Here is a 57,671-nt window from a genome sequence, read left to right as displayed (position 1 = left end):
CACCTTGTTATAGAATGATTTCGATCTTTCGATGTCGTTGCTGCCGATCATGACGTGATTGATCATGCCTGTTTCTCCTTAGTTGCGCTTTGCAACCTATGACCGGCAGAGGCTCACCACAAGCGACTTGGTAGTGTACGGTTCACTTTCGCTGTTATAACCCGCAACCATGAGCCTGTTTCTCGCCGCCACCCTCGGCCTCGCCCCGCTCGCCGCGCAAGCGGCCGCTCCCGTTGGTCCGCCAGCGCAGGCGCCCAGCCTGTCGCAGGAAAACAGTGCCTTGCTGCGCTGTTCGGCCGCCTTTGCGCTGGTCTCCTACGGGCAAGCCAATGGCGATGAGGCGGCGCGCAAATGGCCTGCGATCGATCCGCGCGGGCGCGAATTCTTCGTACGCACGCTGGCCAAGCTTATGGATGACACCGGGATGGATCGCGACCGGGTTTCGGCGCTCGCCTCGGCCGAGGCGCAACGTTTGCTTGACCAGGGCCAGGTCGATGCCGTGATGCCCGCCTGCCTGCTGATGCTGGAAACCTCCGGCGTCTGATCGGCGTTCAGGGTCAAGAAAGATGGCCTGAATTAGGATGCGCGCACCTCACAACCGGAAGGCTTGCCCATGCGCAAAACTCTCGTTGCCCTCGCTCTGACCACGGCCATCGTTGCACCGCAGGCTGCGTTCGCGAGCGCGCCCGAGGCCGATCGCAGCATGACGGAACTGGCCGAGCGCCTGGGTGATCCGGCAGAGCAGGATCGGGTTGCCGCAACCGTCCATGTCCTGGGCGAAGTCTTGCTGGGCCTGCCGGTGGGGCAGATGGCCAATGCTGTGGCCGAAGCTGCCGGTGATGAGGATTTCCAGGCCGATCCGCGCGCCACGCTGGGCGAACTCGCAGGGCCGGGATCGCGCCAGGTGCCCGCCAAGGTGGCCGAACGCGTGCCGCAGATGATGGGCATGCTGGCGGGGTTGGTCGAAGGAATGGAAGCCATGCGGCCCGCACTTGCTGACTTGAGCAAGACGCTGCGCGAACGCGCCAATTTGCCGGACAGCAACCGACTGGCCAGGTGATCCCGGTTCGCGGGGCAAAAACCACATTTCCCGGCGCATCAGGCACGGTCGAATCTGGACGCCGCGCGGCGCATGCGGCATGAGCGTTCCAGCATGTGGCGCCTCTATCAATTTCCGCTTTGTCCGTTCAGCCGCAAGATCCGCCTGCTGCTGAGCGAGAAGAACGTCGCCTATGAACTGGTGCGCGAGGACCCGTGGTCGGCGAGCGACTATTTCTGGAACCTCAACCCCGCCGGGCGGACCCCGGTAATGGTCCATCAGGAACGCGACACCGTGCTGTGCGACAGCCGCGCGATCGCCGAATATTTCGAGGAAACCGTCGACAAGGCGCCGATGATCAACGGCACTGCCGCCAACCGCGCGGAAATCCGCCGGCTGGTCGCGCTGTTTGACGAGAATTTCTACAATGATGTCACCGCGCCGCTGCTCAACGAGCGGATGAAGAAGCGGCTCGTGCTCAACCAGCCGCCGGATTCGCGCATGCTGCGCGAAGCGATGAAGCTGGCGCACGGGCACCTCGATTACATGGATTGGCTGATCGACAATCGTCCGTGGCTGGCCGGATCGACCATGAGCCTTGCAGACCTGGCCGCAGCCGCCCAGATATCGGTGGCGGATTACCTGGGCGGGATCGACTGGGCCGGGCACGAGCAGACCCGCGGCTGGTATGCGGTGTTCAAGAGCCGGCCGAGCTTCCGCCCGCTGCTGACCGAGCGGATGGGCGTGATCCAGCCGCCCGCGCACTATGCCAAGCTCGATATGTGAGGACCAAAGCATGAGCGACAAAGTCGAACTGACCGAGCAGGAGTGGCGCGAACGCCTCTCGCCCGAGCAATACCATGTGCTGCGCGAAGCCGGGACCGAACGCGCTTTCACTGGCAAGTATGACAAGCATTTCGACGAAGGCGAATATATGTGCGCGGGTTGCGGCACGAAGCTGTTCGCCAGCGATGCGAAATACAATTCGGGCTGTGGCTGGCCCGCTTTCACCCGGCCGGCCGAAGACGACACGATCGAGGAACGGCGCGACACATCCTACGGCATGATCCGCACCGAAGTGCTGTGCGCGAAATGCGGCGGGCACCTGGGCCATGTCTTCCCTGACGGCCCACCGGAAGAAGGCGGCCTGCGCTATTGCATCAATTCGGCCTCGCTCGATTTCGAGCCCGACAATTGATCGCGTCGCCGCAGATTCGCTGCAGTGCCGTTCACGCGGCGTTACAACTCGCCTATGCAGGGCGCAGCTTCGGTTATTGAGGCGGGGTCGGACCTTCATTCCCTATGTCGAAACGCGGCGATCGCATGGTGAATTCGAACAAGCGTGGCAGCCGCCGCGCTGCCGCTGCGCGTAACCAGAACGCCACTCCGCCCAGCCGCAAGCGCAAGCCGCCACCGGCCACCGGCGCGAAGCTGTGGTTAAAGCGGATCGTAATCGGCTCGCTCGCCGCGGCGCTGCTGGGGGTGATCGCGCTGGCGGTAGCGGTCGGCTTCGCGGCGCAATCGCTGCCCAGCTATTACCAGCTCAAGGCCACGCAGACTGCGCAAACCATCGTGGTGCGCGCGCGCGACGGGAGAGAGATTGTCGAGCTTGGGCCGAGCTTTGGCGAATGGCTCGACTATGACGAGATCCCGCAAGTCATGAAGGACGCGATGGTGGCGGTCGAGGACCGCCGCTTTTACGGCCATTTCGGGGTCGATCCGATCCGCCTGACCGGGGCGGTGCTCGAAGCCTTCGGTGCCGACAAGCGGATCGGCGGCACCTCTACCATCACCCAGCAGCTGGCGCGCAATCTGTTCCTCAACAACAACCGTTCGCTTGACCGCAAGCTGCGCGAGGCGATCCTGGCGCTGGCGCTGGAATGGAAGTTCTCCAAGGAACAGATCCTCGAGCTCTATCTCAACAAGGTCTATTTCGGCGGCGGCGCCTATGGCATCGACAGCGCCAGCCGCAATTTCTTCAGCCATCCGGCGACGCAGCTGAGCACCGGTGAAGCGGCGATCATCGCCGGGCTGGTGAAGGCACCCTCGCGTTATTCGCCCACCGCCGATGTCGACAAGGCGGTGGCGCGCGCGGCCACCGTGCTGCGGCTGATGCGCGAACAGGGCTATATCAGCGCCGGCGAAGCCTCGGTCGATGTCGATGCGGTCAATCTGAAGCTGCGCGAAACCGAAAATTCGGTGCGCTATTTTACCGATTACGTGCTGCCGCAGCTCGACCTGCTGCTGCCTGAAACTTTCGAGCCGATCGAAGTGTGGACCACGCTGGATGTCGAGATGCAGGAAGCGGCGACGGCGGCGATCAGCGCCAATACGCCCAAGGGCGCTCAAGGCGCGCTGGTCAGCCTCGATCGTGACGGGGCAATCCTCGCCATGGTGGGCGGCACCGATTACGTCGAAAGCAATTACAACCGCGCCACCAGCGCGCAGCGCCAGCCGGGTTCGGCCTGGAAGCTGTTCGTCTATCTCGCAGCGCTGGAAGCGGGCTATACGCCTGATGATCCGGTGGTCGACACGCCGGTGACGATCGACGGGTGGACCCCGCGCAATTCGAACGGAAAGTTCGTGGGCGAAATCGATGTCCGCACTGCCTTTGCCTATTCGATCAACACCGTCGCGGCCAGCCTGGGGCAGGATGTCGGCTTCAGCAGTGTGGCCTCGATGGCGCGGCGCTTCGGCATTTCCTCGCCGATTTCGACCTATCCGTCGATGGTGCTGGGCACCAGCGAGGTGCGCCTCATCGACATGACCCGCGCCTTTGCCGCGATTTCGGAGAAAGGGACCTCGGTCGAGCCCTACGGCATCACCAGGGTGACGACAGCCAGCGGCGAGGAAATCTACCGCCATGAACGCGGCCGGGCGAGCCAGCTGGTGCCCGCCTATGTCGCGGCCGGGATCACAGACTTGCTGCAGACTGCGGTCAACACCGGCACGGGCCGCGCCGCCCAGATCGGGCGCCCGGTCGCCGGCAAGACCGGCACGACCAGTTCGAACAAGGACGGCTATTTCGTCGGCTTCTCGTCCGGCATCACCACCGGCGTGTGGATGGGGCGCGACGATGCCAAGGCGGTGGGCGGGCTGCAGGGCGGGCGGGCGCCGGCACAAGCCTTCTCTGCCTACATGCGCGAAGCGGTGAAGGGCCGACCAATCGAACAATTCGACACAGAGGTAAAGCTGCCGGGCTGGATGCTCGAACCCGATGACGAATATCTCTACGGCGATCCGGGCGATTACTATTTCATCGACGAGCAGGGCAATCTGGTCGAGCCGTCACGCGGCGAAGGCGGGCAGCCGTTCGGCGTGGATGGGGAACAGGTGCCGCGTCCGCAAATCCCCGTTGCACCGGGCGAAGCAGGGCAGGCTGCGAGCGACGATTTCCTGGAGCGCGCGACGGGGCAACGCCAGCCACCCGAACCGCCCATGCCGCGCACGATCCGCCCCAGCGATGCCGCGCGCGAACGGGCCGGGCAGCAATAGGCTTCTGACAATCGTCATGAAAAAGGGCGCTGCAGTTTGCCTCGCAGCGCCCCCTTTTGTCTGGCGTTGAGCGCGGTTAGCGCAGGCGTACCGCGATGTAGTTGGGCGCGCCGCCACGACGTTGCACCCGCAGCAGCACGGCTTCGCGACCGGCCTTCTGGGCTTCCGCGACGATCGCTTCGAGATCGGCGGAACTGCGCACTTCGCGATAATTGGCGGTCAGGATGATGTCGCCGCGCCGCAGGCCCTTGGCGGCGGCATCGGCATTCGGGTCAACCGCGCCGATCACCAGACCGGCGGTGTCCTCGCCCGCACCCAGCTGGCGCGCGATCTGCGGGGTCAGCTCGAGCACTTGCAGGCCCAGCTTTTCCTCGATCGTGCCGCTGGAATCGCCGGGCGCCTGTTCGGGTTCGGCATCGGGATCGAACGACTGCTGGCGGCGCAGTTCCTCCTCGCTCGGGCGCTTGCCGACGGTGGCGGTAACACGCAGTGTCTTGCCATCGCGCAGCAGGTCGATCGGGATGCGTGTGCCGGGCTTGATATTGGCAACCAGGAACGACAGCGTCTGTTCGTTGGTCACCGGCTTGCTGTCGATCGCAGTGACTACGTCCCCGGCCTTGATACCGGCGCGATCAGCGGCCCCATCGGCCTGCACCGACTGCACGAATTCGCCGCGATTGCGCGGCAGACCCAGCGAATCCGCCAGGTCGGCATTGACCGGCTGGATGCTCACGCCCAGGAAGCCGCGTTCGATTTCCTGGCCGCTGCGCAGCTGCGCAACAATCGGCGCGGCAGTGTCGGCCGGGATCGCAAAGCCGATCCCCACGCTTCCGCCGGTCGGCGAGAAGATCGCGTTGTTGATGCCGATCACATTGCCCTGCATGTCGAACAGCGGGCCGCCCGAATTGCCGCGATTGATGCTGGCATCGGTCTGGATGTAGCGGTCATAGGCACCGCCGCCGGCATTGCGCAGCACGGCAGAAACGATACCGCTGGTGACTGTGCCGCCCAGGCCGAAGGGATTGCCGATCGCGATCACCCAGTCGCCAGCACGCACTTCGCTGGAACTGCCGAATTTCACGAAGGGGAAGGTGCGGTTCGACTTGATCTTGAGCACCGCCAGGTCGGATGCGGCATCGGCGCCGACCAGGTCGGCCTGGTACTCGGTGCCGTCGGGCATGGTGATAGTGATCTCTTCCAGCGTCGCGCGATTGTCAGGCGCGATCACGTGGTTGTTGGTCACCACATAGCCGTCGGCCGAGATGATGAAGCCCGATCCAAGCGATTGCGCCTCGCGCGTCTGCGGCTGCTGCGGCTGGCTGCGCCGCCCGAACAGATCGGCAAAGGGTGTGCCGGCGAACGGGTTGGTGTTCACTTCGACCCGCTGGCGGGTGGAGATATTGACCACGGCGGGCTGCAATTGCTCGGTCAGGTCGGCAAAGCTCGCCGGCGCGCCCTGGCGCGGCACGATCCGCTTCGATCGAGGCCTGGTCATTCTGGGCCACTTGCGCCCCGGCAGGAATGCCAGTCACCAGCGACAGGCTTGCACCGCCCACCAGCAGTGCGGTTGTCAGTCCGTATACGTAACGCACAGGCTTTGTGTCCTCTCGTTGCTTCCCGATCGGGCTGGATGCGCCAAGTTCGGCCACCAGCCCGTCACTTCAAATTACGCGCCGCTTATGGGCGCAGATGCACTTAACCGTGATTGAACGGCGGATGCAGCCCGTGGGGCGTGATCAACCGTTCGTCGGTTTTGACGTGCAAGCCCGCCCCGCGGGCACCGCTTAACGGCGACCCCGGAACTGGCGGAAATACTCGCTCTCGTCCGACAGGATCATCGAGCTGTCGCCAGTGCCCTGTTCGAAGGTGCGGCGATAGCTCTCCATCGCGCGGTAGAAATCGTAAAACTCCGGATCCTTGCCATAAGCGTCGGCATAGATGCGCGCGGCTTCCGCCTGGGCTTCGGCCTGGATGATCTGAGCATCGCGCTGGCCCGCTGCGCGGATCGCGGCGGCTTCTTCCTGGCGATCGGTTTCCATGCGGGTGAAAGCCGCGTCGAGCGGGCGCCCTTCGGGCAGGTCGGCGCGCTTGATCCGCACGTCGAGCACCTGCGCACCATATTGCCTTGCCTGGCGGTCGAGCGCGGCGGTGATGTTGGCCATCGCAGTGCCGCGTTCGGCATTGATCAGCGTGGCAAACGGCCGGCGGCCCAGTTCCTGACGCAGCACCGAGGTGAGGATCGGCAGCAGCGCGGATTCGAGCTGTTCCTCGGTTCCTGCCCGCTCCACCATGCGCACCGGATCGATGATCCGGTAACGTGCGTAGGCGTCGACCTGCAGCCTCTGCTGGTCGTTCGACAACACCTGCTGGCGCTGCATATCGAGATCGAGCACGCGCCGGTCCACCATCTGGACCTGTTCGAAGAACGGGATGCGCCATTGCAACCCGGCCTGGGTCTGGCCGAACGGCACATCGGGTTTGAAGCGGTTGATCGTGCGGACCGGCTCACCGGTGCGGACCACAACCGCCTGGTGCGTTTCAGGCACGATCACCATGCTGCTGAACAGCACTGCGACAAAGGCAATCGCTGCGATGACAGCGGCCTTGTAGTTTTGCCAGATGCTTTCCATCGCTTACTGCCCCCCTGCCTGGCGTGCCTGTTCTGCCTGGTTCTTGGCATCGCGGGCGCGACGTTGGACTTCGGGAAGCGGCAGGAACGGGGTCACCCCGTCTGCCTCGACGATGGTCTTGTCGGTCTTGGACAACACACTTTCCATGGTTTCGTAATAGAGACGGCGCCGGGTAACTTCGGGCGCGAGCTTGTATTCGGCGTAGATGTTGTTGAACTCGGTCGCGTCACCCTGGGCGCGGGCGAGCAGTTGCTGCGCGATCGCGCGGGCGCGGTTGATCGCGGCGTCCGCGTCCTGCTGGGCCGAGGAGACGTCCTTGAAGGCTTCTTCCACGCGGCTGGGCGGGTCGGTCTTGCCGATTTCGATACCCTGCACGGCAATGCCCGAACGATAGGCATCGAGCCGCGCCTGCATCCGCTCCCGCACATCCTGTTCGATCTCGGCACGGCCGGCGCCGGTCAGCACGGTGTCGAGCGTCTGGCGCGCAACGGCTGCACGCATCGCCGATTCGCCGACTTCCAGCAGGGTGTCGCGCGGATCCTCCAGCTGGAACTGGTACAGCGCCAGGTCAGAGATGTTCCAGCGGATCAGATAGCTCAGGTCGACCAGGTTCTGGTCAGAGGTAAGGATCAGCTTTTCCTCGGTGCCTTCCGGGATCTTTTCCTGGCGGATCTGGCTGACGTTTTCGACCGAGACCTGATGGATCGGCCAGGGCAGCGACAGGTTCGTGCCGGGGTTGAGCGTGTCGTAATATTTTCCGCCGAGCCAGGTGACCACGCCCTGTTCGCGCGGCTGTACGAAATGCACCCCGGTGGCGAACAGCCAAAGCGCTGCCACCCCGGCCGCCACCAGCGGCCACCAGCTCTTGCCGCCGGGCCGTTCGGGCAAGCGGAAATTGGGGCCGCGCGGACCGCCGCCGCGGCGCCGCGGGCCTTCCGGGCCGCGCTGCTTGAAAATGTCTTCGATGCTGGCCGAACGGCGCCCGCCGCTCTTGCTGTCATCGCCCCCGCCGGGGAGCCAGGGATTGCGCGGGCCTTCGCCGCCGCCGCTTTCGCCGGCTGGCGTATCGCCGTCACCAGCAGAGCCGCCGCTGCCTTCGCCGCCTCCACCCCAGGGGTTTTTCTTGCCGGCCATGGCCAGGCCAATCGATTTTCTGAAACTATCGAACATGTCCATCACACTCTTATAGGTGCCCTTCCCGCGAAAAACAGGGGTTGCACGCGCGAAATTGATGCTAGGGGCTGCGGCCATGGACACGCAGGATTTGCTGGCACATCTCCCTCAAGCGATCGCAACGCGATTAAGTTCCGCCCGGATGGTGGGAACGCGCGCGGTGGTGGTGCTCGATGCGACCGGGCTCGGGGCCAGCGAACGCGCAGCGATTGAGCGCGACATCATGCAGGCGCTCGGCGGGCTCGAAGGGGTCGAAGATGTCCGCGTGGCGATGATGGCTGACCGGGTGCGCCGCCGCATTATCGCCATTGGATCGGGCAAGGGCGGGGTCGGCAAGTCGACCTTGACGACCAACCTCGCCGTCGCTTTGCAGCGGATGGGCGTGAAGGTTGGCGTGGTCGATGCCGATATCTATGGCCCGTCGCAGCCCAAGCTGCTTGGCCTCGAAGGGCGCAAGCCCGAAGCGCAGGACGAGAAGCTGGTGCCTGTCACCGGCGAGCACGGCGTGCCCGTGCTGTCGATGGGCTTTCTGGTCAAGCCGGCGCAGGCGCTGGCGTGGCGCGGCCCGATGGCCGGCAATGCCCTGTCGCAGCTGGTCGATGCGCAATGGGGCGATGTCGAGCTGCTGCTGATCGACCTGCCGCCGGGCACCGGCGACGTGCAACTGTCCATGCTGCAAAAGCACAAGCCCGATGGCGCGGTGCTGGTTTCCACCCCGCAGGACCTGGCGCTGATCGATGCCGCGCGCGCTGGCCAGTTGTTCGATCAGGGCAAGGTGCCGCTGATCGGGCTGGTCGAGAACATGGCCGGTTACCAATGCCCGCATTGCGGCGAGATGTCCGATCCTTTCGGGCAAGGCGGGGTCGAAGCCATGGCCGGGAAAGTCGAAATCCCGTTCCTGGGGCGGATCCCGCTGGCGCTGCCGATCCGCGAGGCAGGCGATAGTGGCCAGCCGCCTGCCGCGTCCGATACGCCCGAGGGACAGGCCTTTGCGGCTATCGCGAAGAAGCTGGTCGACTGGCTCGAACGGGAGAACGCCTGACCATGGGCCTTACCCGCCGCGGAGTGCTGACCGGAGCCGCGCTGGGCGGCGGATTGCTGGTGGCATGGTCGCTTTACCCGCGCAGCTTCCCCAATCCGCTGGAAACGCGCGACAATGAAGTGGCGTTTGACGCCTGGCTCAAGATCGCTGCCGACGGGGTAGTCACGGTGGCGGTGCCGCAGCTCGAGATGGGGCAGGGCGTGTCCACGCTGCTGCCGCAAATCGTGGCGGCGGAACTGGGCGCGGACTGGCGCCAGGTCGCGGTCGAGCCGGCGCCGGTCAGCGGGCAATATGCCAATGTGCCGCTGGCCGCACACTGGGCGCCGCTGTGGATGCCGCTGATGCCCGAACTGGCGGGTGCGCCCGATGCGTTCCTGGCGCGCCGGTTCGCTGAGAACAACCGCTTCACCGCCACAGGCGACGGCACCTCGCTGGCAGCGTTCGAGCAGCCGTGCCGCGAGGCGGCGGCGGCCGCGCGCGCCATGCTGGCGCAGGCCGCGGCGGATCGCTGGGACGTTTCGTGGGAGGAATGCGAGGCTTCCGACGGGTTCATCCGCCATGGCGAACAAAGCCTCAGCTTTGGCGAACTCGCGATCGAAGCGGCTGACTATGATCCGCCGGATCCCCCGCCGCTGCGCCAGCCCTATCGCGAAGAGGCGCTTTCGGGCGAAGCCGACGCCGCAACTGCCTTCCCCCGGCTTGACCTGCCGTCAAAGGTCGATGGCACGCATCTGTTCGCGGGCGATGTGCGCCTGCCCGGCATGGTCTATGCCGCGATCCGCCACGGCCCGGTCGACAAGGCCGAACTGGTCGAATTCAATCCGTTCAACGCCCGCAACATCCGCGGGATCGTGGGCGCGGTGGAGGGCAAGCGCTGGCTGGCGGTCTGTGCCACCAGCTGGTGGGCCGCCGAACAGGCGCTGGAGACGATGCACCCGCGTTTCTCGGTCGAGCATCTGGTCGATAGCGACGAGATCGAGGCCCGCTTCGACGATGCGCTCGCGACCGGCAAGCCGCACCGCATCGCCAGCCAGGGCGATGTCGACGATCTGGTCGAACAGCCCGATCTGGCACTGCGGTACGATTTCGAGCCGGGCGTCCATGCCCCGATTGAAACGACCAGCGTTACGGCGCGCTATGCCGACGGCAGGCTGGAACTGTGGCTCGCTTCGCAAGCGCCCGAACAGGCCCGCATTGCCGCGGCCCGTGCGCTTGGCATCGGGGTGGAAGATGTGGTGCTTTATCCCATGCCAGCTGGAGGCAGTTTCGACCGGCGCTATGAAAATGATCACGTGATCGAAGTGGCGCTGATCGCGCGCGAGATCGGACGGCCGGTGCAGCTGGTGTGGTCGCGCTGGCAGGAAATGCTGGCGGCGCGCCCGCGTTCCCCCGCCGCGCTGGTGCTGCGGGCCAAGCTCAGCGCTGATGGCGGCGAGCGGATCGAGGCGCTGCGCACCCGGATCGCCATGCCGCCCGCCAATTTCGAATTCGCCCGGCGGCTGTTCGACAATTCGACCAGCTGGGCGGCAGTGCGCGATACCGAAGGCACGGCCGATCCACTCGTCGGCGAGGGCGCCATGCCGCCCTATGCCATTCCCAATGTTGCGGTCGATCATATCCCGGTCGAAATCGGCCTGCCGGTGTCGCGGATGCGCGGCAATGCCCACACCTACACCGCCTTCGCGATCGAGAGCTTCATCGATGAGCTGGCGAGCCGTAACGGGCGCGAACCGCTGTCCTTCCGCATGGCGATGCTGGGCGGCGATACGCGGCTGGCCGAATGCCTGCAGCGCGCGGCGCGGCTGGCGCAATGGGATGGTGGTGTCGATCAGAGCGGGCAAGGCATCGCCTGCCACCGGATCGGCGATGCGGAAACCGGCGGGCGGATCGCTTGCGTCGCGACGGCGCGCGCGGGCGAAGGCGGCGTGCGCGTGGCGCGGCTGGTGGCAGCGGTCGACATCGGGCGGATCGTCAATATCGACATCGCCCGCCAGCAGATCGAAGGCGGGCTGGTGTTCGGCCTCGCCAATGCGATGGGCGCCAGCACGCGCTATTCGGGCGGGCTGCCGCAATCGCAGCAGCTCGGCGCTCTCAACCTGCCGCAACTGAGCGATTGCCCGGAGATCGAAGTCGACTTCATCAACAGCGAAGCGCCTGCTTTCGACCCCGGCGAACTGGGCGCGGTGATCGCCGCCCCGGCGATTGCCAATGCGCTTTATTCGGCCACCGGCTTGCGGTTGCGCCGCCTGCCCCTACTTTCAGGCGGTCTATGACGAGTTTTCTGTCTCACGCGAGGACCCATTTGCCGGTTGCGTGCATTCTGCCATGCATGAACCTGCCGCATCGACCACTGGCCTGCCCCGCGTGACCTGGCTTCCCCAATCGCTTCCCGCTGACCATCCGCCCGTCAAAAGCGGCGGCGTGGGCGTGCTGGTGGTCAATCTCGGCACGCCGGACGCGCCCGATCAGGCCTCTGTGAAAGCATACCTCAAGGAATTCCTGTCCGATCCGCGGGTGATCGAAATCCCCGCGATCATCTGGCAGGTGATCCTGCGCGGGATCATCCTCAATACCCGCCCGAAGAAGAGCGCGGCGGCCTATGCCAAGGTGTGGACCGATCGCGGATCGCCTTTGCTGGCGATCACGCAGGACCAGGCGCAGGGGCTGCAGGCCCGGCTGGGCGACAGCGTGATGGTGCGCCACGCCATGCGTTATGGCAGCCCGTCGATTCCGGCCCAGCTCAAGGCGCTGCACGAGGCTGGCTGCGAGCGGATCCTGCTGGCGCCGCTTTATCCGCAATATTGCGCCGCCACGACCGCCACCGCGGTCGACAAGGCGGCCGAGACGCTGGGCGAAATGCGCTGGCAGCCGGCGCTGCGCACGTTGCCCGCCTATCACGACGACCCGGCTTATATCGACGCGCTCGAAGCGGACGTCTCGCGCCAGCTGGCCGCGCTCGATTTCGTGCCTGAAGTGCTGCTGCTCAGCTTCCACGGCATGCCGCTGCGCACGCTGCACCTGGGCGATCCCTATCATTGCCAGTGTCGCAAGACCGCGCGGTTGCTGAGCGAGCGGCTGGCGGCGCGCGCCGAGTTTGCCGGCCTCAGGATCGAGACGACCTTCCAGTCGCGCTTTGGCCGCGCGCAATGGCTCGAACCCGCGACCGATGACACGCTGATCGCCGAAGGCGCGAAGGGGACGAAGCGGCTGGCGGTGGCAGCGCCGGGCTTTTCCGCCGATTGCGTCGAAACGCTGGAAGAGCTGGCGATTGAGGGGCGCGACGAATTCCTGGAGGCGGGCGGCACGCACTATGCCGTGCTGTCCTGCCTCAACACTTCCGCTGCCGGGATGGACATGCTGGAGGCGATCGTGCGGCGCGAACTTTCCGGCTGGATCTGACCGCAGCGGAGCAATCGGAACTGGATTTGCGCTCGTGAATTACTTACACATGGGTAAGTAGCAATTCACCACCCGATTCAGGATCGCTCGATGGCCACTCTTGCAGAATCAGCCCCCGCCAGCGCCGCTGACGAAGAATTCCGTCCCCAGCACTGGACCGACAAGCTGCCCGAGGATGCGCTCGACCATATCCCCGGCGAAGCGGGCTGGCCGATTGTCGGCAACACTTTCCGCATGCTGGCCGATCCGCATTCCTTCGTGAAGCAGATGGTCGGCAAATATGGCAAGGTCTACAAGGGCAAGGCGTTTGGCGGCTGGCAGGTGGCGCTGATTGGCGCGGAAGCCAACGAGCTGCTGCTGTTCGATCGCAACAAGATCTTCTCGTCCGAGCAGGGCTGGGGCCCGATCCTCGACCAGCTGTTCCCGCGCGGGCTTATGCTGATGGATTTCGACCATCACCGGATTGACCGGCGAGCGCTGTCGATCGCTTTCAAGCCAGAACCGATGCGGCATTATTCGGGCAGCCTCAATCGCGGGATCGCGCAGGAAGTCAGCGGCTGGGCCGACAAGCCGATACAATTCTATCCGGCGATCAAGCAGCTGACGCTGGACCTGGCGGCGGAAAGCTTCATTGGCATTCCATGGGGGCCGGAAGCGGACAAGATCAACCAGGCCTTCGTCGACATGGTGCAGGCTTCGGTCGCGCCGGTGCGCAAGCCGCTGCCTTTCACCCAGATGAAGAAGGGCGTCGACGGGCGCAAATTCCTGGTCGACTATTTCACGAAGGAAACGCTGCGCCGCCGCAAGGAAGGCGGCGGGCAGGACATGTTCAGCCAGTTCGCCACCGCTACGCGCGAGGATGGCAGCCTGTTGCCGGTCGACGAAGTGGTCGATCACATGAACTTCCTGATGATGGCCGCGCATGACACCATCACCTCCAGCGCGACTTCGCTGATCTATCTCCTCGCCAAACATCCCGAATGGCAGGAGAAGCTGCGGCAGGAGATCATCGCGGTTATCGGCGGCCCGGACGCGGATGGCAAGCCGCGCCCGCTATCCTATGACGATCTGGGCAAGCTCGAGCTGACCGAGATGGCGTTCAAGGAAGCGCTGCGGATGATCCCGCCGGTGCCTTCGACCCCGCGCCGCGCGCTCAAGAGCTTCGAATATGCTGGTTACACTATCCCGGCGGGCGCGATGGTGGGGATCAACGCCCATTACGTCCACCATATGGAGGAATATTGGCCGGAGCCGGAGAAGTTCGATCCGCTGCGCTTCACCCCGGAACAGGTGAAGGAACGCCACAAATACGCCTGGGTGCCGTTTGGCGGAGGCGCGCATATGTGCCTGGGGCTGCATTTCGCCTACATGCAGGTGAAGATCCTGCTGGCCCAGCTGCTGCAGCGCTATTCGATCGAGATCGAGGAAGGCTATTCGCCGGAGTGGCAGGCCTGGCCGATTCCCAAGCCCAAGGACGGGCTGAAGGTTGCTTTTCGCTCGCTGTGACGCACCAAACGGATCCGCAGGATCCGCAAGGCCGGAGCCGAAGTCGAAGACGCAGGCGTGCGAAGCACACCTGCACGGCCGGCCGCAGCGACCGGAGGGAGCGAGGATAGCCAAGGCTGCGGACGCAGCCGCCGGCGCTTGAGGCTAAAAATCAATGGCGATCCCGTCTTTCTCCCAGTCGCCATAGCGAGTGGGGGAAAGCTGCTCGTCCACTGTCCCGGCCTTGGGCGCGGGCGGCGGATCATTGGTCCAGTGCGCGGGCTTTGCGAAGGCTTTCGCGGCCTTGGATTTCTTCTGGGTCATGCCAACACAATGCGCGGGGTGGCGCATTGTTTCAATAGCCCCTAACGCTCCCGCCATGGCCCAGCCCCCCGGAATCCACGCGCGCCGCGCCGCCCTGCAAATGCTCGACGCGGTGCTGCGCCGGGGCGAGACGCTGGAACAGGCCGAACATGCCGCGCTGAAAGCGGTGCGCAGCGCGCCGGACAAGGCGCTCGCCCGCGCCATCGCCAATGAGACATTGCGCTGGCTGACCGATCTCGACGCCCTGATCGATAGCGCCACGAAGCAGCGCCTGCCCGACGATGCCAAACCGCGCGCAGTGCTGCGGCTGATGCTGGCGCAGTGGCTGCGGCTTGGCACCCCGCCGCATGCGGTGATCGCGACCGCGCTGCCGCTGCTCGCCGGTGGCCCGCGGCGGTTGGCGCACGGGGTGTTCTCGACGCTGACGAAGCGCGAACTGGCGCTGCCGGAGGCACCGACGCTGCCCGATCGCGTGGTGGCGCGCTGGGGCGCTGAGCGCGCCTCCGCCATCGCTGCAGGCCTCGCCGAACCGCCGCCGCTCGACCTCAGCTTGCGCGATCCGTCCCGGACGCCGCAGATGGCGGTGAAGCTGGGCGGGGAAAGTTACATGCCCGGCCACGTCCGGCTGTCGCGTGGCAGCTCGGTCGAAAAGATCGAGGGCTTCAAGGAAGGCGAATGGTGGGTGCAGGATCTCGCCGCCTCGGTCCCCGCGCGGCTGATGGGCGAAGGGCAGGGGCGCCACGCGCTGGACCTGTGCGCCGCGCCCGGCGGCAAGACCATGCAGCTGGCGGCGGCGGGCTGGAAGGTGACTGCGCTCGATCTCAGCAAGCGGCGGCTCGACCTGCTCAAGGACAATCTGAAGCGCACCGGGCTGAAGGCGTCACCGATCCGCGCCGATGCGCTCAGCTGGGAGCCGAAACACCAGTTCGACGCGGTGCTGCTCGATGCGCCCTGCACCGCCACCGGCACCTGCCGCCGCCATCCCGATGTGCTGCACCGCATCGGGCAGCGCCAGATCGAGGAGATGACCGAGCTGCAGGCGGCGCTGCTCACCCGCGCGGCAGGCTGGCTCAAGCCCGGCGGCGTGCTGGTCTATGCGGTGTGCTCGCTCGAGCGCGAGGAAGGCGAAGAACAGGCTGCGCGCGTGGAGCTGGAGCCGCTACCGATTACGCCGGAAGAGCTGCCCGCCGGCCTTGCGCCCACGCCCGAGGGCTGGCTGCGCACCCATCCCGGCATGCTGGGCGAGCACGGCGGGATGGACGGGTTCTTTGTGGCGCGCTGGGTGAGGCAGTAGAGGAGCGAGCGTCCACAATTGGGTGGTGAGCTACCCAAAACACTTTCGTCATTCCCGCGAACGCGGGAATCCACTCATATCACAAGGGTTCGAAGCCAAAATCCTCTGCGAGATCGCGCCAGCTCGGGTTGTCTTCCTCAATCAGTTCCACCTTCCACGCGCGCCGCCACTTCTTGATCCGCTTCTCGCGCAGGATGGCTTGTTCCATCGTTGCATGCTGCTCAAACCAGACAAGGCGGTGCACATGGTATCGCATTGAGAACCCCTCGAAGGTCCCATCGCGATGCCGGGCAATGCGTTCAAGCAAATGAGAGGTGACACCGAAATAAAGCGTGCCATGGTAGGCCGATGCCAGCAGGTCGACTGTAGGTTGAAAGTCTCGGTGCATCGACAGTTTTGTGATGGATTCCCGCGTTCGCGGGAATGACGAAATTAGTTCGGGAGTTGTCGTCTCGCCTTCGACAAGCTCAGGCCGAGTGGGTGTGGGCGTTTGAAAGAACCTCCGCAACTTGGTCGTTAGCGGACATCCGATTTTCCTACGCTTTCCCGAATTGCTAAAGCGGTAAAGCTCTTTGCCATTGTCCGCCCCCAACTCCGCTCCGCACCTGCCGCGCAGGATGCGGCCCGAGCGGTCACACTTTGCGCCGCAATGGTCACGCTTTGGGCCACGCCAGAGTCACACTCTCGGCCGAAAGGGTCACACATTCCGGCGCGAAGGTCACACAAATGCGCGCAGAGTCACACTTTTGCTCGCTAAAGTCACAGAACGCCGCTTTTAGCCCCTGGACCGTGTTCCATGTGTTCCATCGTGCCGGAAAGCGCGCCCAAGAACGCGCCCGAATTGGCGCCGCCGGTCAGCCAGCTTTCACCTTGCCGGCAAAGCTCTTGCGCAGCTTCTGCAGCTTGGGCGGGATCACCGCCAGGCAATAGGGATTGCGCTGGCCTTCGCCCTCCCAATATTCCTGATGGTAATCCTCCGCGGGATACCATTGTGCCGGCCCTTCGATCGTGGTCACCGCGCTTTGGCCCGGATGCTCGCAGTTCCAGCGGGCGATCGCGGCTTCGGCCTCGGCGCGGTCCAGATCGTCCGACAGGAAGATCGCGCTGCGATATTGCGTGCCTACGTCATTGCCCTGGCGATTGAGCTGCGTCGGGTCATGCGTGCCCATGAACACGTCGAGCAGGTCCGCCAGCGACAGGACGGCGGGATCGAAGGTTACCCGGATCGCCTCGGCATGGCCGGTATTGCCGCTGCACACTTCCTTGTAGTTGGGATCGGCAGTGGTGCCGCCGATATAGCCGGATTCCACCTCGCTCACGCCCACCACGTCGCGGAATACCGCTTCGGTGCACCAGAAACAGCCGCCTGCAACAATGGCTTGCTTGTTGTCGCTCATCGAATTCTCCATAGGGTTGGCAGGGAACATAAGCGCGTGTTCGCGAATTGCCATGGCAAGGTGACAACACCCGGCATCATTCATCCCCCAGGAGAGACAAATGCGTAAATCCACTGCCCTTCTTGCATCGCTCGCCGCCGCAACGCTTGCGGCCCCGGCCCTGGCCGATCATCACCAGTCCGGCGAACATGCGCATCATGGCGACCATGCCCAGCATGACGCAGCCACTTTCATGAAGCATCACGGCGAAGCGCTGTCAGGCGCGATCAACCACCCGACCCGCGCCGAAGACAAGGCGCGTGACCAGTATCGCCATCCGGCGGAAACGCTCGCCTTCTTCCACGTCGGCCCGCACATGAAAGTGGGCGAATATTCGCCCGGCGGCGGCTGGTATTCGCGCCTGCTGGGCCATTACCTGGGCGGTGAGGGCCAGCTGGTCGGCATTTATGCCAACCCGATCACCGCCAGCACCGATCCCGCCCGCCAGCAGCGGCTGCGCGATGCGGCTGCCGGCTTCCCGGCCGAAGTGGCAGGCTATACCGGCCTGCCCGCCGATCGCTTTGCCGGCATGACGCTGGAGACCATCCCCGATGACCAGCGCGGCACTTTCGACCGGATCCTGGTGATCCGCGGCCTGCATGGCATTACCCGCGGCGGCATCGCCGATACGGAGATGCGGGCGATGCGCGACCTGTTGAAGGATGACGGCATGCTCGGCATCGTCCAGCACCGCGCCAAGCCCGATGCACCCTGGAGCTATGCCAACGGCACCAAGGGCTATCTCAAGCAGCAGGACGTGATCGATTTCATGCGGCTCAACGGGTTCGAGCTGGTCGGAACGAGCGAGATCAATGCCAACCCCAAGGATACCGCCGACCATGAAAGCGGCGTGTGGGAAATGCCGCCGGTCTGGGCGACCAAGCGCGAAGATCTGAAAGGCCTGGGCGAAAGCGACCGCATGACGTTGCTTTTCAAGAAGGCGGGCTGACGTCCGTCGGTCTGTTCAACAAGGCAAAGTGAGACTAGAGGGCGGCGACATGAGAGACATCACCGTCGCCGCCCTGCAGCTGCCGCTTGGCAGCGATGACGAAGCCGCCAATATTGCCGCTGTCGGCGAGCTGGTGGAACAGGCCGCCGCGCGCGGGGCCGAGATTGTTCTTCCGCCGGAGCTCTTTTCCGGCCCCTATTTCTGCCAGGTCGAGGACGAGGCGCTGTTCGCGCTCGCCCGCCCCACGCTGGAGCATCCCTCGGTCATCGCCATGCGCAAGCTCGCGGCGAAGCTGAAGGTGGCGATCCCGACCAGCTTCTTCGAGCGCGACGGGCATCACTATTACAACACGCTCGCCATGATCGGCCCCGATGGCGAAGTGATGGGCACCTATCGCAAGAGCCACATCCCCGATGGGCCGGGCTATGAGGAAAAGTTCTATTTCCGCCCCGGCAATGACGGGTTCAAGGTGTGGGACGTGATGGGAACACGCATCGGCGTGGGTATCTGCTGGGACCAGTGGTATCCCGAATGCGCGCGGGTGATGGCGCTGATGGGCGCGGAGCTGCTGTTCTATCCCACCGCGATTGGCAGCGAACCCTATGATGCGGAGCTCGACACCAGCCGCATGTGGCAGCGCGCGATGCAGGGGCATGCGGTATCGAATTGCATGCCGGTGATCGCCGCCAACCGGATCGGCACCGAGGGACAGGCCAATTTCTACGGTCACAGCTTCGTGACCAACGAATGGGGCGACAAGATCGTCGAATTCGGCGCGGAAGAGGAAGGCGTGCTGGTGGCAAGGCTCGACCTCGACCAGGCGGCCAAACACCGCGCCGGCATGGGCTTCTTCCGCGATCGGCGCCCGCAGCTTTACGGGCGCATCTGCGAGGATATCTGAGCAGTAGCTATCTTGTCGCGCTCGGTTCGAACCGGCGGCATCATCGCTATGGCGCGCCGGCTGGCGTGCTGGCGGCGGCGCTGGAAGAGCTGGCAGCGCTGGGCACGGTAAGCGCCCGCTCTCCGGTAATCGCGACTGCGCCTATAGGCGCAGCGCAGCGCCGCTTCGCCAATGCCGCCGCGCTGGTGGAAAGCGAGCTCGACCCGCAGGCGATGCTGGCGGCGCTGCAGCGGATGGAGCGCGAATTCGGGCGGCGGCGCTGGCGACGCTGGGGCGACCGCGTGCTCGATCTGGATATCGTGCTGTGGGACGGCGGCGTGTGGCACAGTTCTGAGCTGGCGATTCCGCATCCCGAGTTCCGCTCGCGCAGCTTTGTGCTCGGCCCGGCTAGCGGCATCGCGCGCGATTGGCGGGACCCGGTTTCGGGATTGTCGCTGGCCCAGCTCCATGCGCGCTTGACCAAGCCGCGGCCCATGCCTAGTGGAGCGACCCGGTGGAAGGGCCCTTAGCTCAGTCGGTAGAGCAACTGACTTTTAATCAGTAGGTCGCTGGTTCGAATCCAGCAGGGCTCACCACCTTTCCCCCGTTTGTATTGCTCTTGAATGGCTTGCGCACCGCGCAGCATTCGTATGCATCTTGTCGTCCCGCGATTTTGCTGTCAGCCATGCAGCAAAGCGCAGGCGGGTTGGAATGTCGCGCGCATGGGAGAGATGGAATGAGCGCACGCGAAAAGCCGCGTCAGGGCTTTTGGGGCCTGTGGAACATCAGCTTCGGCTTTTTCGGGATCCAGATCGGCTTCGCGTTGCAGAATTCGAACATGAGCCGCGTGTTCCAGACGCTGGGCGCGAGCATGGACGATCTGCCCGCGCTGTGGGTCGCGGCGCCGCTGACCGGGCTGATCGTGCAGCCGATCATCGGCTATCTGTCCGACAAGACCTGGAACCGGCTGGGCCGGCGCAGGCCCTACTTCCTGACCGGGGCGATCTTTGCCGCGATCTCGCTGTTCGTGATGCCGCTCGCGCCAGCAGTCGGCGCGCCACTGCTGTTCGCCGCCGCGATGCTGTGGGTGCTCGACGCTTCGCTCAACGTGTCGATGGAGCCGTTCCGCGCGTTCGTGGGCGACATGCTGCGGACCGACCAGCATAGCGCCGGGTATGCGGTGCAGACGGCCTTTATCGGCGCAGGCGCGGTGATCGGGTCGATCTTCCCCTATTTCCTTGATTCAATGGGCGTCGCAAATGTTTCGCCCGACGGCGGCATCCCTGACACGGTCAAATGGAGCTTCTGGTTCGGCTCGGCAGCGCTGCTGGTGGCGGTGCTGTGGACGGTACTGACTACAAAGGAATATTCACCTGAGGAAATGGCGGCATTCGGCCATGAGCAGGGCGACGCGATCGACCAAACGCCGATCCGCGCGCTCGCTGCCAAGTCGCCGCTCTCCAGCGCGGCATGGATCGCCGCAGGCCTGGTGGTGGTCCTGCTGGTGCGCGAATTCGATCTGGAAAAGGAAATGTACCTGTTGGCGGGTCTGCTCGCGACCTATGGCCTGCTGTCGCTGGTGGCGATCAATATGGCCAAGCAGGGCAAGGCCGCAAACATGCTGTCCAGCATTATCGGTGATTTCTCAGGCATGCCGGAGATCATGAAGCGGCTGGCGCTGGTCCAGTTCTTCAGCTGGTCGGCGCTGTTCATCATGTGGATCAACACCACGCCCGTGGTGACGCAATATGTGTTCGGTTCGAACGACACAGCCAGCGCGGCCTACAATGACGGCGCGAACTGGGTGAATGTGCTGTTCACGGTCTACAACGGCGTGGCGGCAGTTGCCGCTCTGGCGCTGCTGCCGTGGCTGGCACGCAAGCTGGGGCCGGTGCTGACGCATTCGATTTGCCTGACCTTGGGAGCGATCGGCTTCCTGATGTTCTTCATCGTGCGCGACGCCAATACGCTGCTGGTGGCGGAAATCGGCATCGGCATTGCCTGGGCCAGCATCCTGGCGATGCCCTATGCGATCCTAGCCAGCAATCTGCCGCAGGCGAAGCTCGGCATCTACATGGGGCTGTTCAACGTGTTCATCGTGGTGCCGCAATTGCTGGTTGCGACAGTGATGGGATCGATCATGCAGGCGTTTTTCCCGGGGGAGCCGATCTGGACCATGCTGTTCGCAGCGGCATCCTGGCTGATCGCGGCAGCGGCGATGCTGCGGGTTGCCGCACTTGTACCGCGCCCGGTGGCGGAGGCGCATCATGCGTAGGCTGGCGCTGACGGCATTCGCCTCGCTGGGCCTGCTGGCGGCGTCTTGCAGCGAAGGAGGAGCAGGCGACAGCTCCGAATGGGCGCCGCGCGATGTCGTGACGCTGGAGAACCCTGACTGGTCGCGCGATGCGGTGCTATACCAGATCAACACCCGCCAGTTCACGCCAGAGGGCACATTCAAGGCCGCGCAGGAACAGTTGCCGCGGCTCAAGGAATTGGGCGTCGATATATTGTGGCTGATGCCGATCCACCCGATCGGCAAGGAGAACCGCAAGGGCTCGCTCGGCAGCCCCTATTCGGTGCAGGACTATTATGCGGTGAACCCCGAATTCGGCACGGAAGAGGATTTCCGCGCCTTTGTGGACGCTGCGCATGAGCAGGGCTTCAAGGTCATCCTCGACCTCGTCGCCAACCACACCGCGTGGGACAACGTCCTCGCGAAAGAGCATCCCGACTGGTACGAAAAAGACTGGAAAGGCGACTTCCGGCCCACGCCGTGGTGGGACTGGTCCGACATCATCGATCTCGACTGGTCGCAGCACGGCGTACGCGAGCATGTCGGCGGCGCGATGGAATATTGGGTGCGCGAATTCGGCGTGGACGGCTATCGCGCTGACGTTGCGGGCTATGTCCCGGTCGATTTCTGGAACATGATGCGCCAGCGGCTCGAGGCGATCAAACCGGTCTTCATGCTGGGCGAGGTGCAACAGACTGCATGGCACCATGCCGCATTCGATGCGACCTATGCCTGGGACTGGCACCACACGTCCAAGCGGATTGCCAAAGGCGATGGCAATGCGACCAGCCTTTACGGCTATTATGCCGAGAACGAGAGCTTGTGGCCGCGCCAGGCGATGCGGCTGACCTATATCGAGAACCATGACAGCAACGCCTGGGAAGGCACGATCTACGAGAATTACGGGCCTGCGCTGGAGGCCATGACCGCGCTGGCCTTTGCCGGCGAAGGGCTGGCGATGATCCACAACGGACAGGAAGCCTGCAATGCCAAGCGGCTGGAGTTCTTCGAGAAAGATCCGATCGACTGGAGCCAGGGCAGGGATTGTCAGTATGGCGAGCTGCTGAAGCAGCTGATCGCCTTCCGCACGGAAAACCCCGCGCTCCATAACGGCAAATGGGGTGCGCGCATGCACAAGGTCGAAAACAGCGCGCCTGAGCAGCTGTTCGCATGGGTGCGCCAGCAGGACGGCAACAAGGTGCTGGGGTTGTTCAACCTCACCGGCCGGCCGGTTTCCGCAGAGCTGAAAGACGGCCTGCCAGCCGGCACGTATCGCGAATTCGGCAGCGGCGAGGAAGTCACGATTGCGGCGGGCGATACGATTGCGCTGCCTGCCTGGGGGTGGCGCCTGCTCGCCAGCAAGTAACGAACGCGCTTGCCGAAACGCCGGTTTCGCGCGATGGCGCGGCGATGTACCTCGGCGTCTGTTATTACCCTGAACACTGGCCGCGCGAGCGCTGGGAAACAGACGCGCGGATGATGCGCGAGGCGGGGCTTTCCCGCGTGCGGATCGGCGAGTTTGCGTGGAGCCGGATCGAACCCGAACCGGGCCGGTTCGAATGGCAATGGCTCGATGAAGCGGTCGAGGTGCTGCACGCCGCCGGGCTCGGCATCATCATGGGCACGCCCACCGCCACTCCGCCGAAATGGCTGGTCGACCGGATGCCTGACATGGTCGCGCGCGACCGCAACGGGAACCCGCGCGGCTTCGGATCGCGGCGACATTACTGTTTCAGCCATGCCGGCTATCGGCAAGAGGCGGTGCGGATCACCCGCGCGGTTGCGGAGCGTTATGGCCAGCACCCCGGCGTCGTCAGTTGGCAGACCGACAATGAGTACGGCTGCCACGACACGGTGCAGAGCTTCTCTCCCGCTGCGCGCGATGCCTTCCGGCGCTGGCTGGCCGAGCGATACGGCTCGGCGCAGGCGCTGAACGCCGCCTGGGGCAATGTCTTCTGGAGCATGGAATATCGCAGCTTCGACGAGATCGAATTGCCCAATCTCACAGTGACCGAGGCCAATCCGGCACATTGGCTGGCCTTTCGCCGGTTCTCGTCAGACCAGGTGATCGCGTTCAACCGTGCGCAGGTCGATATCCTGCGCGAGCTGTCGCCCGGGCGCGTGATCACTCACAACGCGATGGGTTTCTATGCCGGCTACGACCATCACGATCTGGCGGCCGATCTCGACGTGCTGGGATGGGATTCCTACCCGCTCGGCTTTCTCGAGATGTTCCGCTTCAGCGATGCGGAAAAGCTTGCTTTCGCGCGCCAGGGGCAGCCCGATATCGCAGCTTTTCACCACGACCTTTACCGTGGCTGCGCCCGGGATGAGCGCTGGAGCGTGCTTGAACAGCAGCCCGGCCCGGTCAACTGGGCGCGCCACAATCCCGCGCCGCTGCCCGGGATGGTCGCGCTGTGGACGCTTGAGGCGATTGCGCATGGCGCAGAGCTGGTCAGCTACTTCCGCTGGCGGCAGGCGCCCTTCGCGCAGGAGCAGATGCATGCCGGCCTGCTGCGCCCCGATGGTGAGCCTGCGCCCGCGCTGGCAGAGGCGCGTAGCGCGGCCGACGCGGTCGAACAGCTTGGCGAAATCGGCGCGCCGCTGCGCGACGCGGCGGTGGTGTTCGCATATGATGCCGAATGGATGACTCAGATCCAGCCGCAAGGCGAGGGCCTCTCGGCGCTGTGGGCGGCATTCGATTGCTATCGCGCGCTCCGCAAACTGGGCCTCAATGTCGATATCGTGCCACCTTCTGCTGACTTGTCGCGCTATCGACTGGTCGTGGTACCATGCCTGCCGATCGTACCGGATGCGCTGGTGCGATCGCTTGAAGCCTTCGAAGGCGCGCTGGTTGTCGGGCCCCGCAGCGGAAGCCGCGACATCGATTTTCGAATCCCCGACAAACTCCCGCCGGGTCCACTGCAATTGCTCCTGCCGATGAAGGTCACCCGCAGCGAAAGCCTGCGGCCCGGGCTGGAGCATGTCGGAGACGGTTGGTCGATTGCCCGCTGGCTCGACCATGTTGAAACCGTGATGGAACCCGAACTGGTGGCGCAGGATGGCGTGGTCGCCTGCTGGAAAGCCGGATTGCGGCGCTATCTGGCGGCCTGGCCGCAAGGCGCCTTGCTCGATCAGGTGGTCGCCCGCGCTGCGCGCGACGCAGGGCTGCGGACAGTCGAGCTGCCCGAGGGACTGCGTTTGCGCCGCAGTGCTCGCTACAGCTTCGTGTTCAACTATTCGGCTGAAGCGCAGGACATTCCGGATGCGATAAGCGGCCAGCCGATAATTGGCACGCGCAAGCTTCCTCAGGCGGGCATTGCGATCATTCCCAACCGCTAGGCGGCCGATGCGTCAAGCTTCCTCGCCAGCGCGACCCCTCCGGTGATCAGGAACGGCACCAGCACGAAGCTGAGCGCTACCTTCGCCAGTACCTGGCCGATCATCAAATTGGTGATGTCGAACTCGCCATAAAAGGCGAGGGTAATGAAGATCACCGAATCGATTGCCTGGCTGATCGCTGAGGCGATCGCACCGCGCACCATCAAGCCGATGGTATTGGCTTCGCCGCTGCCGCGAAGCTTCGAGAAGATCCACACGTTGAGCAGCAGCGAGGTGATGTAAGCCGCCGGGCCCGCCAGCCATACGCGCCAGGTCGAACGGTGCACCTGCTCGAAGGCGGCGAGGTCATCAGGCCGGAACTCGACCATTTCGGTCGATGCGGGCAATCCAAGTACGAGCTGCATCAGTAGCGCCGAAATTAGCAATGGCACAAAGCCCCACCATACAATCCGGTTGGCGATGTTCTGGCCATAGAGCTGGGCGATGGTGCTGGATATCACCACCAGCATCAGGAAAGCGAAGATGCCGGCTTCTACCGCCAAGTCGGTTGGCGGCAATTGCACCTGCTTGAACGCCAGCACTCCTGCCAGCACGGTCATCCCGCCATACAGCATCAGGTAAACGAACAGGCCGCGCGGCGTTGCGGCAGCGGCACTTGCTTCTGGATTTGCCTGTTCGCTCATGCTGTCCCCGATCCTGTGATTGAATTCTTCTGTGCACGGACTGGCTGCCCGGACTGCGCAGAAATTGACTAACGGCGGCGCGCGCGCAAGACAGCCAGTGATTTCATCCGCAACTTGTCCGGCCATGAAGGGGCAAATATGCCGCCATTTTTTATCAGTATTGCAGGGATCGCCGTGATCCTGGCTATCGCTTTCCTGCTTTCGGTCGGGAAACGGCGGATCAAACTGCGGATCGTAGCGGCAGCTTTCGCGCTACAGGCGCTGATGGCGTTCCTTGTGCTGGGCACCAATTGGGGCCGCGCGGTGATCCAGGGTATGGCAGATGGAGTGGCGGCACTGTTGTCTTATGCCGATGCGGGGACTGCTTTCCTGTTCGGCATCGACAATCCGCTGAAGAACACCTTCGCGCTGGGTGCCCTGCCGGTGATCGTGTTCTTCGCCTCGCTGGTCTCGATCCTCTATTACCTGGGGATCATGCAGCGGGTGGTTCGCTGGGTTGGCGGCGCGATTGCCTTCGTCACCGGGATAAGCCGGGTCGAATCGCTCGGCGCGGCGGCCAATATCTTCGTCGGCCAGTCGGAAAGCCCGCTGGTGGTTCGCCCCTATCTCGCGGCGCTAAGCCCCAGCCGATTATTCACGCTGATGAGCGTGGGTATGGCGGGCGTCGCGGGGACCATCCTTGCCGCTTACGCCGGGCTGCTCGGCAGCTCCTACTTGCCGTTCCTGCTCGCCGCCGCCTTCATGTCGGCGCCCGGCGGGATCCTGATGGCGAAGATCATCATGCCCGATGAAGACGAGCCGGAGGTTGAAGGCGATTTGGTGCTGCCCGAGACGCGGATCAGCGGCGAAGGGCCGGCGGTGCTGGTCGAAGGTGGCAAGCCGCACGAAGTCGAAGTCGCAGAAACCTTCGAGGAAGGGACGCGGCCGGCCAATGTGATCGAAGCGGCGGCGCAAGGTGCGCAGACCGGCGTGAAGCTGGCCGTAGCGGTGGGCGCGATGGTGCTGGCATTCGTGGCGCTGGTGGCGCTCGCCAACGGCATCCTCGGCGGTATTGGCGGGCTGTTCGGTTATCCCGAGCTGAGCTTCCAGCAGCTTATTGGTTATCTGTTTGCACCGGTGATGTTCCTGATCGGCGTGCCGTGGAGCGAGGCTGGAACGGCGGGCGGGTTGTTCGGCACCAAGATCGTGCTCAACGAATTCGTTGCCTTCATCGAACTCGGCCAGCTTGAAGGCCTCACCGACCGCACCCGCGCGATCGTGGACCTTCGCATTGTGCGGCTTTGCCAATTTCTCGTCGATCGCGATCCAGATGGCGGTAACCGGCGGGCTTGCGCCAAATCAAAGACCGGTGATCGCGCGGCTGGGATTGAGGGCGCTCGCCGCCGGCAGCCTCGCCAATCTGATGAGCGCGGCACTGGCAAGCCTGTTCCTGCCATACTAAGATAAGACCATGACAGACATCGCATCCGTTTCGCTTGAGCAGCCGCTCGAGAATATCGCCGACGAGTTGGGCCGTTCCTTTGCCGAATACGGCTTTGCCGTGATCCGCGACCATGGGATCCCGCAGGAACTGATCGACCGCGCGGAAGCCAAGTCGAAGGAATTCTTCGCGCTGCCGGAAAGCGTCAAGCGCAGCTATCACATTCCCGGTGGCGGCGGCGCGCGCGGCTATACCCCCTTCGGCACGGAAAAGGCCAAGGACGCCGAGGTCCAGGACCTCAAGGAATTCTGGCATGTCGGCCGTGCGCTGCCCGAAGGCCACCCGCTTGCCGAATATATGGCCCCCAATGTCTGGCCGAACGAAGTCGAAGGATTTCGCGAAACGTTCAGCGAACTCTACTCGGCCTTCGAAACGGCAGGCAGCCGTGTGCTGGAGGCGATTGCGCTCCATCTGGGGCTCGACCGCAACTATTTCGATGCGACCGTGGAAGACGGCAATTCAGTGATGCGACTGCTGCATTACCCGCCTTTGAGCGACGAAGCGCCCGAAGGGGCGATCCGCGCCGCCGCGCATGGCGATATCAACACCATCACCCTGCTGCTCGGCGCTGAAGAGGCCGGACTCGAACTCCTGACGAGGCAGGGCCAATGGAAAGCGGTCGACGTGCCAGAAGGCGCGCTGGTGATCAATGTGGGGGACATGCTCGACCGGCTGACCAACAGCAAGCTGCGCTCGACCACGCACCGGGTGGTGAACCCGAAGGGAGCGGCGGCCAAGCGGGCGCGTTTCTCGATGCCCTTTTTCCTCCATTTCCGGCCCGATTATGTGATCGAGACGCTACCGTCCTGCATCGAGCCAGGGCACGAATCGGAGGCGCCGGAGCCCATTTCCAGCCATGAATTCCTTCAACAGCGGCTGCGCGAGATCAATCTCGCCTGAAATTCCCGGCAACCCGCCTGTAATCGCATAAATTTTCAAGGCTGTTGCGGCTTGGCAACACCGGCCGGAGTCGCAGGGATTCTGCGGTTTTCGAGGCGAGGCAGGCTTCGATCCGGCGCATTGTCGCAAATGCCGCCGAGGTGTTTCACAATTTTGTCACAGAACTGCCTTTTTGCCGCAGTGCAACACCACTATCGGGTGTGATCAGCAGATTAATTCCTCTTCACCTTCTCTCACCAGGGGCTCTTTACATGAAGATCAAATACCTTCTGGCAGCGAGTGTCGTCAGCCTCGCCGCTTCGACCACTGTCGCTACGCCTGTCTTCGCGCAGCAGATTACTTCCGGCATTGAAGGTCGCGTGGTCGATGACAGCGGCGCTGCGGTCTCCGGTACCGTTACCATCACCGACACCCGTACCGGCCAGGTTCGTACGCTCGCTACCGGTAACGACGGTACCTTCCGTGTCGACAGCTTGGTAACTGGTGGCCCCTACACCGTCACCGCGACTTCGTCGGGCTTTGAAGGCCAGACGGTCGAGAACGTCTTCCTGAACCTGCAGGGCAACACGCAGCTGACCTTTACGCTGGCTGGCGCATCCGCCGGTAGCGAAAGCGTTATCGTGGTAACCGGCGCGCGCGTTCAGTTGAGCCAGCTTGCGATCGGCCCGGGCCAGTCGTTCGGCGTCGAAGCGATCGAAGCCTTCCCGTCGATCAGCCGCGACGTCCGCGACATCATCCGTATCGACCCGCGCGTCAGCCTTGACCGTTCGAACGAAGTCGACCGCGTCAGCTGCCTCGGCGGGAACGACCGTTCGAATGCCTTCACCGTCGACGGTATTGCCCAATCGGACCTTTTCGGCCTGAACGGTACTCCGTTCGCCAGCCGCAACTCGCTGCCGCTGCCATTTGACGCAGTGCGTGAAACCTCGGTCGAATTCGCCCCGTTCGATGTGCAGTATGGCCAGTTCACCGGCTGCGCGATCAACGTCGTCACCAAGTCGGGCGGCAATGAATTTTCGGGTTCGGCCTTCTTCACCTACGCCACCGACAGCCTGCAGGGCGACACTGCAGACGGAGTCGACTTCAGCGCCAGCCCATACAAGGAAAAGCGCTGGGGCGCGACGCTGGGTGGCCCGATCCTGAAGGATCGCCTGTTCTTCTTCCTGGGTTATGAAGAAACTAACCTTTCGGACAGCCAGGAAACCGGCCCGGCAGGCCTTGGCTATCCGAACGAAATGACCTTCGTGACCGAGGCTGATTTCAACCAGTTCTCGCAAATCCTTTCGAGCGTCTACGGTTTCGAAACCGGCGGCCTTGCAACTACGCTGCCTGAAAAGAGTGTTCGTTACTTCGGTCGCCTTGACGCGATCTTGAGCGACACACAGCGCCTTGAAGCCACCTATCAGCGGCTCGAAGAAACCAACGTCGAGGAAGACGATTTCTCGGATACCGCCAATATCCTGACTGGTATCAACAGCTTCGAAGACGAAGGTACCGTCAGCGACTATTACTCGGTCCGTCTCTATTCGGACTGGTCGGACAACTTCTCGACTGAAATTCGCGCTAGCCGCGCCGAAGTGCAGGACGTCCAGGGCCCGGTTGGCGGCGGCGAGGCACAGGATGCCAACCCCATGCCGCGCTTCGTGGTGGGTGTCAGCAATGGCGGCGAATTTGGCTCGATCGTCGCCGGTCCGGGCTTCTCGCGCACGTCCAACGACCTCAAGACCACCGTCACGCAGCTGAAGATGCTGGGTCGCTTGAACGCCGGCAACCACACCTTCACAGTGGGTGGCGAGTTCAACCAGTTGAAGGTGTTCAACCTGTTCGCACAGAACTCCACCGGCACGCTGACCTTCAACAACCTGACCGATTTCGCCAACGGTATCCTATCGGGTGGCAACAACACCTTCCCGAGCGGCCAGCAAATCTTCCAGGGGCAGTCTGCTGGCGCTTACGGCAATTTCACCGCAAGCGGCGACATCAACGATGCCGCTGCCCGGTGGAAGCGCAATACGTTCTCGATCTATGCCCAGGACGATTGGCAGGTGACCGACCAGTTGAATGTGGTCGCTGGTCTCCGTACCGAGTGGCTGTCGGGCAGCGCTCCGGAGGCGAACCCCAACTTCTTCGCTCGCTACGGGTTCACCAATGCCAACAGCTTCGGCAAGATCGATCCGGTTTTGCTGCCACGGCTTGGCCTTACCTATGCGCTTTATAACGACGGTTTCTTTAGCAACACGGTGATCAAGGGCGGCGTCGGCCGCTTCACCGGCGGCGATCCGGCGGTATACTTCTCCAACGCGTTCTCGAACAACGGCTTCGTGACGGGCTTTGGCCAGACTGGCGCAAATGCCTCGTCGTCACAGGGCACCGTCGCTTGTTTCCCGACCAGTGGCGCTCGGGCCGACGTGACCAACGGCAACACCTTCACCGGCATCCCTGGTTGCGTCACCGCCAATGCTGCGACCCAGTCGGCTCGCGGCCTGGCTGACACCCAGTCCACCGATCCGAATTTCGAAATGCCGACCGTGTGGCGCGCCAACCTTGGTCTCTCCACCAACTTCGGTACGGAAAGTGGTTTCTTCAGCGACTGGAACCTCAACCTCGATTTCATCTATTCGAAGTTCCAGAACCCGGTTGACTTCGTTGACCTGTCGCAGGTTGTTGACACCCGCCTCGGCGTCAATGGCTTCACGGTGGACGGTCGCCCGATCTATCGTGCGATTGATCCCACGGCCACTGGCTGTAGCGCCGTGTTGCAGAACCAGGGTGGTAGCCCGCCGACTTACACCAATATCAGCCCGGCTTGCTTCAGCACCAGCCGCGATGACGAAATCCAGCTGACCAACGGCAAGAGCTACGAAAGCAAGATCGCTTCGGCGATCCTGTCAAAGACCTGGCGCAATGGCATCTTCACTGAAGGCGGCCGGATCAACTTCAACCTCGGCTATGCCTATACCGATGCTGAAAATAACCGGAACAACAACAGCTCCACCGCAACCAGCAGCTTTGACATTGTCGCAGCCGCTGATCGCCAGGCTGTTGATGTCGCACGCAGCGAATATGCGTCGAAGCACAATTTGACGCTGGGTCTGAACGTTCGCGAACAATTCTTCGGGGACTATGACACCAGCTTCGGTTTCGTGTTCGTTGCCCGTTCGGGACGCCCCTACTCAATCGTGTGGGATAACGCACCGTCGTCCGTTCTTAACGACAGCGCCAGCGGCGACTTCAACTCGCTGTTCTATGTACCGACCGGTGTTGGCGATCCGAATGTCATTATCACGGACGCCGCTTTTGCAACGGCGCTGGACAACTTCATCTCGGAAACGCCTTGCATCAACAAGTACCGGGGCAAGACCCTGCCGCGTAACAGTTGCAGCAACCCCTGGTTCTATGACCTCGACTTGCGCTTCAGCCAGGAACTGCCGGGGCCGATGAAGGCATTTGGCGTCAAGGATGACAAGTTCCGTCTGTTCGTCGACTTCGACAACTTCCTGAATCTGCTCGATTCCGGTTCGAACGTGTTCAAGCGTTATAGCTATACCGAGGCACTGGTGCGCGGCGACGTAAACACCACCAATGGGCGTTATATCTACACTCCGATCACGTCGCAGTATAATGCGACTGCCGGAACGGTTGGGCTGCGCGATCCGCTCGTCCAGTCTTCTTCCTCGCTGTGGAAGATCCAGCTGGGCGTGAGCTACGACTTCTAAGTCTCTCGCGCGAATTGATGAGAATACAGCGGCGGGGCCTTCGGGCTCCGCCGTTTTCTTTGGCGTTTGCGTTATGGCACCCGCTCCGCCTAACTTCGCTGCAACCCAAATGGAGCGAGCGGGATGGACGACAGTGGGTACCTGCACAAGGAGCGCAAGCTGCGGCCCGGGGTGCTCGCGCTTATCGTGGTGCTGCATGTGCTGGCGCTCTATGGCCTGACGCGCGCCTTCGCGCCGCAGGTTACCGCCACCATCGAGCGCAGTGTGGTCGAGGCCTTTACCGTCACTATCACTGCTCCGCCCGACGATCCGCCGGAAGTGCCTGATGAAGGCATGGCGGGCGATGCGGGCAAGGAAGCCGTGCCCCAGCCGGTTACCGCGCCAACCCCGAAAGTCACACCCAGGCCTGACCGGCAATTGCCGCGTGCTTCCTCGACCGGCGATGCCGCTACCTCCGGCGCGCGCGACAGCGGCGATGGCACCGGCGCAAGCGGCAGTGGTGAAGGCACAGGCAGCGGTGACGAAGGCAGCGGTCAAGGCTCGAGCATGGCGACCGGCCCGGTGAAGATTGCCGGCACGATCAATTCGGCGCGCGACTATCCGGTGCCCGAGGGCGGGCGCGAGATACGCTTCGGGCGTGCGGTACGCATTGCGATCCTGGTGGCCACCGATGGGCGGCCCAAACGCTGCCGCGTGTTCCGGTCATCCGGACTGCCCGATACCGACGCGCGGACCTGCGAGCTGGCGATGGATCGCTTCCGTTTCGAGCCGGCGCGGAATGCCCGCGGCCAGCCGGTCGAGGCCGAGTTCGGCTGGGAACAGCGTTTCCGCCGCGCGGATTGAGGCATGAGGGATGGGCGCGGTGCCTATTTTGGCGCAGCCAGCATTTTCTGCCCGTTGGCGCGTATCGCCTTTTCGATCGCTGGCTCGACGAAGGACAGCATACCCGGCAGCCTGATCTCGAACACCACCTGGGTATCTTCTACGTCGATATGCCCGGTAATGCTCTGACCCATGACCGACACCAGCAGCGCCATCCGGTCGTCCTCGACCCAGTCAGTTTCTACCTCGGCGACTCCGCCGGGCAGATAATCGGCGATTTCGTGACTGCGTTCCTTCAGCCGGCGGCGCACTTCGTCGCGGCCCAGTTCGTGTGGCAGGGCAACCCTCATTGGCTTTTGTCCTCTAGTGCCTCGGCACCGCCGAAACGATAATCGAGATAGCGCGCCTTGATCGCAAGGTCATCCAGCGCGCCTTCAGCCAGCCGCCGGGTTACGCGATCGACTTCGCCGCTGATCTTTGACAGGCTCTCGGTCAGGCGCTGGTCAGCGGTCTTGCCGGCATGTTGTTCGCCACGCAGATGCGCCGGGATCTTGCGGTAGTTGTCGATCGTCTCCGGGATATATTCGCCCACCAGCTCACGCACTTCGTTTACCGCCGGGTCGCTTTGGTCGATCGTCGCGAGTTGCAGCCCTAGCGCATCAAGTTGCGCGCCCAGCTGGTCGACGATCTGCACCGCCGGTGGGGGTAGCGCGGGGCGCTGCGCTTCCAGCCACAGTTCGGTGCGTGCCACCATCGCCTTGGCATCACCCTTCTTCAGGTCGGCCCGCTTGGGCACTTTGACCTTGGGGAACATGGAGAAGCCGCCCACTGCGGCAAGAATTGCGATAAAGCCCAGCATCACGCCCCAGAAGCCGAGCCCACCAATAATCCATCCGCCGATCGAGAAAGCGAGCAATACGCCCAGCACGGCGATCGCCATATTGCGCAGGCGTTTGAGTAGCGCAGCGGCCTTTAGCTCGGCCGAGCCCCTGCCAATCGAGCTGGCCGGGCGATGCGTGCCGCCATCGCGCTGCGTTACCAGCGAACGCTTCGCTGCGGTCAGGATCGCGTCGGATTCTCGCGTGCTGTCAGGCATTATTTCTCAAGCGCCAGCAGGCTGGGTTCGGACGCGACTTTTTTCTGCGCCTGCGCTTGCCCTTCAGCGCGTGCAATATAGCCCTTCGATTTCTCGACTTCGGCCGATAGCGTTTCAACGGTCTGCTTCATGCTCGACAGCGCGCGCACCTTGAACTCGTCCACCTCGTCCATCGTGTCATAGATGTTCTGGAAGGCGCGTTGCAGCGTCTCGAGCGGGATCGTGCTGGCGGCGGCCTGTTCGTGGATCTTGCCGGTTTGTTCGCGCAGCAGCGTGCTGGTCGAGATCGATAATGTCGCTGGTGGTCTGGTTGAGCGCGGTGATCTGGCCCAGCACCAGCCGCTGGTTGGTCATCGCCTGAGCTACGGTTACCGCGGTGCGCAATGCGCCAACAGTGGTGGTGCTGGCACGGTCCACGCCCTTTACCAGCTCCACATTGTTCTTCTTGACCAGATCCAGCGCAAGATAGCCCTGCACGCTGACTGCCATCTGGGTCAGCAGGTCCTGCGTGCGCTGGCGGACATAGAACAGCGCGCTTTCGCGCAGTGCCTTGGCCTTCGCCGGATCGGTTGCGTCGAGCTCGTAGGCCTTTTCCTCGAGCCGCTCGTCGAGGCGCTTGGCGATATGGATCATCTGCTCCAGTTCGCCCATCGCCTCCCACAGTTTCTGTCGTTCGACATCGATAGCGGCATTGTCCTCGTGCAGTTCCTTCTTGCCTGAAGCCAAACGCTCCAGGATCGACTGGATGTGGCCCTGTGACGAGGTGTAGCTGTCAAAATAGCGCTGCAGCTTGTTGCCGAAGGGGATGATGCCGAACAGCTTGCGGCCGCGGATCTTGCCCTTGCGGCCCGGGTCCAGTTCTTCCACGGTCTTGCGCAGTTCGAGCAGATCGGCGCCCACGCCATTGTCCTGGTCCATCGCGCGCACAGGGCGATCCAGGAAACGGTTGGACATGGCGGCCGCAGCGCGGATCTGTTCCTGGCCCATCCGGGTGATCTGGTCGACCTTTTCGCCAAAGGCTGGCGAATTGGCGTCTTCAGCGACGAGTTCGGCGACGAAGCCTTCAACCTTCTCGTCCAGCTTCGAGCGCTTTTCCTCCGCCACTGGCACCAGGCCGGCGGCTTTTTCTGGCGCGACAGTTGGCACCGGATCGGGCGGGCTCAGCTCGAAATCGGTCGCCGTCTTGGTCGTCGTCTGCTGCGTGCTCATGGTCAGTTTCCAGGCTCCATTGCGGTGGCATTGGGCCACCATCTCATGCTGTATTAGTCATCTAAGACACAGACTTCAAGAAGTGTGGCCGATTCGGCTGCGCGCGTCCATGCTTTCGTTTGGTCTCACAAGGCGATAGACAGTGATGCACTAGGAACTGGCGATGGACCGAAGATTTGGCTGACACTCCTGCACCCCAGACAGCGGCTCCCGGCGAAGGAGCCAGCGAAAACGGTTCGAACTTTGCCCGTGTGATGCAGAGCTGGCAGAACTGGTGGCGGCAGGACGTCATCGGCACCGTTGACCAGCCAGCGGTGATCGAAAAACGCCGCGAAGACTGCGGTCTGACCGAACGCTATCTGTTCATGACGGCGATGTCGGGCGGCATCGCGATCCTGGGCCTGCTGCTGTCATCGCCGGCCGTGGTGATCGGCGCCATGCTTTTGTCGCCGCTGATGGGCCCGATCATGGGGCTGGGCTTTGCGCTGGCGATTGGCGATTACAACTGGCTAAAGCAGTCGGCGCGCAGCCTGGCCTGGGGCAGCCTCATGGCGGTACTGCTGTGCGCGATCGTCGTGTTCCTGTCGCCAATCCAGACAGTGACGCCCGAAATCGCGGCGCGGACGCGGCCCAATCTGTTCGACCTGATGGTGGCGCTGTTCTCAGCCTTGGCGGGGGCCTATGCCATGATCCGCGGACGCGAGGGCACGATCGTGGGCGTGGCGATTGCCACCGCCTTGATGCCGCCGCTGGCGGTGGTGGGCTTTGGCCTGGCGACCTTCAACTGGACGGTCTTCTCGGGCGCACTGCTGCTGTTCGTCACCAATTTGCTCACGATCGCGCTTACCGCGTGGGGTATGGCGCGCCTTTATGGTTTCCGCACGACGCTGAGCGAGCGAAACAGCCTTTACCAGAATCTGGCAGTGGCGGTGGTGTTTCTGGCCCTGGCGGTGCCGCTCGGCATCTCGCTCCAGCAGATTGCGTGGGAAACCAACGCGCAGCGGCAGGTGCGCGGCGAAATCCTCGACAATTTCGATCCGCGCTCACGGCTGAGCCAGGTCGAAATCGATTTCCAGAGCGATCCGGTGCGGATTGACGCAACCGTGCTCACCCCGAGGTTGCAGCCCGATGCAGAGACCAATGGCGAGCGCGCCTTGTCGCGTGAACTGGGGCGTCCGGTCGATCTGACGATCAACCAGTACCAGGTCGGCACCAGCGCGACTGCCGCGCAGCAGGCTGAATTATCGGCAACCCGGGCGCGCGAAGAAGCGGTCGCGCGCGAGCGCGCTGAGAACCTGGCCCAGCGGCTGGCGGTGGTGGCGGGCGTATCGGAGGATCACGTTGTGATCGACCGCGAGCGGCGCCGCGCCGTGGTGCGGGCCAAGCCGCTGCCGGGCGCAACGCTGGCGACCTACCGCGTGCTCGAGCAGCGCATTTCCGCGACCGAGCCGGAATGGAAGGTGGAAATGCTGCCGCCTGCCCGGCCGCTCCCCGCGATAGCATTTGCCGACGATGAGCCCAGTGCGCAGGGGCAGGCGGCGCTCGCTTTGACAGCTTGGGCTGCGCAGCGGATCGACCTGCCGGTCCTGATCGAAGGCGATGCTGCCCAGGCTGAGCGGGTTGTTGCCTTGCTGGCGGAACAGGGCGTTGCGGCAACAGCGGTGCCTGGGCGGCGCAACGGAGGTGTCCAGGCGCGCTGGGGCGAGCCCGAGGAATAGCTGGCTACCGCTCGCCGGTCAGGCAGCCAGTTCGAACGGCACGATCTCGCCTGCCAGGTACAGCTTCTTTGCCTTGGCGCGGCTCAGCTTTCCCGACGAGGTACGCGGCAGGGTCCGTGGCGGAACCAGCTCGACCACGCAGTTCATGCCTGTGACCGAGCGGACCTTGTCGGCGATTTCGTGGCGCAGTTTGATGCGCTCTTCGGGGTCGGAAACGCGGCAATGGACCAGCACGGCGGGCGCTTCCTCGCCATTTTCCATCTCGATCGAAAAAGCGGCGATGTCGCCATGGTTGAAGCCGGGCAATTGTTCCACTGCCCATTCGATGTCCTGCGGCCAGTGGTTCTTGCCATTGATGATGATCATGTCCTTGGCGCGGCCGACGATGAACAGATAGCCATCGGCGACATAGCCCATGTCGCCGGTATCCAGCCAGCCATTGACCAGGCAATCCTCGGTCGCTTCGACATTGCGGAAATAGGAATGCATCACGCTGGGGCCGCGGCACCACACCTTGCCGATCTGGTGATCGCCCCTGACCGCGCCGTTTTCGCCGCGGATTTCGACATCCATGTCGGGCAGCGGCTTGCCGCAATTGACGATCGCGCGATAGCGCGCCGGGCGTGACAGGTCACGCGGGGTGCCCGACAGGCGCTCCTCCTCGACCAATTCGACCCGGATGCCTTCGCCGGGCGGCATCACCGTGACCGCCAGCACCGCTTCGGCGAGGCCATAGCTGGGCGTAAAAGCACTGGCCTTGAAGCCCGCTTCGCTGAAGGCGTTGACGAAGTTCTGCATCACGTCAGGCCGGATCATGTCCGCGCCGTTACCTGCGACGCGCCAGCGCGACAGGTCGAACCGCTCGGCCACATGGCTCTGGCTGGAGATGCGGCGGGCGCAGATGTCATAGCCGAAGGTCGGCGAATAGGAGAGAGTGGTGCCGCCGTTGCGGCTGATCATGTCGAGCCAGGCGAGCGGCCTGCGCGCAAAATGATCTGGCTTCAAGTAATCGCAGCTGACCTGGTTCGCGATCAGCGACAGGAAGCAGCCGACCAGGCCCATGTCGTGATACCATGGCAGCCAGCTGACGACGCGGTCGCCCTGTCCGACGTTCATCGACGTCGAATGGCCGAAGAGATTGTGGAGTAGCGCGCGATGCGTCACCGCCACACCGGTCGGGAAACGGGTGGAGCCGGAGGAATACTGAAGATAGCAGATATCTTCCGGGTCCGCTTCGGGCAGCTCGCATTCGGGCGCGGGGCGCTGCTCGAAATCCTGCCAGGATTCGCTGGCGCAGCCTTGTTTGGCAGCGGCCGCGCTGGCCATTTCCGCGATTTCTTCGGGGTAAAGCAGGATCTTGGGATCGGAGCTTTGCAGCTGCACCGCCAGTTGGTCGATATAGCTTTCCTTGCCGCCGAAGGTGGTCGGCAGCGGCAGCGGCACCGGCCATGCGCCAACATAGACGCAGGCGCAGAACAGCGCGGCGAAATCGGGGCCGGTTTCCGCGATCAAGGCAACGCGATCTTCCTTGCCGATCCCGGCAGTGACCAGTCGCCGCGCCATGATCAGCGCATCGCTGCGCATCTCGGAAAAAGGATAGGGGCGAACCAGCTCACCCCGCATATCGTGAAAATTTAGGCCCTTTTCGCTCTGTGCGGCATAGTCGATTGCTTCGTTGAACGTCGCAAAGTCGGCTCGCCTGCGCGGCAAGGGGCAGTCGTTCGGCGTCGGTGTGAGAACGGCGTCGGTCATTTTATTCAGCGATACCCGTTATTTGCGGCGCAAGGACGCGCCTTCGCTTCATCCCCAATGCGGAAACTCCTGATGTCCGCACCCAAACCTTCTTTCCCATTTGATAAGGAGTGTGGCACGAATAAGGCGAAATGGTTGCAAAGCAAACCGAGATGTCACGCAAACGACGCAAGGGAGGCCCGCTTGACCGCGCAGCTGTGGAAGAGTTGGCGCTCTCCTATCTCGCCCGGTTTGCGACGAGTTCGGCCAAGCTTGAAGCTTATCTGTGGCGCAAGATCCGCGAGCGCGGAGTGGCCGAAGATGGCGACCCAATCGACGTCGGCGCAGTGGTCGCGCGCATGGTAGAGCTGCGTTACGTGGATGATGAAGCCTACGCCCGCGCGCGCAGCAGCGGGTTGCTACGCAGGGGCTATGGTGCCCGCCGGGTAGACCAGGCGTTGCGGGCTGCCGGCATCGAAGAGGAACTGCGGGCCGAAGCTGCACCCGACGAACGATCGGCGCGCGCGGCGGCGCTTGCTTTTGCGCGCAAGCGCGGTTTCGGCCCCTTCGGAGGCGGCGCACGATCGGGCGAACCACTCGATCGGGCCAGGCGCGAAAAACAGATTGCGGCGATGGTGCGCGCGGGCCATGATTTCGGTACTGCGAGACAAATGGTCTATGCAGAACAGGCCGAGGACGCCGAACGATGGGCCAGCGAGGTCGAGGAATGACACGAATGACATCCGCATGGCTGCTCGCGGCACTTTGCGCAGGCTTGATGGCGTGCTCGCCCAGTGCAGAGGGGGCCAATGCTGGCTCACCGGCCGTTGAGGGTGCTGGTGATGACACCTCAGCGCGCCATCCCGAAAGCGGGTTGGCAATTATCGACCTTGCAGTCGTTTCGGGCGACAAGCGTCATACATTCCGGGTCGAACTGGCGGACACGCCCCAGGCACAGGCCAAGGGACTGATGTTTCGCACCGCGCTGGGCGATAATGAAGGCATGCTGTTTCCTTCAGATGTGCCCGACATCCGCAGCTTCTGGATGAAGAACACGCCGATCCCGCTCGACATCATATTCATCGGGCTGGAAAACGAAGTGATCAACATCGCCGCCAACACCGAACCCTATTCGCTCGAATCGGTCTATTCCGAAGGGATCGCCAGTGCCGTGCTCGAACTGCGCGGCGGCCGTGCGGCAGAACTGGGGATCAAGCCCGGCGATCGTGTTACGTGGTAGCCTTGGCTGTCCGCACCGTTCGAGCATAGAGCCGGACCAGCAATGCCGCGATCAGTATCGCGGTTGGCAGGGCGTAGCCGAGGTTGATCGGGATGCGCTTGGCGTTTGAAATCAGGAAAACCAGCCAGATGATCCAGATCCCTGTGGAATGCAGGCGCTGCCAACGCTGCGGGCCCAGCGCCCGCACGGCGCCATCGAAAGACGTGAACGCCAGTGCCGCGATAAAGACATATGCAATGCTCCCCCCGGTTACCGAAACGGGGTTGGTCAGGGTCCAGAAAAGAGCGCTGTCTGCGCGGTACAAGATTACCAATGCAGAGGCGTGAATCAGATGCGACCATGCAAAGCCCAGCCCAAGCACGCGGCGATTGGCAACCATCCAGCGGGTAACGCTGCCCGGCCAAAGCCGAGCCAATGTAGACGCGAGAAATGCGGCCAGGAACAGTGCCAGCGAAATGCGGGCTGTGAGCCGGATCACCAGTCGAACAGCCTCGACCGGATCGGGAACGAACAGGATCGGCACCGCACAAGCGGCCGCCACCCCGGCTGCGATCAACGCGAATGCTTGCCAGCCGCGATTGCTGCCGGTTTGTGTGCCAAGTGCCATTGCTGTGTCCTTTGGGCGAGATATGTAAGCAATGCTTACATTGAGTTGACCTTCTGTCAATCGACAATCTAAGCACCGCTTACAAAAAGTGGCCTTGCAGCAGATGGATCATTGATGACAGAACGAGCTTCACAGCGGAGCAATTCCAGAGCCGGCACCGGCAAGCAGCGCGGTGCCTATCATCACGGGAACCTGCGCCAGGCGATCATCGATGCAGCGGTCGAAGTGGTTAGCGAATCCGGCGTCGAGGCGATGACCTTGCGTGAAGCTGCCCGCCGCGCCGGGGTTTCGTCAGGCGCTCCTTTCCGCCACTTCCCTGGCAAGCGCGAGCTCGTATTGGCCGTGGCCGAGCAAGGCATGGCAATCTTGCGGCGCGACATGGAGCGCCGCCTGGCGCAGTGCAAATCGGAAAATCCGCTGGTCCGCATGGCCGTGCTTGCCCACGCCTATGTGCAATGGGCGATGCGGCATCCCACACATTACCGGGTGCTCGGCGACCGGCTCCTGATCGATTTTTACAGCTCCGAACCATTGCTGGCCGACAACCGCTGGATCCGGGACAACATGCAGCACTTGCTTGAAAAGGCAGATGAGCGCGGCATGCTGGCCGTTAATGACCTTGCGCTGGCGAACCTCCAAAGCAGGGCCATGGCATATGGATTGGCGCGAATGCTGGTCGATGGACACTTCCCGGAGTTTGACCTTGCGAATGACGATTCGGCTGGCGCCGCGATGATCGATGCGCTTGACGGGTTTGTCGCCCTGCTCAGTCGGGATCCTGATGGCGTGTTGAAGGAAATTCGCGCCCACAAATAGTTGACTGTAGACACCAGATGGCGCGGTATGCTGGATGAACGACCGGCCTGCCAGATAGTTGGCGGTTCCCAGCGCGATCTTCTTGCCTAGCGCGGCATTCTTCCGCTAATCGCCGCGGCCATGGGAATTCTCAGCAAAATCTTCACCTGGTGGGACGGTGCCACCTTCGGCACCATGCTTTTCACCGCGCGCCGGGGCGAACACATCGGCACCGATGCGCAGGGCAACAAATATTACCGCTCCAAGCCTAAGGCGGGAGAGCAGGAGCGGCGCTGGGTGATCTACAACGGCAACAACGACGCCAGCCGCGTGCCCAGCGAATGGCACGGCTGGTTGCACGGCGCGTTCAACGACGTGCCGGAAAGCCGCTTGCCGCCGCCCAAGATCTGGGAAGCGGACTACACTCCCAATGCCACCGGCACCGCCGCGGCCTATCGCCCGCAAGGCGCGCTGGAACGCGGTGGCAAGCGTGCCCGCGCAACCGGCGATTACGAGGCGTGGAGCCCGGAAGGCTGACCATGCGCAGTCTGCGCATCGGCCTATGTCTGTTCGGCGCTGCTGCGCTGGCTGGATGCTCGGACAATGCTCCGGCGCCTGAGCAGGTCAGGATTGAGCTGCCTGAAGACGCGCCTGCAGCGCCTGCTCCCGTTCCGACGGAAGCCGCTGCCGCAGCTGATATCGGCACGCCCATGGCAGAGCGGGTGGCGACGCTGGGCCTGCTCAACAAGCGCAACAATTCCAGCCAGGATATCGAACTGAAGCCGGGCGAATCGCGCCGCATCGGCGATATCCTGATCCGGCTCGAAGCCTGTGAACGCACCGCCCCGTGGGAAATGCAGCGCGAAACCGGTGCCTTCGTGCAAGTGTCGGTGCAGGACCGCGGATCGGACCAGTTCCGCCGGATCTTTTCAGGCTGGCTGTTCAAGAATTCGCCTAGCCTCAACGTGGTCGAACATCCGGTCTACGACGTCTGGGTGAAAGACTGCGCGATGAGCTTTCCAGGGGTCGAGTGATCGGCCTTGGCCTTGCCTAACACGCGTTGATAGGCCCCGGGCAGGCTGAATTCGGCCTGGCCCGAAGCGCGCACGAGCCCTTCGAGATATTTCTGCTGAGTGATCTCAACCGCGCCCATGCTGCGCAGGTGATCGGTCATGAACTGGCAATCGAGCAGGTGAAACCCGGCCAAGCGCATCAGCGCCACGAGCCAGGCCAACGCAACCTTGCTGGCATCGCTGCGGCGGCTGAACATGCTTTCGCCGCAGAACACCCGGTCGAAACTGACGCCGTAAAGCCCGCCGACCAGCTCTGATCCTTCCCAGCACTCGATAGAATGGGCGTGGCCCATGCTGTGGAGCTGGCGATAGCTGGCGATGATCCTTTCGCTGATCCAGCTTTCGGGATGATCTTCGCGTGGGTGTGAGCAAGCCTCGATCACCGCTGCGAAATCGCGATCAACGGTCACCTGGAAGCGATCCTGGCGAATCGCCTTGCGCAGGCTGCGCGACACATGAAGCTGCTCAAGCGGGATGATGGCGCGCTGCTTGGGTTCGACCCAGAAAACCTCCGGATCATCGCGCCCATCCGCCATGGGAAAGATCCCGCTGCGATAGGCCAGCAGCAGCATGTCCGATGGAATCGGGGGCGGGAAGGGCGAATGCATGCCACGTTCCTTAGCAGACGCTGGGCAATCCGGGGCAAGGACATTTGCTGCTTTGCGCAGGGCGAAACTGGCGTGTTGCCATGCGGCGCGCTTGGCTATAGAGGGCAGCGTCCGGCTGCAGGGGTGTAGCTCAGCTGGTAGAGCATCGGTCTCCAAAACCGAGGGCCACGGGTTCGAATCCTGTCACCCCTGCCATTTCTTTTCAGCGTGAATGCGAAAGGGCCGCCCCTTGGGGGGACGGCCCTGTTCTTTTATCGCTTGATGCCTGGCGTCAGTATTCGTTCGGTTCTTCCGGAGTCTCGCGCCCGAACGTCTGCCCGGCATTGCGCTCACCCTTGGCCAGCTTGAACACCACGCCGCTGAGCAGCGCGAGCGCGAGCAGGTTGGGCAGCGCCATGGCAGCGTTGGAGATATCGCCAAGCCGCCAGACCAGCGTCAGGTCCTGTGTCGAACCGATGTAGATCACCACGCACCACAGAACCCGCCAGATCATGTGCAGCACCTTCTCGCCGGCGCGGGTCGATCCCGGCACACGGTCATAGATAAAGGTGATCGCGCGCTCGCCGTAGTAACTCCAGGTGAGCAGGGTGGTGAACACGAACAGGATCAGCGCGGTCGATGCGACCAGCGTTCCCAGCGGGATCGAAAAGATCTGGACCGGGAAGGCAGCAGCAAAGGCGCCGCTGGTCATCGCAAAGCCTTGAAGGTCCGAATTCCACGCATGAATGACCTGCTGGCCACCACCGGTGAACTGCCCTTCGACCGTCAGGATCACCAGTGCGGTCATGGTGCAAATCACAATGGTGTCGATGAAGGTGCCCATCATCGCCATCCGGCCCTGTTGTTCGGGATCGTCGGTCTGCGCCACGGCGTGCGCAATCGGGGTCGAACCCTGGCCGGCCTCGTTCGAAAACAGCCCACGCGCGACACCGGCCCGGATCGCCAGCGCGATCGCCGCCCCCACAAAGCCACCGGTCGCCGCCTGCGGGTTGAACGCCCCATGGAAGATCAGCCCGAAGGTTTCCGGTATGTCCTGAATGTTGAGCACCAACGCGATCAGCGCCATGACAATATAGGCAGCGGCCATGAACGGGACGACCTTCTCGGCTACGTTGCCGATCGATTTGATCCCGCCGATGATGACGATGAAGACGAGGATGGCGACGATCAGCCCGCCCATCCATTCCTCGATCCCGAAAAGCTCGTTCAGGCCATCGGCCACGGCATTGGCCTGGATCGAATTGCCGGTCACCATCGCGCTGAACAGCGTGCCGAGGCAAAACACGATCGCGAGCCAGGTCCATTTCGGGCCTAGCCCCATCATGATGTAGCTCATCGGACCGCCGCGATAGACCCCGTCAGAGGTCTTTTCCCGGTACCGGATCGCCAGCGAACCTTCGGCAAAGGCCAGCGCCATGCCGATGATCGCCGTGACCCACATCCAGAAGACGGCGCCCGGCCCGCCCAGCGCGATCGCAGTTGCGACGCCGGCCAGGTTGCCTGTGCCGACCTGGCCCGAAAGCGCGGTAGAGAGCGCGGCGAAGGGCGAAATCTCGCCCGATCCGGCACCCTTGCGCCCGGCGAAAAGCCCCTTGAACGCGCTGCCAAGCTTGGCGATCGGGTAGAACTTCAGCCCGACCATGAAGAACAGGCCGACGCCCAGCAGCACGATCACCATCGGCGGGATCGGTTGCCCGCCGACGGAAAGCCACGGCACAAGTTCGCCGTTCCAGGTGCCTCCCCAAATGAAATCGGAAACATTGGTAACGTGATCGATCAGGCTGACCGACCCGGTTTCTGTCACTGCCATTCGTGGCTTCCCCAAAAGCAACCCAATACAAGCCGCTAACGCTAGCCACGCAGGCCGTGCTTGACCAGCCCCCTGCCGCCGTGATGCACATCGCGGCGCATTCAGCGTGCTTGCATTTGTTCCTGCCGCCGCCTAAGTGCGCGATGTCTTCCGACATTGGAATCAGTTAGAGCCCCTCCCGGACCTTGTTCGGGGCGGCGAGAAACCCTACCTGAAAGCCGATCCCGGAAGGCGGGAAGATCTTAATTCGAGGACGAGGGCCCCGACATGGCCGAAGAGAAAAAGCGCAAGACATCGCCTGCCGAGTTTGTGAACCAGGTTCGCAGCGAAACCAGCAAGATTGTCTGGCCGACCCGTGAGGAAACCATCCGCACGGCGATCTTCGTGTTCATCATGATGGTGATCCTGTCGGTCTTTTTCCTCGGGGTCGATGCGCTCTTCAGCGCGGTTGTGCAGTGGCTGCTGTCGCTCGCCTGATCCGCGCATCCAATTCACGGGAATTCACCATGGCTCGCTGGTATATCATTCACGCCTATTCGGGTTTCGAAAACAAGGTTCGCGACGCGATCATCTCCGAAGCTGAGCGGCTGGGTTTGTCGGATGCGGTTGAGGACGTTCAGGTCCCGACTGAAACCGTGACCGAGGTGAAGCGCGGCAAGAAGGTTCAGGTCGAACGCAAGTTCATGCCCGGCTATGTCCTTGCCAAGCTGAAGATGACCGACGACGTCTATCACCTCGTGAAGAACACGCCCAAGGTCACCGGCTTCCTCGGCTCGGGCAACAAGCCGCAGCCGATCAGCGAGAAAGAGGCAGCGCGCTATTTCGGCGGCGTGGAAGAAGCCAAGGCCGCGCCGAAGCGCGATATCAGCGTCGATTACGAGATCGGCGATCAGGTCAAGGTGCTCGACGGACCCTTCGCCAGCTTCAACGGCGTGGTGGAAGAGCTCGACTTCGACAAAGCGAAGGTCAAGGTTTCGGTTTCGATCTTCGGCCGTGCGACCCCGGTCGAACTGGACTTCGAGCAGGTCGAACTGGTCAAGTAAGTCCATTACGGGCCGCGCACGTCATTGAGCAATGGATCTATCCGGCGCTTGATTAGGTGCCGCCCCAGTCGAGACTGTGCGTAACTTATACTATTCTGCCGACGATTGTGCCGGCCAGTCTGGTAATCTTACTCATAGTTTCGACCAACAAAATCGCCCTCCAGCTATATGTTCGTACTAGTGGTCGTTGCGCTAGCACTTGATTTGGAGGAAATGCTCTGATCTTCGGTGATCGCGGTAGGTATCGACCCTATTCTTAGTGCGACCATAAGCTTCTGATGAACTCCGTTTTGACGATATGTTTGTCTTTAGAAACCCAAGGCGAGCCTAAGACTAGCGCCATATGACTCATAGTTTCTCTGACCAATCCCATCATAGAAAATTTCGGCAAGAATCATCCCCTCACCAATGACTGACTCGATACCAAATTTCGCACGTCCTCGAAATTCGTAGGGCGTTGGTGCAATGTCTCCTTGCGAGTCGACAAAACTTGCGCCCTTAAAATCCCAGAGGCCTTCGATGCCAATTTTGTATGTTAGTCCAAATTGCTTGGCGGTGGTGACTGTGTGTTCCAGCAAGGGGCCAAATGTTAGGCGACCTATGCCTATCTGGACTTTTGGAATTTCTATCCCTGAGCGATCCTGGTAGGCTGCTGAAGTTTCATTAAATAAGATGAACTTTGCCTCAGGCCTTAAATGCCATGCAGTTGCGAGTTTCACTCGCCCGGTTAGTCCCATGCGATAGAGCGAACGAGCGGTGGATACCTCGTCGGCGTAGGTGCCATATGGCATAATAGCATTGTTAGAATTCCCCCAGGCAGCTCTTGCATCAACGATCAACGAATCTTTGATTGAAATGACTGCATAAGGCCCAGCTAAATAGCCTGTTCCCTCCATAGAATAATCTAGTCTCTTTTCCGACATACGCGTGTCGTCAAATTGAAAAATTGCCCCGATGACAAAACTTTCGGAAATTTTTGAATCAAATCCAATATAGTTAATCAAGGAGTCGATCTTTTTCGTGTCATATACGGAGTCGGTATAGTTTGTCTGGATCCATATGGATGGGGACTTTGAGTCTTCCCCAATGCCCAAATCTGAAAGATTTATGGCTCCTTTAAATTGTCCTCGCAAAGTTCCGTGCTCAAGGTTGGCTGTCGCTGAACCAGAATTTTTCCTCATTTCGAGTCTCGAAACCAAATCAGGCTCATTTGTGATTATCTGATTGGCACGTTCTAGCAGGAAGCTTTGCAGAACAGAGGTAGTTCGACGCTGGATTTCCTTGGCGTCTCTAAAGTAAGCTCTCGCGATATCAGAAGCTCTGTTCCCACGGCCATCCTTATCAACCGCCGCATCCGAATCGATGGATATGGTAACCTCGCCCATCGTGATTGGAGCGATGGTGATCTGGTAGAGGGTTGCCGACCTGGGTGAGAATTCGAGGATAGAGGCGTTCGATAAGTTCAGATCTTCGCTCTCGAAGCCGAACACCTCTTCGGAGAAAATGACATCAAATTTAAAGGGCCCCTCAGTGTTTGATGGAACTCCATCTATCTTGACTGCAGGTGCGGTTGTGTCGACGACGTTGACGGTGCGGGTCACCTGGGCAGCGGCATTACCGCTTGTATCTGTGACATCATAGGTGATGGTGTAGGTGCCGACGGTGGCTGGATCGACGCTATCTCCGCCGACCACGATGCTGGCTGTGAGATCGCCGTCCTCGGTGTCCAGAGCGGTTGCGCCTGCATCGGTATAGCTGGAGCCGACCTCGATCGTGACCGAGGATGCTCCGAGCAGCGTGATGACCGGAGCATCGCCGGCGACCACTTCGACGGTGCGTGTTGCGGTTGCCGTGTTCCCGGCAGCATCGGTGGCGGTATAGGTGATGATGTAGGTGCCGACCGTGCTGGTGTTGACCGAACCGCTTGGGGTGACGGAGCAGCTTGCATCGAGGTTATCCGTGCAGCTTGCCCCTGCGTCGGTATAGGTGGCGCCCAGCACCACGGTTGCCGGGTTGTTCCCTGAAACCGTGATGACAGGTGCGGTTGTGTCGACGACGTTGACGGTGCGGGTCACCTGGGCAGCGGCATTACCGCTTGTATCTGTGACATCATAGGTGATGGTGTAGGTGCCGACGGTGGCTGGATCGACGCTATCTCCGCCGACCACGATGCTGGCTGTGAGATCGCCGTCCTCGGTGTCCAGAGCGGTTGCGCCTGCATCGGTATAGCTGGAGCCGACCTCGATCGTGACCGAGGATGCTCCGAGCAGCGTGATGACCGGAGCATCGCCGGCGACCACTTCGACGGTGCGTGTTGCGGTTGCCGTGTTCCCGGCAGCATCGGTGGCGGTATAGGTGATGGTGTAGGTGCCGACCGTGCTGGTGTTGACCGAACCGCTTGGGGTGACGGAGCAGCTTGCATCGAGGTTATCCGTGCAGCTTGCCCCTGCGTCGGTATAGGTGGCGCCCAGCACCACGGTTGCCGGGTTGTTCCCTGAAACCGTGATGACAGGTGCGGTTGTGTCGACGACGTTGACGGTGCGGGTCACCTGGGCAGCGGCATTACCGCTTGTATCTGTGACATCATAGGTGATGGTGTAGGTGCCGACGGTGGCTGGATCGACGCTATCTCCGCCGACCACGATGCTGGCTGTGAGATCGCCGTCCTCGGTGTCCAGAGCGGTTGCGCCTGCATCGGTATAGCTGGAGCCGACCTCGATCGTGACCGAGGATGCTCCGAGCAGCGTGATGACCGGAGCATCGCCGGCGACCACTTCGACGGTGCGTGTTGCGGTTGCCGTGTTCCCGGCAGCATCGGTGGCGGTATAGGTGATGGTGTAGGTGCCGACCGTGCTGGTGTTGACCGAACCGCTTGGGGTGACGGAGCAGCTTGCATCGAGGTTATCCGTGCAGCTTGCCCCTGCGTCGGTATAGGTGGCGCCCAGCACCACGGTTGCCGGGTTGTTCCCTGAAACCGTGATGACAGGTGCGGTTGTGTCGACGACGTTGACGGTGCGGGTCACCTGGGCAGCGGCATTACCGCTTGTATCTGTGACATCATAGGTGATGGTGTAGGTGCCGACGGTGGCTGGATCGACGCTATCTCCGCCGACCACGATGCTGGCTGTGAGATCGCCGTCCTCGGTGTCCAGAGCGGTTGCGCCTGCATCGGTATAGCTGGAGCCGACCTCGATCGTGACCGAGGATGCTCCGAGCAGCGTGATGACCGGAGCATCGCCGGCGACCACTTCGACGGTGCGTGTTGCGGTTGCCGTGTTCCCGGCAGCATCGGTGGCGGTATAGGTGATGGTGTAGGTGCCGACCGTGCTGGTGTTGACCGAACCGCTTGGGGTGACGGAGCAGCTTGCATCGAGGTTATCCGTGCAGCTTGCCCCTGCGTCGGTATAGGTGGCGCCCAGCACCACGGTTGCCGGGTTGTTCCCTGAAACCGTGATGACAGGTGCGGTTGTGTCGACGACGTTGACGGTGCGGGTCACCTGGGCAGCGGCATTACCGCTTGTATCTGTGACATCATAGGTGATGGTGTAGGTGCCGACGGTGGCTGGATCGACGCTATCTCCGCCGACCACGATGCTGGCTGTGAGATCGCCGTCCTCGGTGTCCAGAGCGGTTGCGCCTGCATCGGTATAGCTGGAGCCGACCTCGATCGTGACCGAGGATGCTCCGAGCAGCGTGATGACCGGAGCATCGCCGGCGACCACTTCGACGGTGCGTGTTGCGGTTGCCGTGTTCCCGGCAGCATCGGTGGCGGTATAGGTGATGGTGTAGGTGCCGACCGTGCTGGTGTTGACCGAACCGCTTGGGGTGACGGAGCAGCTTGCATCGAGGTTATCCGTGCAGCTTGCCCCTGCGTCGGTATAGGTGGCGCCCAGCACCACGGTTGCCGGGTTGTTCCCTGAAACCGTGATGACAGGTGCGGTTGTGTCGACGACGTTGACGGTGCGGGTCACCTGGGCAGCGGCATTACCGCTTGTATCTGTGACATCATAGGTGATGGTGTAGGTGCCGACGGTGGCTGGATCGACGCTATCTCCGCCGACCACGATGCTGGCTGTGAGATCGCCGTCCTCGGTGTCCAGAGCGGTTGCGCCTGCATCGGTATAGCTGGAGCCGACCTCGATCGTGACCGAGGATGCTCCGAGCAGCGTGATGACCGGAGCATCGCCGGCGACCACTTCGACGGTGCGTGTTGCGGTTGCCGTGTTCCCGGCAGCATCGGTGGCGGTATAGGTGATGGTGTAGGTGCCGACCGTGCTGGTGTTGACCGAACCGCTTGGGGTGACGGAGCAGCTTGCATCGAGGTTATCCGTGCAGCTTGCCCCTGCGTCGGTATAGGTGGCGCCCAGCACCACGGTTGCCGGGTTGTTCCCTGAAACCGTGATGACAGGTGCGGTTGTGTCGACGACGTTGACGGTGCGGGTCACCTGGGCAGCGGCATTACCGCTTGTATCTGTGACATCATAGGTGATGGTGTAGGTGCCGACGGTGGCTGGATCGACGCTATCTCCGCCGACCACGATGCTGGCTGTGAGATCGCCGTCCTCGGTGTCCAGAGCGGTTGCGCCTGCATCGGTATAGCTGGAGCCGACCTCGATCGTGACCGAGGATGCTCCGAGCAGCGTGATGACCGGAGCATCGCCGGCGACCACTTCGACGGTGCGTGTTGCGGTTGCCGTGTTCCCGGCAGCATCGGTGGCGGTATAGGTGATGGTGTAGGTGCCGACCGTGCTGGTGTTGACCGAACCGCTTGGGGTGACGGAGCAGCTTGCATCGAGGTTATCCGTGCAGCTTGCCCCTGCGTCGGTATAGGTGGCGCCCAGCACCACGGTTGCCGGGTTGTTCCCTGAAACCGTGATGACAGGTGCGGTTGTGTCGACGACGTTGACGGTGCGGGTCACCTGGGCAGCGGCATTACCGCTTGTATCTGTGACATCATAGGTGATGGTGTAGGTGCCGACGGTGGCTGGATCGACGCTATCTCCGCCGACCACGATGCTGGCTGTGAGATCGCCGTCCTCGGTGTCCAGAGCGGTTGCGCCTGCATCGGTATAGCTGGAGCCGACCTCGATCGTGACCGAGGATGCTCCGAGCAGCGTGATGACCGGAGCATCGCCGGCGACCACTTCGACGGTGCGTGTTGCGGTTGCCGTGTTCCCGGCAGCATCGGTGGCGGTATAGGTGATGGTGTAGGTGCCGACCGTGCTGGTGTTGACCGAACCGCTTGGGGTGACGGAGCAGCTTGCATCGAGGTTATCCGTGCAGCTTGCCCCTGCGTCGGTATAGGTGGCGCCCAGCACCACGGTTGCCGGGTTGTTCCCTGAAACCGTGATGACAGGTGCGGTTGTGTCGACGACGTTGACGGTGCGGGTCACCTGGGCAGCGGCATTACCGCTTGTATCTGTGACATCATAGGTGATGGTGTAGGTGCCGACGGTGGCTGGATCGACGCTATCTCCGCCGACCACGATGCTGGCTGTGAGATCGCCGTCCTCGGTGTCCAGAGCGGTTGCGCCTGCATCGGTATAGCTGGAGCCGACCTCGATCGTGACCGAGGATGCTCCGAGCAGCGTGATGACCGGAGCATCGCCGGCGACCACTTCGACGGTGCGTGTTGCGGTTGCCGTGTTCCCGGCAGCATCGGTGGCGGTATAGGTGATGGTGTAGGTGCCGACCGTGCTGGTGTTGACCGAACCGCTTGGGGTGACGGAGCAGCTTGCATCGAGGTTATCCGTGCAGCTTGCCCCTGCGTCGGTATAGGTGGCGCCCAGCACCACGGTTGCCGGGTTGTTCCCTGAAACCGTGATGACAGGTGCGGTTGTGTCGACGACGTTGACGGTGCGGGTCACCTGGGCAGCGGCATTACCGCTTGTATCTGTGACATCATAGGTGATGGTGTAGGTGCCGACGGTGGCTGGATCGACGCTATCTCCGCCGACCACGATGCTGGCTGTGAGATCGCCGTCCTCGGTGTCCAGAGCGGTTGCGCCTGCATCGGTATAGCTGGAGCCGACCTCGATCGTGACCGAGGATGCTCCGAGCAGCGTGATGACCGGAGCATCGCCGGCGACCACTTCGACGGTGCGTGTTGCGGTTGCCGTGTTCCCGGCAGCATCGGTGGCGGTATAGGTGATGGTGTAGGTGCCGACCGTGCTGGTGTTGACCGAACCGCTTGGGGTGACGGAGCAGCTTGCATCGAGGTTATCCGTGCAGCTTGCCCCTGCGTCGGTATAGGTGGCGCCCAGCACCACGGTTGCCGGGTTGTTCCCTGAAACCGTGATGACAGGTGCGGTTGTGTCGACGACTGAGATATTGCCGGGATTTACCGGTGAGAAGTTGCTAGCGAGTCCTACTTTGTGACCGCCTGTTCCAGCCGCGATGAATGATCCGGTATAGAGGGTGCCACTGCCGCTATTGGTTCCATGAAATAGGCTGGTTGACGTTGCGCCATTGTGGCCGAGACCACCTCCCGTCGCGGCGCCCCACTCTTGTCTGGAAATCCGGCCATCGTTGTTCGAGTCTAGAATTACCAATTGGTAGCTTGAAGGGTTAGCCGGCGATGAAGGGCCAAACCATATGGTAACGAGCGTGGAATTGCTTAGAGCTGTTCCAGCGCTACTTAACGGAGTCGCATACCATTGATAGGCTGCTGCATTACCAGCAACAGCCCAGCTTAATAGCACAAGGCAAAGAGCCAATCTTACGAACGGCGCGAATAGGGACCCTAATTGGTTCATTACGGGAAAATACGTAGGAGATGGTTAATGCATTGCTAAGCAAGATTGCAACGCGCTTGATGTCACCGTAACCATGCTGGTCGGCATGTGCTTCGACCCAATAAGCATGGAATTTTAGGAGGGGTCTGATGTCCCCAACAAATGGCCCATTGACAGGCCTGAAAGTCGTGGAATTTGTCGGGATCGGGCCCGGCCCGCATGTGGCCATGCTGCTTGCCGACCTTGGGGCCGAGGTTGTGCGGATCGAGCGGCAAGGCGGGCGCATCCTCAACCCGGTTGTGGAGCGCGCACGGCACCGCGTGGCCGTGGATGTGAAAAGCGATGAGGGCAAGCAATTCTGCCGCGACGCCGCGGCGCATGCCGATGTCCTGCTCGAAGGGTTCCGGCCAGGGGTGATGGAGCGTTTGGGCCTTGGTCCGGACGAACTGCTCAGCCTGAACCCGCGGCTGGTCTATGCCCGCATGACGGGCTGGGGCCAGGACGGGCCGCTCGCGCAGGCAGCCGGGCATGACATCAATTACATTGCCATCACCGGCGCGCTGGACGCGGTAGGCAAGAGGGGCGAACCGGCAATCCCGCCGCAGAATCTGGTCGGCGATTTCGGCGGCGGCTCGATGTATTGCGCCTTCGGGATCATGGCGGCGCTGTATGAGCGCGAGCGTTCGGGCAAGGGGCAGGTGGTCGACGCAGCGATCGTCGATGGTGCGACCAGCCTGATGAGCTTCTTCTTCGGCATACGCCAGATCGGTTACATCAAAACCGAACGCGGCGAGGGGCTGCTGGGCGGCGCGGCGCATTATTATCGCTGCTATGGATGTGCGGACGGGCGCGAGATCTCGGTCGGCGCGCTTGAACCGCAATTCTATGCGGAGCTGCTCGCGAAGATCGACGCGCCGCAACTGGCCGAAGGTCGCGACAATCCTGCCAATTGGGACGACATGACAGAGCGGTTGGCAGCGCTGTTCAAGACCAAGACCCAGGCCGAATGGTGCGAAATTCTCGAAGGTAGCGATGCTTGCGTTGCCGCCGTGCTGCCGCTCGACGAGGCACGCGACCATCCGCATATGAGGGCGCGCGAGGCCTATGTCGAACGCGACGGGGTGTGGCACACCGCGCCCGCGCCGCGTTTCAGCCGCACGCCGGGCACCATTCGCGACAGTGCCGAGGACGGAGCCGAAGTGGTCGCTCGCTGGCAGCGGGAGGGCTGAGGGCGATGGCCGGCAAATATTTCGACGAATGGCAGGTGGGAGACCGGATCGAGCACGAGATCCGCCGCACCGTGACCGAGACCGACAATCTCCTGTTCTCCACCATGACGCACAATCCGCAGCCGCTGCACCTCGATGTCGAGGCGGCCAAGGCGAGCGGCTTCGGCCAGATCCTGGTCAACTCCACCTTTACATTCTCGCTGCTGGTTGGCCTGTCGGTCGGCGACACTACGCTGGGCACTCTGGTTGCCAACCTCGGCTTCAACAATGTGGTAACGCCCAAGCCGGTGTTCATCGGCGACACCTTGCGGGCTTCGAGCGAAGTCAAGGAATTGCGCGAAAGTAAGTCGCGCCCGGAAGCGGGAATCGTTACCTTCCTGCATGAGATGCATAACCAGCGCGGCGAAGTGGTGTGCCGCTGTGAGCGTTCGGCACTGCTGCTGCGCAAGCCCGCCTGACGCTACGGCATCGGGATGTGTTTAGCTGAGCCTTGACGGCGAGTTGGACGGCAGCGCACATTCGCTCCCGGGAGAGGGAGACAGCAAATGGGTGCGAAGGCGTTTCGAGGAGTCCTGACAGCTACGGCGCTTATCGCGCTGGCTGGCTGCGATGCGTCGGTCAGCGAGGAACAAAAGGGAACTGGCGAAGGGACGATCGAGCTCGCCGAATTCCCTGATCGCCCCTATTGGGGGGACACCCACCTTCATACTGACGTTTCCTTCGATGCCTTCGGTTTTGGCAACCGGCTTGGTGTGGAGGATGCACTGCGCTTTGCCAGGGGTGAGGAGGTTACTTCAACCACTGGCACCAAGGCCCGGCTCGCGCGCCCGCTCGACTTCCTGGTTATCTCGGACCACTCGGACGGCATGGGGATATTGCGCCGGCTCGCCGATGCGCCGCGGCTGCTGTTAAGAGATAAGACCATGCGGCGCTGGCATGACATGCTCAACGAGGATCCGCGCTCATCAATTCGTGCAACGTCCGAAATCATCACCGCAGCGGCAGCAGACCGGCTTCCTGCTGCAATGCGGAATGGCGACAACACCGAAGAGACGTTCGACCTTTGGAATGCCCAGCTTGTCGCACTCGACCGCTATAACCAGCCGGGCAAGTTCACTGCGCTCGCCGGCTTCGAATACTCGCTGCTGCCTGATGGCAACAATCTCCATCGCGTAGTGATGTTTCGCGATGGCAAGGATCGGACGTCGCAGGTCGTGCCCTTCGCCAGTCTTGGCACCACCGCAGAGCAGCTTTGGGACTATATGGCTGCCTATGAGCGGGACACCGGCGGCAAGGTCCTGGCAATCCCGCACAATTCGAACATGTCGAACGGGTTGATGTTCGAACTTTCCATGCCCGGTGGCGGGCAGATGACGGCAGAATATGCCCGCAAACGTGCAAGAGCCGAACCGGTCGTGGAAGTAACCCAGATCAAGGGTGACAGCGAAACGCATCCGCTCCTTTCGCCCAATGACGAATTTGCCGAGTTCGGCAACAAGGGGTGGGAGGTCGGAAATCTGGATGCCTCGATCAAGACCACGCCAGACATGTTGCTGGGCAGCTATATCCGGGAAGCACTCAAGCGCGGCCTAACGCTGGAGCAACAGATTGGCGTCAACCCTTACGCCTTCGGTTTGATCGGTTCGACTGACAGCCATACCGCGCTCGCAACTGGGGATGAGGATAATTTCTTCGGCAAGCACACCGGGAATGAACCCAAATTTCGCGACCGGGCGCTGGTGCCCCAGAACCTCGGCACCCGCGAAGGCCGCTTCGGCTGGAATTATCTCGCCGGTGGCTATGCAGCGGCCTGGGCGCGCGGCAACACCCGTGCGGAGATATTCGATGCCTTCGCCCGGCGCGAAGTCTACGCCACCACCGGCCCTCGCATGGTGGTGCGCTGGTTCGGCGGCTTCGACTTCAGCGAGGCCGACTGGCAGGGCGACTGGGTACGCGCAGGCTATACCCGCGGCGTGCCGATGGGCGGCGAACTGACCGATAGCGGCAAGGCGCCGCGCTTCCTTATCTCTGCGCTCAAAGACCCTGACGGAGCGAACCTCGATCGGGTACAGGTTGTCAAAGGATGGCTCGATGCCTCGGGTGCGCTGCAGGAACGAGTTTACGATGTCGTCTGGTCAGACATGGATAAGCGCCGGCCGGTCGGCGGCAAAGTGCCCGCAGTCGGGGACACTGTCGATCGCAGCAATGCGACATATACCAACAGCATCGGCGCCGCCGAACTGCGCGCCCTGTGGACAGACCCCGATTACCGCAAGGGGCAACGCGCGTTCTATTACTTGCGCGTACTGGAAATTCCCACGCCACGCTGGACCCTGTTCGATGCGGTGCGGTTCGGTATAAAACTGCCGCCAGAGCCGATGGCCGACGCCGTGGCGCAGGAACGTGCCTATTCCTCGCCGATCTGGCTCAAGCCATCAGCTTAGGAGGTAGCGTGACACTTCCAGGCTGGACGCGCGAACCGCTGGTCCATTTTCTGATCGCCGGGATGCTGATCTACGCGCTTTTCGCCTGGCGCGGGGAAGAGGCGGATCCGGCCAGCCGTTCCATCACAGTGGAACGCGAACAGCAGGCGCAACTGGCACTCGTGTTCGAACGTACGATGGGCCGGGCGCCCACAGACGCCGAACTGGACGCACAGATCGAACGCTTCGTCCGCGAAGAAGTGCTCTATCGCGAAGCGCTGCGGCTTGGGCTTGACCGGGAAGACGCCGTGGTCAGGCGGCGGATGGCGCAGAAGATGGATATGCTGGCGGCCGCGCGCATCGAGGCCGCAACGCCCGATGAGCCGACCTTGCGCGAATGGTACAACACCCACCGGGAGCGCTTCGCAAGTGAAGCTGCCTATTCGTTCGAGCAGCTGTGGTTTGATAGCGAGAAGTCGGCCAGGACAGCGCAGGCGAAGATCGCGGGCGGGGCCGGGGCAGAAGGGCTGGGCCAGCCGATCAGCTTGCCGCCTTCAGTCAAGGCTATGCCGAATGCGGAGGTGCGCAGCCGTTTTGGCATTCAGTTCATGCAGGAACTGGAAAGGCTCGAAGCCGGACAGGGTTGGCAAGGCCCTATCCCCTCGGGTCTGGGGTGGCATCTGGTTCGTCTGGAATTGCGGGATATCGGCGAGGCGCCACCGTTCGAGCAGGTGCGCGAAGCGGTCGAGAGCGACTGGCGCATGTCCACCATCGCTGCGCGCAAGGACGCAGGCTATCAGGTCCTGCGCGATGCCTACTCGGTGAAAGTCGAGCGGTGAAATGGCTTCTGGCCATGCTACTGGGGCTGCTGCTCGTCGTGCCTGCGGCGGCCGACGAATTGCGGCCCTTCGCCATCGAATTCACCGAGCGCCAGCCCGGCAACTGGACGCTCGACTGGAAGCAGCCGCTGGCTTCTCCCGACGAAGATGAATTGATCGTCCCGCAATTGCCCGCGAACTGCACGATGCTCGGCAGGCCGGTGGTGCGAGCCGCCCCCATGGCGCTGATTGCTCATGCGGAAGCCACCTGCGCAGGCGATGTATCGGGCGGCACGATCGGCCTGCCGCAACTGGTGGGAAACAGCGATGCGCTGGCGCTCGTCGCGCCGCTGGGGCGCCCGGTGCAGGCCTTGCGGCTAACCGCGTCCGAACCCCAGGCAACCATTGCTGCGAAGCCCGAGCGCTGGACGGTCGCCCGGGACTATTTCGCGATCGGCACCGAACACATCCTGATGGGGTGGGACCACCTGCTGTTCGTGATCGCGCTGGTGCTCCTGGTGCAGGGCGGGTGGGCGGTGGTGAAGGCGGCCACAGCGTTCACCGTGGCGCATTCGCTCACGCTGGCGGCGGTGATATTGGGCTATGCCGGCTTGCCGCAGCGCCCGGTCGAAGCACTTATCGCAGCTTCGATAGTGTTCCTCGCGGTTGAACTGGCGCGCGGCAAGGGGGACAGCTGGACCCGGCGCTGGCCATGGATCGTCGCGTTCGGTTTCGGCCTGCTCCATGGGTTCGGATTCGCCGGTGCCTTGCGGGAGATCGGGCTGCCCGAAGGCGAGGTCCCGGTCGCGCTGCTGACCTTCAACCTCGGTGTCGAAGCAGGGCAATTGCTGGTGATCGCCGCGGTGCTGGCGCTACGCGCAGCAGTTGGGCGGCTAGTGCCAAAGGCGGACGCTCCCGCGCTTAAGGCTGCGACTTATGCGATCGGGATCGTCGCCGCCTATTGGCTGGTCGACCGGGTGCTCGCCTGAGCATCCCCGCCCAGCGCCAGCCATAGCTGGACCCGCGCCCGCTGCGTCTGGCCCAGCGCGGCCGCAGCGCGTTCACCGCTCGCATCGGCGGCGCGGCGCGCTTCGAGCACGGTGAGGAAGTCTGCCAGCCCGGCGCGATAGCGGGTCTCGGCCAGCGATGCGGCAC

47 protein-coding genes, 2 tRNA genes and 3 pseudogenes (2 of these 52 running past the window's edge) are annotated in these 57,671 nt (G+C 62.7%); 35 read left to right on the top strand and 17 right to left on the bottom strand.

Features of this window, described 5'->3' with window-relative positions; all coding sequences use genetic code 11:
• A protein-coding gene (locus G6N82_RS07230; RefSeq protein WP_165195138.1) for a VOC family protein crosses the window boundary here: on the bottom strand, positions 1-66 show its beginning. 327 nt of this gene lie to the left of the window's left edge; 66 of the gene's 393 nt are visible here — the first part of the coding sequence; it begins with the start codon at positions 64-66; the stop codon falls past the left edge of the window.
• Positions 67-169: 103 nt separating this feature from the next.
• Between G6N82_RS07230 and G6N82_RS07225 the strand changes: the two genes are divergently transcribed.
• The 5 genes from G6N82_RS07225 (at position 170) to G6N82_RS07205 (ending at position 4,534) form a co-directional block, all read left to right on the top strand.
• The gene (locus tag G6N82_RS07225) at positions 170-544 is read left to right on the top strand and encodes a hypothetical protein (protein ID WP_165195136.1); all 375 of its coding nucleotides are present in this window, start codon (positions 170-172) and stop codon (positions 542-544) included.
• Positions 545-613: 69 nt separating this feature from the next.
• Positions 614-1,060, top strand: coding sequence for a hypothetical protein (locus tag G6N82_RS07220; protein WP_165195134.1), 447 nt, complete (start codon positions 614-616; stop codon positions 1,058-1,060).
• A 93-nt stretch (positions 1,061-1,153) separates the two neighbouring features.
• Complete coding sequence (locus G6N82_RS07215) at positions 1,154-1,825, top strand: glutathione S-transferase family protein (RefSeq protein ID WP_165195132.1); 672 nt, start codon at positions 1,154-1,156, stop codon at positions 1,823-1,825.
• 10 nt (positions 1,826-1,835) lie between these two features.
• On the top strand, positions 1,836-2,237 hold the full coding sequence (gene msrB / locus G6N82_RS07210) for a peptide-methionine (R)-S-oxide reductase MsrB (RefSeq protein ID WP_165195130.1): 402 nt from the start codon (positions 1,836-1,838) through the stop codon (positions 2,235-2,237).
• Between the two features lie 104 nt (positions 2,238-2,341).
• Positions 2,342-4,534, top strand: coding sequence for a PBP1A family penicillin-binding protein (locus tag G6N82_RS07205; RefSeq protein WP_165195128.1), 2,193 nt, complete (start codon positions 2,342-2,344; stop codon positions 4,532-4,534).
• A gap of 76 nt (positions 4,535-4,610) precedes the next feature.
• Here G6N82_RS07205 and G6N82_RS07200 read toward each other — a convergent pair.
• From G6N82_RS07200 to G6N82_RS07190, 3 genes and pseudogenes are all read right to left on the bottom strand, one after another.
• A pseudogene (locus G6N82_RS07200) lies at positions 4,611-6,126 on the bottom strand (Do family serine endopeptidase).
• A 192-nt stretch (positions 6,127-6,318) separates the two neighbouring features.
• Positions 6,319-7,164: a protease modulator HflC gene (locus G6N82_RS07195; RefSeq protein ID WP_165195126.1), complete on the bottom strand. Its 846-nt coding sequence runs from the start codon at positions 7,162-7,164 to the stop codon at positions 6,319-6,321.
• A gap of 3 nt (positions 7,165-7,167) precedes the next feature.
• Positions 7,168-8,340, bottom strand: a complete 1,173-nt coding sequence (locus tag G6N82_RS07190) for a protease modulator HflK (RefSeq protein WP_241255230.1) — start codon at positions 8,338-8,340, stop codon at positions 7,168-7,170.
• A gap of 73 nt (positions 8,341-8,413) precedes the next feature.
• Here G6N82_RS07190 and G6N82_RS07185 point away from each other — a divergent pair, with 73 nt between their 5' ends.
• The 4 genes from G6N82_RS07185 (at position 8,414) to G6N82_RS07170 (ending at position 14,284) form a co-directional block, all read left to right on the top strand.
• On the top strand, positions 8,414-9,379 hold the full coding sequence (locus G6N82_RS07185) for an Mrp/NBP35 family ATP-binding protein (protein WP_165195124.1): 966 nt from the start codon (positions 8,414-8,416) through the stop codon (positions 9,377-9,379).
• Positions 9,380-9,381: 2 nt separating this feature from the next.
• On the top strand, positions 9,382-11,652 hold the full coding sequence (locus G6N82_RS07180) for a molybdopterin cofactor-binding domain-containing protein (RefSeq protein WP_165195122.1): 2,271 nt from the start codon (positions 9,382-9,384) through the stop codon (positions 11,650-11,652).
• A gap of 52 nt (positions 11,653-11,704) precedes the next feature.
• Positions 11,705-12,778 (top strand): ferrochelatase, encoded by a 1,074-nt coding sequence (gene hemH, locus G6N82_RS07175; protein WP_165195120.1) that lies wholly within the window; start codon positions 11,705-11,707, stop codon positions 12,776-12,778.
• A 90-nt stretch (positions 12,779-12,868) separates the two neighbouring features.
• On the top strand, positions 12,869-14,284 hold the full coding sequence (locus G6N82_RS07170; protein WP_165195118.1) for a cytochrome P450: 1,416 nt from the start codon (positions 12,869-12,871) through the stop codon (positions 14,282-14,284).
• 144 nt (positions 14,285-14,428) lie between these two features.
• Here the strand turns inward: G6N82_RS07170 and G6N82_RS07165 are convergent, their stop codons facing one another.
• Positions 14,429-14,587 carry a DUF1674 domain-containing protein gene (locus tag G6N82_RS07165; RefSeq protein ID WP_165195116.1) on the bottom strand — a complete coding sequence of 53 codons (159 nt, stop codon included), beginning with the start codon at positions 14,585-14,587 and terminating at the stop codon, positions 14,429-14,431.
• Between the two features lie 55 nt (positions 14,588-14,642).
• On the opposite strand from G6N82_RS07165, the gene G6N82_RS07160 reads away from it, so the two are divergent.
• The gene (locus tag G6N82_RS07160; protein WP_165195114.1) at positions 14,643-15,881 is read left to right on the top strand and encodes an RsmB/NOP family class I SAM-dependent RNA methyltransferase; all 1,239 of its coding nucleotides are present in this window, start codon (positions 14,643-14,645) and stop codon (positions 15,879-15,881) included.
• A 79-nt stretch (positions 15,882-15,960) separates the two neighbouring features.
• Here the strand turns inward: G6N82_RS07160 and G6N82_RS07155 are convergent, their stop codons facing one another.
• Entirely contained in the window at positions 15,961-16,269 is a 309-nt protein-coding gene (locus G6N82_RS07155; RefSeq protein ID WP_165198043.1) for a GIY-YIG nuclease family protein, read from the bottom strand.
• A 466-nt stretch (positions 16,270-16,735) separates the two neighbouring features.
• A complete protein-coding gene (msrA, locus tag G6N82_RS07150; protein ID WP_165195112.1) occupies positions 16,736-17,278 on the bottom strand; it encodes a peptide-methionine (S)-S-oxide reductase MsrA in 543 nt (180 codons plus the stop codon).
• 100 nt (positions 17,279-17,378) lie between these two features.
• Between msrA and G6N82_RS07145 the strand changes: the two genes are divergently transcribed.
• The 7 genes from G6N82_RS07145 to G6N82_RS07115 all read left to right on the top strand — a co-directional run bounded on the left by G6N82_RS07145 (position 17,379) and on the right by G6N82_RS07115 (position 24,781).
• Positions 17,379-18,266 carry a class I SAM-dependent methyltransferase gene (locus G6N82_RS07145; protein WP_165195110.1) on the top strand — a complete coding sequence of 296 codons (888 nt, stop codon included), beginning with the start codon at positions 17,379-17,381 and terminating at the stop codon, positions 18,264-18,266.
• A gap of 49 nt (positions 18,267-18,315) precedes the next feature.
• A complete protein-coding gene (aguB, locus tag G6N82_RS07140) occupies positions 18,316-19,167 on the top strand; it encodes an N-carbamoylputrescine amidase (protein WP_165195108.1) in 852 nt (283 codons plus the stop codon).
• Positions 19,152-19,676 (top strand): 2-amino-4-hydroxy-6-hydroxymethyldihydropteridine diphosphokinase, encoded by a 525-nt coding sequence (gene folK / locus G6N82_RS07135; protein WP_165198041.1) that lies wholly within the window; start codon positions 19,152-19,154, stop codon positions 19,674-19,676. Before aguB ends, folK begins: the two co-directional genes overlap by 16 nt.
• Positions 19,667-19,742 (top strand) — tRNA-Lys (locus tag G6N82_RS07130). Before folK ends, G6N82_RS07130 begins: the two co-directional genes overlap by 10 nt.
• Before the next feature lie 140 nt (positions 19,743-19,882).
• On the top strand, positions 19,883-21,421 hold the full coding sequence (locus G6N82_RS07125) for an MFS transporter (protein ID WP_165195106.1): 1,539 nt from the start codon (positions 19,883-19,885) through the stop codon (positions 21,419-21,421).
• Entirely contained in the window at positions 21,414-22,805 is a 1,392-nt protein-coding gene (locus G6N82_RS07120) for an alpha-amylase family glycosyl hydrolase (protein WP_165195104.1), read from the top strand. The genes G6N82_RS07125 and G6N82_RS07120 overlap by 8 nt, the downstream gene beginning before the upstream one ends.
• On the top strand, positions 22,781-24,781 hold the full coding sequence (locus tag G6N82_RS07115; protein ID WP_241255228.1) for a beta-galactosidase: 2,001 nt from the start codon (positions 22,781-22,783) through the stop codon (positions 24,779-24,781). Before G6N82_RS07120 ends, G6N82_RS07115 begins: the two co-directional genes overlap by 25 nt.
• Here G6N82_RS07115 and G6N82_RS07110 read toward each other — a convergent pair.
• Entirely contained in the window at positions 24,778-25,464 is a 687-nt protein-coding gene (locus G6N82_RS07110) for a queuosine precursor transporter (protein ID WP_165195102.1), read from the bottom strand. The two genes, G6N82_RS07115 and G6N82_RS07110, sit on opposite strands and share 4 nt — an antisense overlap.
• 138 nt (positions 25,465-25,602) lie before the next feature.
• On the opposite strand from G6N82_RS07110, the pseudogene G6N82_RS07105 reads away from it, so the two are divergent.
• From G6N82_RS07105 to G6N82_RS07090, 4 genes and pseudogenes are all read left to right on the top strand, one after another.
• Positions 25,603-26,905 (top strand): annotated as a pseudogene (locus G6N82_RS07105) (nucleoside transporter C-terminal domain-containing protein).
• 9 nt (positions 26,906-26,914) lie between these two features.
• A complete protein-coding gene (locus G6N82_RS07100; protein WP_165195100.1) occupies positions 26,915-27,844 on the top strand; it encodes an isopenicillin N synthase family oxygenase in 930 nt (309 codons plus the stop codon).
• A 251-nt stretch (positions 27,845-28,095) separates the two neighbouring features.
• Entirely contained in the window at positions 28,096-31,560 is a 3,465-nt protein-coding gene (locus tag G6N82_RS07095; RefSeq protein WP_165195098.1) for a carboxypeptidase regulatory-like domain-containing protein, read from the top strand.
• A 123-nt stretch (positions 31,561-31,683) separates the two neighbouring features.
• Complete coding sequence (locus tag G6N82_RS07090; protein ID WP_165195096.1) at positions 31,684-32,403, top strand: energy transducer TonB; 720 nt, start codon at positions 31,684-31,686, stop codon at positions 32,401-32,403.
• A gap of 23 nt (positions 32,404-32,426) precedes the next feature.
• Here G6N82_RS07090 and G6N82_RS07085 read toward each other — a convergent pair whose 3' ends face one another.
• The 3 genes and pseudogenes from G6N82_RS07085 to G6N82_RS07075 all read right to left on the bottom strand — a co-directional run bounded on the left by G6N82_RS07085 (position 32,427) and on the right by G6N82_RS07075 (position 34,687).
• Positions 32,427-32,732, bottom strand: a complete 306-nt coding sequence (locus G6N82_RS07085; RefSeq protein WP_165195094.1) for a polyhydroxyalkanoic acid system family protein — start codon at positions 32,730-32,732, stop codon at positions 32,427-32,429.
• Positions 32,729-33,478, bottom strand: coding sequence for a hypothetical protein (locus tag G6N82_RS07080; protein ID WP_165195092.1), 750 nt, complete (start codon positions 33,476-33,478; stop codon positions 32,729-32,731). The genes G6N82_RS07085 and G6N82_RS07080 overlap by 4 nt, the downstream gene beginning before the upstream one ends.
• A pseudogene (locus G6N82_RS07075) lies at positions 33,478-34,687 on the bottom strand (toxic anion resistance protein). Before G6N82_RS07075 ends, G6N82_RS07080 begins: the two are co-directional and overlap by 1 nt.
• A 176-nt stretch (positions 34,688-34,863) precedes the next feature.
• Here G6N82_RS07075 and G6N82_RS07070 point away from each other — a divergent pair.
• On the top strand, positions 34,864-36,405 hold the full coding sequence (locus G6N82_RS07070) for a TIGR00341 family protein (protein WP_241255227.1): 1,542 nt from the start codon (positions 34,864-34,866) through the stop codon (positions 36,403-36,405).
• 18 nt (positions 36,406-36,423) lie between these two features.
• Here G6N82_RS07070 and G6N82_RS07065 read toward each other — a convergent pair whose 3' ends face one another.
• Entirely contained in the window at positions 36,424-38,157 is a 1,734-nt protein-coding gene (locus G6N82_RS07065; protein ID WP_165195090.1) for a fatty acyl-AMP ligase, read from the bottom strand.
• A 152-nt stretch (positions 38,158-38,309) separates the two neighbouring features.
• On the opposite strand from G6N82_RS07065, the gene G6N82_RS07060 reads away from it, so the two are divergent.
• Together G6N82_RS07060 and G6N82_RS07055 are read left to right on the top strand one after the other, a co-directional pair.
• On the top strand, positions 38,310-38,867 hold the full coding sequence (locus G6N82_RS07060; protein ID WP_165195088.1) for a RecX family transcriptional regulator: 558 nt from the start codon (positions 38,310-38,312) through the stop codon (positions 38,865-38,867).
• A 5-nt stretch (positions 38,868-38,872) separates the two neighbouring features.
• The gene (locus G6N82_RS07055) at positions 38,873-39,376 is read left to right on the top strand and encodes a DUF192 domain-containing protein (protein ID WP_241255226.1); all 504 of its coding nucleotides are present in this window, start codon (positions 38,873-38,875) and stop codon (positions 39,374-39,376) included.
• On the opposite strand, the gene G6N82_RS07050 is transcribed toward G6N82_RS07055, so the two are convergent.
• Complete coding sequence (locus G6N82_RS07050; protein ID WP_165195086.1) at positions 39,366-39,983, bottom strand: ferric reductase-like transmembrane domain-containing protein; 618 nt, start codon at positions 39,981-39,983, stop codon at positions 39,366-39,368. The genes G6N82_RS07055 and G6N82_RS07050 overlap by 11 nt on opposite strands.
• Positions 39,984-40,097: 114 nt before the next feature.
• On the opposite strand from G6N82_RS07050, the gene G6N82_RS07045 reads away from it, so the two are divergent.
• The 3 genes from G6N82_RS07045 (at position 40,098) to G6N82_RS07035 (ending at position 41,812) form a co-directional block, all read left to right on the top strand.
• A complete protein-coding gene (locus G6N82_RS07045) occupies positions 40,098-40,799 on the top strand; it encodes a TetR/AcrR family transcriptional regulator (protein WP_165195084.1) in 702 nt (233 codons plus the stop codon).
• A 120-nt stretch (positions 40,800-40,919) separates the two neighbouring features.
• Positions 40,920-41,315, top strand: a complete 396-nt coding sequence (locus tag G6N82_RS07040; RefSeq protein ID WP_165195082.1) for an NADH:ubiquinone oxidoreductase subunit NDUFA12 — start codon at positions 40,920-40,922, stop codon at positions 41,313-41,315.
• A gap of 2 nt (positions 41,316-41,317) precedes the next feature.
• Positions 41,318-41,812, top strand: a complete 495-nt coding sequence (locus G6N82_RS07035) for a DUF2155 domain-containing protein (RefSeq protein WP_165195080.1) — start codon at positions 41,318-41,320, stop codon at positions 41,810-41,812.
• Here the strand turns inward: G6N82_RS07035 and aat are convergent.
• A complete protein-coding gene (aat, locus tag G6N82_RS07030) occupies positions 41,761-42,459 on the bottom strand; it encodes a leucyl/phenylalanyl-tRNA--protein transferase (RefSeq protein ID WP_165195078.1) in 699 nt (232 codons plus the stop codon). The genes G6N82_RS07035 and aat overlap by 52 nt on opposite strands.
• Before the next feature lie 119 nt (positions 42,460-42,578).
• Between aat and G6N82_RS07025 the strand changes: the two genes are divergently transcribed.
• Positions 42,579-42,654, top strand: a tRNA-Trp gene (locus tag G6N82_RS07025).
• 76 nt (positions 42,655-42,730) lie between these two features.
• On the opposite strand, the gene G6N82_RS07020 is transcribed toward G6N82_RS07025, so the two are convergent.
• Positions 42,731-44,269, bottom strand: a complete 1,539-nt coding sequence (locus tag G6N82_RS07020; protein ID WP_165195076.1) for a sodium:alanine symporter family protein — start codon at positions 44,267-44,269, stop codon at positions 42,731-42,733.
• 267 nt (positions 44,270-44,536) lie between these two features.
• Between G6N82_RS07020 and secE the strand changes: the two genes are divergently transcribed.
• Both secE and nusG read left to right on the top strand, forming a co-directional pair.
• Positions 44,537-44,746, top strand: coding sequence for a preprotein translocase subunit SecE (gene secE / locus G6N82_RS07015; protein WP_165195074.1), 210 nt, complete (start codon positions 44,537-44,539; stop codon positions 44,744-44,746).
• A 29-nt stretch (positions 44,747-44,775) separates the two neighbouring features.
• Positions 44,776-45,312, top strand: coding sequence for a transcription termination/antitermination protein NusG (gene nusG / locus G6N82_RS07010; protein WP_165195072.1), 537 nt, complete (start codon positions 44,776-44,778; stop codon positions 45,310-45,312).
• Between the two features lie 308 nt (positions 45,313-45,620).
• Here the strand turns inward: nusG and G6N82_RS07005 are convergent, their stop codons facing one another.
• The gene (locus G6N82_RS07005; RefSeq protein ID WP_165195070.1) at positions 45,621-51,863 is read right to left on the bottom strand and encodes an immunoglobulin-like domain-containing protein; all 6,243 of its coding nucleotides are present in this window, start codon (positions 51,861-51,863) and stop codon (positions 45,621-45,623) included.
• 332 nt (positions 51,864-52,195) lie between these two features.
• Here G6N82_RS07005 and G6N82_RS07000 point away from each other — a divergent pair, with 332 nt between their 5' ends.
• The 5 genes from G6N82_RS07000 (at position 52,196) to G6N82_RS06980 (ending at position 57,505) form a co-directional block, all read left to right on the top strand.
• A complete protein-coding gene (locus G6N82_RS07000) occupies positions 52,196-53,275 on the top strand; it encodes a CaiB/BaiF CoA-transferase family protein (RefSeq protein WP_165195068.1) in 1,080 nt (359 codons plus the stop codon).
• 5 nt (positions 53,276-53,280) lie between these two features.
• Entirely contained in the window at positions 53,281-53,733 is a 453-nt protein-coding gene (locus tag G6N82_RS06995) for a MaoC family dehydratase (RefSeq protein WP_165195066.1), read from the top strand.
• An 87-nt stretch (positions 53,734-53,820) separates the two neighbouring features.
• The gene (locus G6N82_RS06990) at positions 53,821-55,719 is read left to right on the top strand and encodes a DUF3604 domain-containing protein (protein WP_165195064.1); all 1,899 of its coding nucleotides are present in this window, start codon (positions 53,821-53,823) and stop codon (positions 55,717-55,719) included.
• Between the two features lie 8 nt (positions 55,720-55,727).
• Positions 55,728-56,537 carry a peptidylprolyl isomerase gene (locus G6N82_RS06985; protein ID WP_165195062.1) on the top strand — a complete coding sequence of 270 codons (810 nt, stop codon included), beginning with the start codon at positions 55,728-55,730 and terminating at the stop codon, positions 56,535-56,537.
• Entirely contained in the window at positions 56,534-57,505 is a 972-nt protein-coding gene (locus G6N82_RS06980; protein ID WP_241255225.1) for a HupE/UreJ family protein, read from the top strand. The genes G6N82_RS06985 and G6N82_RS06980 overlap by 4 nt, the downstream gene beginning before the upstream one ends.
• On the opposite strand, the gene G6N82_RS06975 is transcribed toward G6N82_RS06980, so the two are convergent.
• Positions 57,475-57,671 carry the end of an efflux transporter outer membrane subunit gene (locus tag G6N82_RS06975; protein ID WP_165195060.1) on the bottom strand. It continues 1,234 nt past the right edge of the window, so the window shows 197 of its 1,431 coding nt (coding positions 1,235-1,431); the start codon falls outside the window, past its right edge — the gene reads right to left on this strand; its stop codon occupies positions 57,475-57,477. The two genes, G6N82_RS06980 and G6N82_RS06975, sit on opposite strands and share 31 nt — an antisense overlap.

The organism is Altererythrobacter sp. BO-6, assembly GCF_011047315.1.
Lineage (GTDB): Bacteria > Pseudomonadota > Alphaproteobacteria > Sphingomonadales > Sphingomonadaceae > Erythrobacter.
Note: the sequence above shows the minus strand (reverse complement) of the source record. Positions and strands in the feature narration are given on the sequence as shown.

Bases quoted from the DNA above. Each gene is read 5' to 3' on its own strand.
- G6N82_RS07220 (WP_165195134.1), top strand. From the start codon at position 614: ATGCGCAAAACTCTCGTTGCCCTCGCTCTGACCACGGCCATCGTTGCA.
- G6N82_RS07205 (WP_165195128.1), top strand. From the start codon at position 2,342: ATGTCGAAACGCGGCGATCGCATGGTGAATTCGAACAAGCGTGGCAGC.
- G6N82_RS07050 (WP_165195086.1), bottom strand. From the start codon at position 39,983: ATGGCACTTGGCACACAAACCGGCAGCAATCGCGGCTGGCAAGCATTC.
- G6N82_RS07215 (WP_165195132.1), top strand. From the start codon at position 1,154: ATGTGGCGCCTCTATCAATTTCCGCTTTGTCCGTTCAGCCGCAAGATC.
- G6N82_RS07045 (WP_165195084.1), top strand. From the start codon at position 40,098: ATGACAGAACGAGCTTCACAGCGGAGCAATTCCAGAGCCGGCACCGGC.
- G6N82_RS07040 (WP_165195082.1), top strand. From the start codon at position 40,920: ATGGGAATTCTCAGCAAAATCTTCACCTGGTGGGACGGTGCCACCTTC.
- msrB (WP_165195130.1), top strand. From the start codon at position 1,836: ATGAGCGACAAAGTCGAACTGACCGAGCAGGAGTGGCGCGAACGCCTC.
- G6N82_RS07110 (WP_165195102.1), bottom strand. From the start codon at position 25,464: ATGAGCGAACAGGCAAATCCAGAAGCAAGTGCCGCTGCCGCAACGCCG.
- G6N82_RS07120 (WP_165195104.1), top strand. From the start codon at position 21,414: ATGCGTAGGCTGGCGCTGACGGCATTCGCCTCGCTGGGCCTGCTGGCG.
- msrA (WP_165195112.1), bottom strand. From the start codon at position 17,278: ATGAGCGACAACAAGCAAGCCATTGTTGCAGGCGGCTGTTTCTGGTGC.
- G6N82_RS06990 (WP_165195064.1), top strand. From the start codon at position 53,821: ATGGGTGCGAAGGCGTTTCGAGGAGTCCTGACAGCTACGGCGCTTATC.
- G6N82_RS07165 (WP_165195116.1), bottom strand. From the start codon at position 14,587: ATGACCCAGAAGAAATCCAAGGCCGCGAAAGCCTTCGCAAAGCCCGCG.
- G6N82_RS07090 (WP_165195096.1), top strand. From the start codon at position 31,684: ATGGACGACAGTGGGTACCTGCACAAGGAGCGCAAGCTGCGGCCCGGG.
- G6N82_RS07160 (WP_165195114.1), top strand. From the start codon at position 14,643: ATGGCCCAGCCCCCCGGAATCCACGCGCGCCGCGCCGCCCTGCAAATG.
- G6N82_RS07085 (WP_165195094.1), bottom strand. From the start codon at position 32,732: ATGAGGGTTGCCCTGCCACACGAACTGGGCCGCGACGAAGTGCGCCGC.
- G6N82_RS07035 (WP_165195080.1), top strand. From the start codon at position 41,318: ATGCGCAGTCTGCGCATCGGCCTATGTCTGTTCGGCGCTGCTGCGCTG.
- G6N82_RS07170 (WP_165195118.1), top strand. From the start codon at position 12,869: ATGGCCACTCTTGCAGAATCAGCCCCCGCCAGCGCCGCTGACGAAGAA.
- hemH (WP_165195120.1), top strand. From the start codon at position 11,705: ATGCATGAACCTGCCGCATCGACCACTGGCCTGCCCCGCGTGACCTGG.
- G6N82_RS07125 (WP_165195106.1), top strand. From the start codon at position 19,883: ATGAGCGCACGCGAAAAGCCGCGTCAGGGCTTTTGGGGCCTGTGGAAC.
- G6N82_RS07080 (WP_165195092.1), bottom strand. From the start codon at position 33,478: ATGCCTGACAGCACGCGAGAATCCGACGCGATCCTGACCGCAGCGAAG.
- G6N82_RS07225 (WP_165195136.1), top strand. From the start codon at position 170: ATGAGCCTGTTTCTCGCCGCCACCCTCGGCCTCGCCCCGCTCGCCGCG.
- G6N82_RS07055 (WP_241255226.1), top strand. From the start codon at position 38,873: ATGACATCCGCATGGCTGCTCGCGGCACTTTGCGCAGGCTTGATGGCG.
- G6N82_RS07185 (WP_165195124.1), top strand. From the start codon at position 8,414: ATGGACACGCAGGATTTGCTGGCACATCTCCCTCAAGCGATCGCAACG.
- G6N82_RS07145 (WP_165195110.1), top strand. From the start codon at position 17,379: ATGCGTAAATCCACTGCCCTTCTTGCATCGCTCGCCGCCGCAACGCTT.
- G6N82_RS07060 (WP_165195088.1), top strand. From the start codon at position 38,310: ATGTCACGCAAACGACGCAAGGGAGGCCCGCTTGACCGCGCAGCTGTG.
- G6N82_RS07065 (WP_165195090.1), bottom strand. From the start codon at position 38,157: ATGACCGACGCCGTTCTCACACCGACGCCGAACGACTGCCCCTTGCCG.
- aguB (WP_165195108.1), top strand. From the start codon at position 18,316: ATGAGAGACATCACCGTCGCCGCCCTGCAGCTGCCGCTTGGCAGCGAT.
- G6N82_RS07180 (WP_165195122.1), top strand. From the start codon at position 9,382: ATGGGCCTTACCCGCCGCGGAGTGCTGACCGGAGCCGCGCTGGGCGGC.
- nusG (WP_165195072.1), top strand. From the start codon at position 44,776: ATGGCTCGCTGGTATATCATTCACGCCTATTCGGGTTTCGAAAACAAG.
- G6N82_RS07000 (WP_165195068.1), top strand. From the start codon at position 52,196: ATGTCCCCAACAAATGGCCCATTGACAGGCCTGAAAGTCGTGGAATTT.
- G6N82_RS07190 (WP_241255230.1), bottom strand. From the start codon at position 8,340: ATGGACATGTTCGATAGTTTCAGAAAATCGATTGGCCTGGCCATGGCC.
- G6N82_RS07195 (WP_165195126.1), bottom strand. From the start codon at position 7,164: ATGGAAAGCATCTGGCAAAACTACAAGGCCGCTGTCATCGCAGCGATT.
- G6N82_RS07095 (WP_165195098.1), top strand. From the start codon at position 28,096: ATGAAGATCAAATACCTTCTGGCAGCGAGTGTCGTCAGCCTCGCCGCT.
- secE (WP_165195074.1), top strand. From the start codon at position 44,537: ATGGCCGAAGAGAAAAAGCGCAAGACATCGCCTGCCGAGTTTGTGAAC.
- G6N82_RS07020 (WP_165195076.1), bottom strand. From the start codon at position 44,269: ATGGCAGTGACAGAAACCGGGTCGGTCAGCCTGATCGATCACGTTACC.
- G6N82_RS06995 (WP_165195066.1), top strand. From the start codon at position 53,281: ATGGCCGGCAAATATTTCGACGAATGGCAGGTGGGAGACCGGATCGAG.
- G6N82_RS07155 (WP_165198043.1), bottom strand. From the start codon at position 16,269: ATGCACCGAGACTTTCAACCTACAGTCGACCTGCTGGCATCGGCCTAC.
- G6N82_RS07100 (WP_165195100.1), top strand. From the start codon at position 26,915: ATGACAGACATCGCATCCGTTTCGCTTGAGCAGCCGCTCGAGAATATC.
- aat (WP_165195078.1), bottom strand. From the start codon at position 42,459: ATGCATTCGCCCTTCCCGCCCCCGATTCCATCGGACATGCTGCTGCTG.